General features: G+C 53.4%; 40 protein-coding genes. 5 read left to right on the top strand and 35 right to left on the bottom strand.

Going from position 1 to position 41898, the window contains the following annotated elements; all coding sequences use genetic code 11:
- The 9 genes from GXP52_09035 to GXP52_08995 all read right to left on the bottom strand — a co-directional run.
- A partial coding sequence (locus GXP52_09035; protein NOY87431.1) for a hypothetical protein occupies nucleotides 1-1079 on the bottom strand: 1079 nt, incomplete at its 3' end.
- A 3-nt stretch (nucleotides 1080-1082) separates the two neighbouring features.
- Nucleotides 1083-3167, bottom strand: coding sequence for an elongation factor G (gene fusA / locus GXP52_09030; GenBank protein ID NOY87430.1), 2085 nt, complete (start codon nucleotides 3165-3167; stop codon nucleotides 1083-1085).
- A 204-nt stretch (nucleotides 3168-3371) separates the two neighbouring features.
- Nucleotides 3372-4136 (bottom strand): type III pantothenate kinase, encoded by a 765-nt coding sequence (locus tag GXP52_09025; protein ID NOY87429.1) that lies wholly within the window; start codon nucleotides 4134-4136, stop codon nucleotides 3372-3374.
- 14 nt (nucleotides 4137-4150) lie between these two features.
- On the bottom strand, nucleotides 4151-4915 hold the full coding sequence (locus tag GXP52_09020) for a biotin--[acetyl-CoA-carboxylase] ligase (GenBank protein ID NOY87428.1): 765 nt from the start codon (nucleotides 4913-4915) through the stop codon (nucleotides 4151-4153).
- A gap of 58 nt (nucleotides 4916-4973) precedes the next feature.
- A complete protein-coding gene (gene nadC / locus GXP52_09015; GenBank protein ID NOY87427.1) occupies nucleotides 4974-5816 on the bottom strand; it encodes a carboxylating nicotinate-nucleotide diphosphorylase in 843 nt (280 codons plus the stop codon).
- Complete coding sequence (locus tag GXP52_09010) at nucleotides 5809-8460, bottom strand: valine--tRNA ligase (GenBank protein NOY87426.1); 2652 nt, start codon at nucleotides 8458-8460, stop codon at nucleotides 5809-5811. The genes nadC and GXP52_09010 overlap by 8 nt, the downstream gene beginning before the upstream one ends.
- A gap of 603 nt (nucleotides 8461-9063) precedes the next feature.
- Complete coding sequence (locus tag GXP52_09005; GenBank protein NOY87425.1) at nucleotides 9064-10395, bottom strand: response regulator; 1332 nt, start codon at nucleotides 10393-10395, stop codon at nucleotides 9064-9066.
- A 380-nt stretch (nucleotides 10396-10775) separates the two neighbouring features.
- Entirely contained in the window at nucleotides 10776-11204 is a 429-nt protein-coding gene (locus GXP52_09000; GenBank protein NOY87424.1) for a chemotaxis protein CheW, read from the bottom strand.
- Between the two features lie 25 nt (nucleotides 11205-11229).
- The gene (locus GXP52_08995) at nucleotides 11230-11643 is read right to left on the bottom strand and encodes a chemotaxis protein CheW (protein NOY87423.1); all 414 of its coding nucleotides are present in this window, start codon (nucleotides 11641-11643) and stop codon (nucleotides 11230-11232) included.
- A gap of 424 nt (nucleotides 11644-12067) precedes the next feature.
- Between GXP52_08995 and GXP52_08990 the strand changes: the two genes are divergently transcribed.
- On the top strand, nucleotides 12068-13219 hold the full coding sequence (locus GXP52_08990; GenBank protein NOY87422.1) for a YjgP/YjgQ family permease: 1152 nt from the start codon (nucleotides 12068-12070) through the stop codon (nucleotides 13217-13219).
- The gene (locus GXP52_08985) at nucleotides 13216-14307 is read left to right on the top strand and encodes a YjgP/YjgQ family permease (GenBank protein NOY87421.1); all 1092 of its coding nucleotides are present in this window, start codon (nucleotides 13216-13218) and stop codon (nucleotides 14305-14307) included. Before GXP52_08990 ends, GXP52_08985 begins: the two co-directional genes overlap by 4 nt.
- A 50-nt stretch (nucleotides 14308-14357) precedes the next feature.
- Here GXP52_08985 and GXP52_08980 read toward each other — a convergent pair whose 3' ends face one another.
- The 21 genes from GXP52_08980 to rfaE1 form a co-directional block, all read right to left on the bottom strand.
- Nucleotides 14358-15614 carry an adenosylhomocysteinase gene (locus tag GXP52_08980; GenBank protein NOY87420.1) on the bottom strand — a complete coding sequence of 419 codons (1257 nt, stop codon included), beginning with the start codon at nucleotides 15612-15614 and terminating at the stop codon, nucleotides 14358-14360.
- A 37-nt stretch (nucleotides 15615-15651) separates the two neighbouring features.
- On the bottom strand, nucleotides 15652-16800 hold the full coding sequence (locus GXP52_08975; protein NOY87419.1) for a methionine adenosyltransferase: 1149 nt from the start codon (nucleotides 16798-16800) through the stop codon (nucleotides 15652-15654).
- A 493-nt stretch (nucleotides 16801-17293) separates the two neighbouring features.
- Entirely contained in the window at nucleotides 17294-17557 is a 264-nt protein-coding gene (locus GXP52_08970) for an HPr family phosphocarrier protein (GenBank protein NOY87418.1), read from the bottom strand.
- Nucleotides 17539-18276: a PTS system mannose/fructose/sorbose family transporter subunit IID gene (locus tag GXP52_08965; protein NOY87417.1), complete on the bottom strand. Its 738-nt coding sequence runs from the start codon at nucleotides 18274-18276 to the stop codon at nucleotides 17539-17541. The genes GXP52_08970 and GXP52_08965 overlap by 19 nt, the downstream gene beginning before the upstream one ends.
- Nucleotides 18273-18968 (bottom strand): PTS sugar transporter subunit IIC, encoded by a 696-nt coding sequence (locus tag GXP52_08960; protein NOY87416.1) that lies wholly within the window; start codon nucleotides 18966-18968, stop codon nucleotides 18273-18275. The genes GXP52_08965 and GXP52_08960 overlap by 4 nt, the downstream gene beginning before the upstream one ends.
- Nucleotides 18965-19453, bottom strand: coding sequence for a PTS sugar transporter subunit IIB (locus tag GXP52_08955; protein NOY87415.1), 489 nt, complete (start codon nucleotides 19451-19453; stop codon nucleotides 18965-18967). Before GXP52_08955 ends, GXP52_08960 begins: the two co-directional genes overlap by 4 nt.
- A 3-nt stretch (nucleotides 19454-19456) precedes the next feature.
- Nucleotides 19457-19867 carry a PTS sugar transporter subunit IIA gene (locus GXP52_08950; protein NOY87414.1) on the bottom strand — a complete coding sequence of 137 codons (411 nt, stop codon included), beginning with the start codon at nucleotides 19865-19867 and terminating at the stop codon, nucleotides 19457-19459.
- A 6-nt stretch (nucleotides 19868-19873) separates the two neighbouring features.
- Nucleotides 19874-20743: an RNase adapter RapZ gene (gene rapZ / locus GXP52_08945; protein NOY87413.1), complete on the bottom strand. Its 870-nt coding sequence runs from the start codon at nucleotides 20741-20743 to the stop codon at nucleotides 19874-19876.
- Complete coding sequence (gene hprK / locus GXP52_08940) at nucleotides 20740-21711, bottom strand: HPr(Ser) kinase/phosphatase (GenBank protein ID NOY87412.1); 972 nt, start codon at nucleotides 21709-21711, stop codon at nucleotides 20740-20742. Before hprK ends, rapZ begins: the two co-directional genes overlap by 4 nt.
- A 12-nt stretch (nucleotides 21712-21723) precedes the next feature.
- A complete protein-coding gene (locus GXP52_08935; protein ID NOY87411.1) occupies nucleotides 21724-22185 on the bottom strand; it encodes a PTS sugar transporter subunit IIA in 462 nt (153 codons plus the stop codon).
- Nucleotides 22186-22198: 13 nt separating this feature from the next.
- Complete coding sequence (raiA, locus tag GXP52_08930; GenBank protein NOY87410.1) at nucleotides 22199-22744, bottom strand: ribosome-associated translation inhibitor RaiA; 546 nt, start codon at nucleotides 22742-22744, stop codon at nucleotides 22199-22201.
- A gap of 80 nt (nucleotides 22745-22824) precedes the next feature.
- Entirely contained in the window at nucleotides 22825-24276 is a 1452-nt protein-coding gene (gene rpoN, locus GXP52_08925) for an RNA polymerase factor sigma-54 (GenBank protein ID NOY87409.1), read from the bottom strand.
- Nucleotides 24273-24992 carry an LPS export ABC transporter ATP-binding protein gene (gene lptB, locus GXP52_08920; protein ID NOY87408.1) on the bottom strand — a complete coding sequence of 240 codons (720 nt, stop codon included), beginning with the start codon at nucleotides 24990-24992 and terminating at the stop codon, nucleotides 24273-24275. The genes rpoN and lptB overlap by 4 nt, the downstream gene beginning before the upstream one ends.
- Complete coding sequence (locus GXP52_08915; protein NOY87407.1) at nucleotides 24989-25456, bottom strand: hypothetical protein; 468 nt, start codon at nucleotides 25454-25456, stop codon at nucleotides 24989-24991. Before GXP52_08915 ends, lptB begins: the two co-directional genes overlap by 4 nt.
- Nucleotides 25453-25989 (bottom strand): LPS export ABC transporter periplasmic protein LptC, encoded by a 537-nt coding sequence (locus GXP52_08910; GenBank protein NOY87406.1) that lies wholly within the window; start codon nucleotides 25987-25989, stop codon nucleotides 25453-25455. The genes GXP52_08915 and GXP52_08910 overlap by 4 nt, the downstream gene beginning before the upstream one ends.
- Nucleotides 25990-26050: 61 nt before the next feature.
- On the bottom strand, nucleotides 26051-26584 hold the full coding sequence (locus GXP52_08905) for an HAD hydrolase family protein (protein ID NOY87405.1): 534 nt from the start codon (nucleotides 26582-26584) through the stop codon (nucleotides 26051-26053).
- A 32-nt stretch (nucleotides 26585-26616) separates the two neighbouring features.
- Entirely contained in the window at nucleotides 26617-27516 is a 900-nt protein-coding gene (locus tag GXP52_08900) for a KpsF/GutQ family sugar-phosphate isomerase (GenBank protein NOY87404.1), read from the bottom strand.
- A gap of 74 nt (nucleotides 27517-27590) precedes the next feature.
- Nucleotides 27591-28490: a 3-deoxy-8-phosphooctulonate synthase gene (gene kdsA / locus GXP52_08895; GenBank protein NOY87403.1), complete on the bottom strand. Its 900-nt coding sequence runs from the start codon at nucleotides 28488-28490 to the stop codon at nucleotides 27591-27593.
- Nucleotides 28483-30090 (bottom strand): CTP synthase, encoded by a 1608-nt coding sequence (locus GXP52_08890; GenBank protein ID NOY87402.1) that lies wholly within the window; start codon nucleotides 30088-30090, stop codon nucleotides 28483-28485. Before GXP52_08890 ends, kdsA begins: the two co-directional genes overlap by 8 nt.
- Nucleotides 30087-30857 carry a 3-deoxy-manno-octulosonate cytidylyltransferase gene (gene kdsB, locus GXP52_08885; GenBank protein ID NOY87401.1) on the bottom strand — a complete coding sequence of 257 codons (771 nt, stop codon included), beginning with the start codon at nucleotides 30855-30857 and terminating at the stop codon, nucleotides 30087-30089. The genes GXP52_08890 and kdsB overlap by 4 nt, the downstream gene beginning before the upstream one ends.
- Nucleotides 30854-31843 (bottom strand): D-glycero-beta-D-manno-heptose-7-phosphate kinase, encoded by a 990-nt coding sequence (gene rfaE1 / locus GXP52_08880; GenBank protein NOY87400.1) that lies wholly within the window; start codon nucleotides 31841-31843, stop codon nucleotides 30854-30856. Before rfaE1 ends, kdsB begins: the two co-directional genes overlap by 4 nt.
- A gap of 344 nt (nucleotides 31844-32187) precedes the next feature.
- On the opposite strand from rfaE1, the gene GXP52_08875 reads away from it, so the two are divergent.
- From GXP52_08875 to GXP52_08865, 3 genes are all read left to right on the top strand, one after another.
- On the top strand, nucleotides 32188-33249 hold the full coding sequence (locus tag GXP52_08875; GenBank protein ID NOY87399.1) for a glycosyltransferase family 4 protein: 1062 nt from the start codon (nucleotides 32188-32190) through the stop codon (nucleotides 33247-33249).
- Nucleotides 33250-33392: 143 nt separating this feature from the next.
- Entirely contained in the window at nucleotides 33393-34433 is a 1041-nt protein-coding gene (locus GXP52_08870) for a glycosyltransferase family 9 protein (protein ID NOY87398.1), read from the top strand.
- 8 nt (nucleotides 34434-34441) lie between these two features.
- A complete protein-coding gene (locus tag GXP52_08865) occupies nucleotides 34442-35542 on the top strand; it encodes a glycosyltransferase (protein ID NOY87397.1) in 1101 nt (366 codons plus the stop codon).
- A gap of 26 nt (nucleotides 35543-35568) precedes the next feature.
- Here the strand turns inward: GXP52_08865 and GXP52_08860 are convergent, their stop codons facing one another.
- The 5 genes from GXP52_08860 to GXP52_08840 all read right to left on the bottom strand — a co-directional run bounded on the left by GXP52_08860 (nucleotide 35569) and on the right by GXP52_08840 (nucleotide 41857).
- Entirely contained in the window at nucleotides 35569-36627 is a 1059-nt protein-coding gene (locus GXP52_08860; GenBank protein NOY87396.1) for a hypothetical protein, read from the bottom strand.
- Between the two features lie 74 nt (nucleotides 36628-36701).
- Nucleotides 36702-38039, bottom strand: coding sequence for a hypothetical protein (locus GXP52_08855; GenBank protein ID NOY87395.1), 1338 nt, complete (start codon nucleotides 38037-38039; stop codon nucleotides 36702-36704).
- A gap of 252 nt (nucleotides 38040-38291) precedes the next feature.
- On the bottom strand, nucleotides 38292-40328 hold the full coding sequence (locus tag GXP52_08850; protein NOY87394.1) for a glycoside hydrolase family 57: 2037 nt from the start codon (nucleotides 40326-40328) through the stop codon (nucleotides 38292-38294).
- Complete coding sequence (locus GXP52_08845; protein ID NOY87393.1) at nucleotides 40288-41085, bottom strand: SDR family oxidoreductase; 798 nt, start codon at nucleotides 41083-41085, stop codon at nucleotides 40288-40290. The genes GXP52_08850 and GXP52_08845 overlap by 41 nt, the downstream gene beginning before the upstream one ends.
- Nucleotides 41069-41857 carry an SDR family oxidoreductase gene (locus GXP52_08840; GenBank protein NOY87392.1) on the bottom strand — a complete coding sequence of 263 codons (789 nt, stop codon included), beginning with the start codon at nucleotides 41855-41857 and terminating at the stop codon, nucleotides 41069-41071. Before GXP52_08840 ends, GXP52_08845 begins: the two co-directional genes overlap by 17 nt.
- Nucleotides 41858-41898 lie beyond the last annotated feature (41 nt).

Raw genomic sequence — 41898 nt, 5'->3', positions numbered from 1 at the left:
CCCTTGAGTTCATCGCTAAAGCTGGCCGCCTCCAGCCTTGTCTGGAATTTTCCAACCCTGACAAAGGTCATGGGAAGCGTGGTTTCCCTTTTGGTCAATCTTACCCTGTACCCCATTTTCTGTATGCGTGTCATTATCATCCGGGCATTTCCTTCGAGCAGGTAACTTCCGGCGTTTATAACTGTTCCTCCTCCGGAAACCCTCGAAAGGTTGGCCTCAATCTTCGCCTGTTTGAGATCGGAAAGGACTCTTTTGGCTTCGCTGGAACTGGCAAAGGGACCTACCGTCAGAAAATGCATCATCGCCTGTGTGGATCCTTTTTTGTAGAGCGGATCGTAGCCGGCGGCGGCCAGCTTTTTTTCGAGCTCTTTCACGCTCGATCTAAGGATGCAGGCCCCAACCTGGACGGAATATTTTCCCTCCACCCTTTCGACAACCGCCATGGTGTTTTGCGGTGATGGTGTTGTAACAGGTTTAATCGCGGGTGCCTGAGCTGATTTTGGCGCTGGTACGGGGGCCGGCTTGAGAACGGGCGCTTTTGACGGTTCCGGAGCCGGTACAGGAACCTGTTTGGGAACGGGAGGCGTTGCCCGAGGAGCGGTATTTTGGGGGAGTTTTTTCATCTTGACGGTGACGCTGTTAACCGCAGGCGCCCGAACCCTGGAAGCTGTTCTCTTGCTCTGGTGAAGATAGTTCAGGGCTACCCACAGGATGAGCACAATAATTACAAGTGCGCCCCCAATGAGAACAAACGGGGAGGGCTTGCGCTTTCCCGGGCCGGCTCCTCCACCAGATCCCAGGTCGTCTTCGGCCGGAGGGATACCTATTCCTGACTGTTCATCGGGTATGGGCCCGGCCATGGGAGGTTCGGGTTCCCGGTCGGATGAATACGGCTCGGTCAGGATCTTGTCCACATCCAGATCCGGAAGGCTGTCGGCAGCGTCCTCCTCTTTCCTGCCAAAAACAAGATCGGTGGGTTCCTCCGGTTTTTCCTCTTCTTTCGGGCCATTTTCCTTCTGTCCAAAAGAAAACGGGTCCAGGTTGTCCCTCTTTGGAAAGAGATCAAAATCATCGTCCATAGCTCAATCCTTTTCCTTTTTCTCGTTGGCTTTTTCGATAATTCCCGACGCCAGATGCGCCGGGACTTCCTCATAATGTGAAAAGGTCTGGCTGAAGGAGGCCCTCCCCTCAGTCATGGACCTCAAATCGGGAGCGTAGGTCAGAACTTCCGCCATCGGTACCTGGGCTCTCACCAACTGGCTTCCCGACTGGGGTTCCACCCCGACAACTTTTCCCCTCCTGGAGTTAAGGTCCCCGATAACGGATCCCATATAATCGTCCTGCACAGAGACCTCGAGGTCGACGATGGGTTCCAGGAGAATGGGTCTTGCCTCCATGAAACCCTTTTTAAATCCCATCGACGCGGCGATCTTGAACGCCATCTCCGAGGAATCCACAGAATGGAAAGACCCGTCGTAGAGGGATACCCTGACATTTGTTACAGGATAGCCCGCCAGGACACCCTCAGCCATGGCATCACGGACCCCTTTTTCGACAGCCGGAATATACTGTCTCGGCACAACGCCGCCGACGATCTTGTCAACGAATTCAAACCCTGATCCGTCCGTAAGAGGCTCAATCTCGAGCCAGACATCCCCATACTGTCCCCGCCCTCCCGACTGCTTTTTATAGCGGCTCTGGAGTTTGCTCTTACCCTTGATGGTTTCCCTGTAAGGAACTTTGGGGATTTTCATCTCCACCTCCACCCCAAATTTCTCCTTCATCCTCCCGACAGTTACCTCAATGTGGAGCTGCCCCATGCCGGAAAGGATATTTTCTTTGGTTTCGTTATCCCTCGACACCCGAAGGGACGGGTCCTCATCCAAAAGTCGAGCAATGGCTGAGCTGACCTTCTCCTCGTCTCCCTTGGTCTTGGGGACTATGGCGTAGGAAAGCGCCGGTTCGGGCACCTTGGGGGGGGGAAGTATGAATGGATCGCTTTCCATGCAGAGGGTATCCCCTGTACGGGTCTCCTTGAGCTTGGCAACAGCGCCCAGCTGTCCAGCGGATAATTCGAGAACGGGTGTCTGTTTCTTGCCCTGGAGTTGGAAGATGTTACCACACCTCTCCTTGGCCTCCCGGGTAGCGTTGAAAAACGCGGAATCCGCTTTAAGGGACCCGGAAACCACCTTAAACAGGGTCAGTTTACCGGCATATGGGTCGGCGAACGTCTTGTAAACGTATGCGGCAAAAGGGTCGTCCACGGAAGGGTTCCTTGATGTTTCAACCCCGTCGGCATCAACGCCCGCAACCGGCCCGCGATCAACCGGGGAGGGCAAAAGCGCAACGAGGTTGTCCAAAAGTTTCCGGGCCCCGATATTCAGGGACGCTGAGCCGCAGAACACCGGGATAACCTGGCCCGCGATAACACCGGCCCTCAGGCCGCGGATTATCTCCTCGTCTGACAGCTCTCCCGTATCCAGGTATTTCTCAACCAGCGCATCTTCCCCTTCCGCGGCGGACTCGACGAGTTTCTCCCTGTATTCGTTAACCTCGTCGGCCATCTCCGCCGGGATGTCCTTTTCCTCGAATTCACCGCTTCCATCCATTTTGTAGATGAATGCCCTCATACGGATCAGGTCGACAACCCCTTTGAAATCCGCCTCCGACCCTATGGGGACCTGGACGGGAACAGGATTCGCATTGAGGACCGTATTGACATCACCGAAAGCTTTTTTGAAGTCCGCCCTCTCCCGGTCCATCTTGTTAACGAACGCGACGCAGGGAACACCATTTTCTCTGGCGATTTTCCATAGCCTCTCGGTTTGGACCTTGACGCCCGAGATGGCGCTTAGAATAAGCAGTGCGCCATCGCAAACCATGAGGGCATACAGGGTATCGACAATAAAATCCTGATATCCGGGGGTATCGATGAGGTTAACCTGACAACCATCCCACTGTATGGAGGCTGTGGCTGAACTGGTGCTGATCTTTCGGGAAATCTCCTCAGGCAGAAAATCCATCATAGTGTTGCCTTCATTGATCTTCCCAAGGCGGCTCGTGGCCCCGGCATTATATAAAATGGCCTCCGCCAAAGCGGTCTTACCTGCGCTGCCGTGGGCGATGATTGCGATGTTTCTGATCCTGTCCACCTGAACCTGTTTCATCCGTTGACACCTCCGTCAGTTTCGACAATTCCGTTGTAGGCCGCTATCCCCGGAATTTCTCTACACATGGTTCAAACATATATAAGTATCATCCTGTGGAAAATAGCGTCAAGGTCAAAGAGACCCCGGCAGCATTTGAGTTGAGAACCCGGCAAAAAGTCTCTTCGAGCCATTTTACCAAGCGGGGCATGGCTTCCCCTTCGGTCAGCAATTCCGATCGTAGAGAATCCTGAGCCCCTCCAGGGTCAGGTCGGGGAGAATTTCCTGAATTGTTTGAGACTCGCCGGCCAACACGGGCGTCATGCCCCCGGTTGCCACGACATAAGGTGTCTCCACCATCTCCTTTTCTATCTTTCGTACGAGGGAATCCACAAGCCCGGCATATCCGTATACAATTCCGGATTGAATGCTGCTTATGGTATCTCTCCCGATAACACAGGGGGGATATTCCAGTTCCACTCTGGGGAGTTTTGACGCATTGAGAAAGAGCGCATCCAGGGAGATCTGTATTCCGGGGAAGATCACCCCGCCCAGATAATCCCCGTTACCGGATACGACATCGAAAGTTATGGCGGTACCGAAGTCGATGACTATCAATGCCCGTTTGAAATGTTCGTATGCAGCGACCGTGTTGGCGATCCTGTCTGCGCCGACCTCCTTTGGATTATCATAGAGGATGGACATGCCGGTCTTGATCCCCGGGCCTATGACAATGGGATCGATTCCAAAACCGGACTTCGACATCTCCACAAGGGCCTGGCGGGCGGGTGGAACTACACAGGATATGGCAATCCCCTTCAGGGAGCCCATGTCCAGATCTGCGCTCCGGAGGAGATCTTTTATGAGGTGACCGTACTCATCGGCGGTCCTTCCACGGTCCGACCGAATTCTCCACCTGGAAGTGACCTTAAGACCACTGAATGTTCCAAGGATGGTCTGGGTATTACCGACATCAATACAAAGAAGCAGGTCTTTCTTCATATTCACCTCATCGTCTTCTGATGACCAGGGCGGCGATCTCCCACCTCAACAAGTTCCCCGGAGGTTAAGGTAACAGGGCCGTCGGAAGCTGCGAAAAGAAGGGACCCATCCGGATTAAGATTTACGGGGCGACCCACATATCGACGACCGGCGCTCATGGCGGAATATTCCCGGTCCCAGTCAGCGTATTCCCGCCACCTGGTCCGCACATCCTCCCAACTGGTGCCGCGATAGGAAATACTGTACCGTCGAAGGTTCATTTCCAGCCCCTCAATAATGCGTCCCACGTCCAGGCACCCGCCCAGTTCCTCCAGGGAAGCGGTTTTCCCCACCAGATCTTCGGGCAGGCTCCCCTCCGGCGCTTTTAGATTGATGCCTATTCCAACCACGACATATTCCACGTTTTCCCCTTGGGTTTTTGCCTCAAGAAGCACCCCGGCGAGTTTCCGGCCATCGAAGAGAATATCGTTGGGCCACTTCAGCTTCAGTGGAGTCCCTTCCCTGTGGACGGTTTCAAAAACCGCCAGCGCGGCTATAAGGGATAATCTTGGAAGCTCAATGGGAAGGATGGAGGGACGCAGGAGGACAGAGAGGTAAATGTTGCCGGGGGGGGAATGCCAATGTCGCCCGAAACGCCCTCTTCCTCTTGTCTGGGAACTGGACATGACGGCAGTCCATTCGGCGGCTCCCTCGTTCGCCATGGTCTTGAGCAGATCGCTTGTGGAGGGAACAGTATCGTATCGGCGCAGGTCCATCACCAGGTTCACCGAGCCTTCATTATCTGATAGGGTCGTAAATCCATCTAGTGGGCGCGTCGATGACTTCTTACGAAGTCATCGTTATCTCCATACTGATGTCCTTTGAAACTGCCGAATGGGTCAGGGCTCCCACGGAAATGTAGTCCACTTTTCCGCTTTGAATATACCCATCCATGTCTTCCAGGGTGATACCGCCGGAGACCTCGATAAGCGCCTTGCCTGCCGCAACGGGGATGGCGGCGGCAACCTGGTCAGGGGTGAAGTTGTCGAGCATGATGATTCCCGCTCCCGCCGTAAGTGCCTCTTTTACCCCAGCAAGTGAATCCACCTCAACCTCGACGGTCAGGCCGGGAGGGGCTTTAAGAAGAGCCTTCGTCACCGCCTCGCGGATTCCACCACAGGCCGTGATATGGTTATCCTTGATCAGGATACCGTCAAAAAGCCCCATACGATGGTTCCGGCAGCCTCCGGTCCGAACGGCGAGCTTGTCGAGCCATCGCCATCCGGGAATGGTCTTTCTGCTGTCTAGAACGACGGCTTTGCTTTTTGCCCTTTCAGCGTATTGCCGTGAGAGGCTTGCCACCCCACACATCCTCTGGATAAAGTTAAGAGCGGTACGTTCCCCGGCCAACAGGGAGGAAACGGGCCCCGTGAGTTCAGCCAGTATATCTCCCCCCACTGCGGTCTCGCCCTCCACGGCAAGGCTGTTGAAATGGATGGCTGGATCGATCCTTCTGAAAACGGATTCCGCCACACCCATGCCGCACACGACGGTTTCTTCCCTCGCTTCTATTATCGCCTCCCCATTGCAGGCGCCGATCAGGGCTGCGCTGGTTACATCACCCGGGCCCAGATCTTCATCCAGCGCCAGATCAATCAGCCGGTGGACGGCGGTGGGAAGTTCACGCATCCAACCGCTCCATATTCTGTTTCAGTTTAAGGATCTGGAGGTTCAATTCATCCCTGATATTCCGGTTCTTCTCAACAACCTCGCCCGGTGCCTTCCGAATGAACTGCGGATTTTTCAGCTTCCTTTCAACCTTTTCCAGTTCCGCGGCGGCCTTCTGAAGGGCGCGGCCAAGGCGAAGCATCTCGGCTTCCACATCCACCCGGGTATCAGGCCTGATGTACACTTCCTGCCCCCGGACAATGGTAATGGAAACATCATCCGGTTTTTCGCCATCCTCAAGAATTTCAAGGCTCTCGAGTGCAGCCAGCCTCACAATGTCGGTCACATTGCCGCGAAGCACCGCGGCAATTATTGCATCATGGCAAAGTACGGTTGCCGGAACCCGTTGGGACGGCTGAACCCCCAGTTGTGCCCTCAGGTTCCGAATGGCGCTGGTAACATCCATTACGATAGCCGACACTTCCTCCACTTCCGGATTCCTGTCGCTCTCCCTGGCCTCTGGGAATGGCGCCAACATGATGCTCTCCCCACCCATGGGCAGCCTCTGCCAGATCTCCTCGGTTATGAACGGGATAACAGGGTGCATGAGCCTCAAAACGGCCTCCAGGACGTGAGCGGCCGTCAACGACGTCTCCCGGCGGCCCGACCCACCGTACTCGCCATAGAAAGACGGTTTGGCTAACTCCAGGTACCAATCACAGAACTCGTGCCAGAAAAACTGATATATGAGATTGGCCGCCTCATTGAACCGATAGGTATCCAGGGCATCCGTCACCGAAATTATCACCTGGGACAGCCTGCTCAGTATCCATCTATTGTGCTGACCGTTCGGCGGAGGCGGATTCAGGATCTGCTCCTCCTTGAAACCACCGATATATCGCAGGACAAGGCCGGACGCGTTCCAGATCTTGTTGATGAAGTGTCTGTAGCCCTCAATCCTGTCCTCGGCCAATTTGATATCCCTTCCCATAGCAGCGAATGCGGTAAGGGTATAACGGAAGGCGTCGGCGCCGTACTTATCGATCATCACAAGAGGATCTATAACGTTTCCCCTGGATTTGCTCATCTTATGCCCCTCCCCATCCCGGACGAGAGCATGTATATAGACCTCCCTGAAGGGAACATCATCCATGAATTTTATTCCCATCATGGTCATTCTGGCTACCCAGAAAAAGAGGATATCAAAGCCGGTGACCAGACAGCTTGTGGGATAGAATTTTTTCAGCGTCTGCGTTTCTTCCGGCCATCCCATGGTTGAGAAGGGCCAAAGCGCCGACGAGAACCAGGTATCCAGAACATCCTCCGCCTGTTGGATATCCCTGGACCCGCAGGCAGTGCAAACCGTCGGGTCCTCAACCTCAACCATGATCTCGTCGCACTCCGGACAGGTCCAAACCGGAATCCGGTGTCCCCACCAGATCTGTCTGGATATGCACCAATCCCTGATGTTGTTCATCCACTCGAAATACGTTTTCTCCCAGTTTTCCGGATAGATCCTGATGCGGCCATCTTCCACGGCTTCCATTGCCGGTTTTGCCAGATCCTTCATTTTTACAAACCATTGCCTGGAGATGATCGGCTCAATGACCGTCTGGCACCGGTAACATTGTCCAACCGAGTGCTCATGTTCGTCGACCCTTGCCAGGTATCCGCCCTCTTTTAGATCATTGACGACCTTCTTTCGGCACTCGTATCGGTCCAAACCCTCATAACGCTCACCGGCCTCATGCGTCATTGTTCCATCAAGTGAAATTACCGTAATACCGGGAAGATCATGCCGTTCCCCGATGTCAAAATCGTTGGGATCGTGGGCAGGGGTCACCTTTACGGCGCCGGTGCCAAACTCCATGTCGCAGTAGGCGTCGGTGATCAGGGGAATCTCCCTCGATGTCAGGGGAAGACGGAAAAATCGACCGGCTGAACTGCTGTAACGTGTGTCCTCCGGATGAACGGCGACGGCGGTATCTCCCAACATGGTCTCCGGCCTGGTGGTGGCAACCATCACGTCCCCGCGCCCATCTGAAGCAGGATATCGGATATGGTAGAGATGCCCCCTTACGGTTTTGTATTCAACCTCCAGGTCTGAAATAGCCGTTTGGCACCTGGGACACCAGTTTATTATATAATCGCCCTGGTATATGTAATTCTCTTTGTAGAGTCGGACAAATACCTCCCTGACAGCCCTTGAAAGGCCATTGTCCATGGTGAAGCGTTCCCTTTCCCAGTCACATGACGCACCCAACCGCCTTAGCTGTTCAAGGATAACCCCGCCATACATCTTCCTCCACTCCCAAACCCTTTCCACAAAACGCTCGCACCCAAGGGTGTGTCTGTCGATCCCTTCGATAGCCAGCTGTTTCTCAACAACGTTCTGTGTAGCAATACCGGCGTGGTCGGTCCCCGGCATCCAAAGGACCTCGAACCCGGCCATCCTTCGATAACGGACAAGAATATCCTGGAGGGTGTTGTTCAACGCATGTCCCATGTGGAGAGAACCTGTTACGTTTGGAGGGGGAATCACAATGCTGAAGGGGGGAAGGGAGGAGTTCTCATCGGCATGAAAGTATCCTCTCTCCATCCAGGTGGCATACCAGCGCTTTTCCGCTTCCGCCGGGTTGAAATATTTTTCCATGTTGTCATTCATGGATCATCGCTCCTGATATAATACTGCGGCCTCACGCTTTAACATTACAGGTTCATCCTGGAAATGGGTACCTGAAGGATGACCGGATTTTGTAAAAAGCTAACTTAACACAGGGTGCACAGAGTTTCACAGGGTAACATAGGGTTTATTCAAAACAGTTCTTTTGGTGCAACTTGGCGTATCTTGCGGTGAAACAACTTTGTTTCTGTTTTTGCACAGGTCAAGAACAAGTTAACGAGGTTTCGCGAAGTTTAAAACCGGGACCTTATGGTTAGATCTCCTCTGCCTGTCAAGCTGAAGCTTTACGCGAAGGCTGGTTAAACCCTCTTTTAAAACCCTGTGGAGCAGCCTGCGAGGGGCTGCACCGTGGTAAACCAGCTCTTGACCTTTTCAGCTCCGCCCGGGATTGCCGCGTCATTCTCGTCTCCCTCGATGCTCCTCGCAATGACAGCAAAACAATAAGGTACGCATTAACCGGATGAACCAAAAAATGTTCCCGCAATCGGAGACAATGAGCGTCGGCAGCCTTATGGTGTTGCAGCCATACAGAAGGAGGGCTTACGGTTCCCCGAAAGCCCTCCTTATACACAACGACAGGTTGGATCAGGCTCCGCCGCCCTTGATTTTCTCGATAGCTTCCTTAATCAGAATCTCTGAGAGCTCCGGCACAACCTCCCATGCGATCTTCTCAACTCTCTTTTCCACAACCTCCCTTATGATTGACTCGAGCTTGACATCATCAATCTGGGATATAGCAGCCTCTACCGTCTCATGAATCTCATCCAGCATGGGTTCCGGAACGGAGAATCCCGTTTCTTCTTCCCTGACATCCTGTGAAATGGGCTCCTGGACATCAAACGGAGTCGGTTCCTGGACATCAAGCGAGGCCGGCTCCTGGACATCAAGCGGGGCGGGTTCCTCAACATCGAAGGTGATTTCCTCGACCGCCTCTCCCAAAATATCCAGGAACTCCGGCTCCGTTCTTTCGGTCTCGAGTCCGAAAAAGTTCCTTTCCCGTTGTTCTATCTTACTTCCGCCGTCAGCATCCAACGGCATTCCGGTTGGCGGGACCGCGTCTTCGATGGGCGGCGGGATTTCATCTGGAGCTGTAGTCATCCCGGTTTCCCGGGTTTCCTCCGCCCTGTCAAGCCCGACGTCGAAACTCCCAAAATCCACAACGCCGGAACCCTCCAGCGGTCCGATGGATGGGGAGTCCGTCTCCACCTCCGCCGGTTCCTGCACCTCAACGGGCTTCATCTCATCGGCTTCGCTGAGAATATCCCAGATATCCGGTTCTGGAGTTGCCCCTCCTCCAGGGGGGGCGGTCGCCATGGCGGCATCCATGCCGGCGACACCCTGAATGGGTTCAAAAGTAGGCTCCGCAACAGGGACCTGAGGGGCTTTCACCTGGACATCCCCAAAGGACGGCGAGGGGGGCTCCGGGATGGCATCCGGCGGGACTTCAGGATACGCATGAGATTCCGGAGGCGGCGGGACTTCAGGATGCGCATGAGATTCCGGGGGCGGCGGGACTTCAGGATGCGCATGAGGTTCCGGGGGCGGCGGGGTACCTTTTTCCAACAGCCCGTTGACCTTTTCGATGAGTTCCATCGACTCGAACGGTTTAGTGATGAAGTCATCGGCCCCGGCGCCCTTTGCCTCCTCCTCATCGAAGGCCTCAAAGGTTCCTGCCAGAAGAAGTACAGGGATGTCCCTGGTGGATTCATCTTCCTTGACGGCCCGGCAAAGTTCGTACCCGTTTACCCGCGGCATGATGACGTCCGCCAGGACAATATCAGGCCTCCATTCCTTCATTTTATCCAAGGCATCCGATCCGGAACCAACGGACTGGACCTCGACGGGTTCGTCGGCAAAGGTAAGGGCGATAACCTTCTGAATAGTGACGCTGTCATCAGCTACCAGGATCTTTTTCATCCGCGGTCCTCCCTCCCTGGCCCAGTCAGGGAGAATTATAAGGGGCTCCTCCCCCTCCAAGTGAAATTCGCAACAGTGACCTTTTCGAGGCTACTATCATTGATAGGGTCGCAAAAAGTCCATTCATGGCTTTTTGCTCCACGGAAAGCGAAAAGTGTCATTTTCACTTTCCTTACAAATCTTCGATTTGAGCGCCCTTCAATGGGCGCGTTGATGAACTCTTTGCAAGTCCATCAACATTGATAGGGTCGTAAAAAGTCCATTCATGGCTTTTTGCTCCACGGAAAGCGAAAAATGTCATTTTCACTTTCCTCACAAATCTTCGATTTGAGCGCCCTTCAATGGGCGCGTTGATGGACTCTTTGCAAGTCCATCAACATTCAACGCAGCACTTCCTGAAATACACCAGAAAGGCTAAGAACGATCAGGGACCGACCCCCGGATTCAAAAGTCCCTTCAATAGCGCCCGGCCGTCCTTTCAATTCATCCTGGTACTTATCCAGGCGGTCTCCCTCCAGTCTTTTGACAACTCCCCCAATTCCCTCGACCCTGAACCCGATAAATACCCCGCCCAGTTCAGAAACTACAACAAGGCCGCCGGCCGTTTCGGAAGCTCTGCCCAGAGCGCTTAGAAGGGAAAACACGGGCAAGACCCCTTCTCCCTGGTAAATCATCACCCCTTCCAGAGGCGGTCTGGAACCCGGGACCGGCGTTACGGCTACAGCGACAACGATCTCTCGGACCTCATTGAGGGGCACGGCAAAACTACAATCACCCACATGGAAGAAAATCAGACGACTGTCCGTCATGAAGGTCCTCCCGGCTCCATGAATATTAAATCAGTCTGGAAAGGTCAAGGTCGAAAACGATCTTCCTTTTCCAGATGCGAAACCCGGAGAGAGGAAAGTCGGTGCAACGGACAACAGGTTCGGGAATGGGTTGCAGAAGCGGAAGAGCTTCAATCCCCATCACCTGGTCCACAGAAAAGGCCCTGCCTTGCCCGTTGTACCTCAAAACGACCACCTGCGTCCTTTCCGAAAGATCCAACCCGGGAACAAGGGTATGCAGCGGAAACCAGTCCCCCCTGGCATACACCCATTGGTCGCTATCATTCTCGCCGGATAGTACATTGTCGGGAAGAGCCTCCCTGTCGGTCACCCGCTCACTGCCGACAATCTCATCAACAGCTTCAAAGGGAACGGAAAAAAGGGTCTGACCAATGCGAAAAAGAACCAACCTGTCGCCCATTAACGATGACCTCACAAAATACTACAGGCTCAGCCGGTGGTATTTTATTATGAAAATTCCCCTTGGCAATATAACGTTTCCCATTAACAGGAACGTTATTCCCTGCTGAAAAATCGTGCAAATCCAAGCAATTGAAAACTACCATTCCGGCATGGGAAGGTCAAGTTTCATCCACCTTCGCTCTACGAGCTTCCGCCTTCTCCCAAAGGCTTTGGCGTGACAGGATGGTGGAAAGAGGTTCAAGGGTTCAAGAACCTCAACACCGCGTCCCCACGGATGCCCTTTCCCTCTGGACTCTGGACTCTGGACCCTGGACTCTGGACCCTGGACTGATATGCCCCCATACCTGCGCCTTCAAACTTCCCCCCATTCCATGTTATAGCTGTGTAAATTCAACTCCAAGACAGTGCGGGGCTTTCACTCGATGGCGTTTAAGATCCAAAAATACATCCTGCTTAAATTCATCTCCCATTTCTCCGTTGGAGCCGGTATCTTCACGGCTCTTTTTCTGATGGACCAGGCCTCCAGGCAGGTCAATGAGATCGCTCCACAGATGACCAGCTTCAGCCAGTTCATGACGACCTTTTCCCTTCTCTTACCGGAAATGCTGACCTACAGCCTCCCACTGGCATTTCTCATGGCAATGATCGTTACCATCGGACAGATGAAGCAGGATCAGGAATTAACCTCAATCTATTATGCCGGGATCTCTCCGCTTTCCATCTTCGTTCCTTTTATCATTACCGCCTCGTGCATATTTATTGTCCTGTTAAGCCTCTCCATCTATATCTCACCCATAAGTTTCAGAGCCTATAACGGCAGTTTGCTGGAAATGGCAAGGCAAAGAGTATTAAGCGAATTAAAACCAGGAGCGTTTTTCAAGGGTATACCAGGTACCGTCCTCCTGGTGGATGATTTCGATCCTGCATCAGGAAAGATGGGCCATATATTGATGGTTCAAAACTGGGCAAAAGGCAGGGGAGACCTGATTCTGGCGAAATCCGGCTTTATCGAGATCCCCTCGGTGCCTGGAGGGGACATTAAGCTCCGTCTTCATCAAGGCACGATTCAGCCGGTCAGCGCACCTGAACCAGGGTACACATCCGCCGCTTTCGACAACCTTACCACACGAATTGAAAAACACGGATCCGCGGAAGATCTGAATAAAGAGCAGATCTATGCCAGTCTTACCCTGGGACAATTACGCGAAAAACTGCCGGAGCTGAAATCAAAAGGGAAAACGGTGGAAACACGGGACCTGGTAATGACCATTAACAGGCGGATCTCACTGCCCGCAGTTATCATGATCTTTCCTTTCATAATCTTCCCCCTGGCTGTATCCTCCCGGAATTATGGAAAACCAGCGGCTTTTCTGGCATCCATAATTCTCTTCGGCATCAGCTTCTTCCTCTTTGCCTTCAGCACCAAGTTGGCGGGGGGGGGAATTTTTTCGCCGGCATTTGCGGCATGGCTGCCCGACGCCGTTTTATCCATTATCGCCCTCGCCAGTTTTTGTCCCTTCCTTGTCAGCCAGTATTTTCGCGGTTCAAAAAACCGGCAAATGGTTGGATCATGACCCGCATCGACCGGTATCTTATCAAAAACTGGTTCGTGTTCTTCCTGCCCACTCTTGCCGTTCTCAGCTCCGTCTATCTGTCCAGTGAAATCGCCTTCCGGGTTTGGGGCCTTTTGGAAAAGAACGTTCCTCCCTTCAAGCTTGCCCTCCACTTTCTTCTAAAGCTCCCCTCAATCTCCTATCAGATGGCTCCGCTGGCAGCGCTGCTCGCCACACTCATGGTGCTTACGGGGATGAAGAAAACAAAAGAGCTTACCGCAATATTCTGTTCGGGTTTCGGAAGCCTTCGCATTGGCGCTCCACTGCTTGGCGCAGCGCTGGCAATATGCGCCATCGGCTTTTATTGGGGGGAAACGCTGGCTCCGTCATCCATAAAGGCCAGCAAGAACATCCTGAGGTCCAACAGAAAAAATGTTTCCAGAATTATCGGCATCAGCCAGATCTGGCTCCTGGAAGGCAAGAGGGTCATTCATATCGGGAGTGTCCTTGAGGAGGGGGACCTTCTTCTTGAACCGACTGTTCTGGAATTCTCCGGCAAAGGGCTCAAGACTCTCGTAAAAAGGGTTGATGCTCCCCAAGCCCGCTGGGAAAATGGAGCGTGGGTCATGGAACGTGGGATTGTACGGACTTTTTCAAACGGAGCCCTCATCCGGACCACCGACCCGGGGTGGATCAAAGCACCTATCAAAATCAGCCCGGACGAATTTTTCGGAATCCGCAGGACCCCCGATGAGATGAACCGGAAGGAGATGAGAAAGTATGTGAATAACCTCCGTAAATCCGGAGTGCCGTACAGTCGATTCGAGGTGCGGCTCTACAACAAGGCGGCAACCGCCTTTCTCCCCTTTATCTTCGCACTGCTGGCCCTCCCCGTAGGTTTTCGGGTTCCAGTCAGGGGAGGTATTCCCCTGGGTATGGGACTGGGAATCGTGGTCGCCCTTGCCTACTGGTCGGTCTATTCCCTTTTTTTGTCCCTCGGGAACTCGGGTATTATCCCCGCCGCCTTGGCTGCATGGGGAGCCAACATTATTTTCTCCGTGGTAGCCGTGGCCGCGATCCTGATAAAACCATCGCCGCGGCTGACGTGATTCCGCCCCCGGTAAACAGGCAGCAATGGAGTCGCCAAGACGGCGTTTTATCACGTCCCCATATTCCACGAGTTCAGATACAGGACCTGTTCCTCAGTCAGGGTATCGATCTCAACTCCGATAGCCTGTAATTTCAGCCGCGCAATCTCATGGTCGATCTCCTCAGGAACCCTGTATACCCTTTTTTCCAGGGATCCGGCTTTCCTGACAATGTGTTCAGCCGACAGAGCCTGGTTGGCAAAACTCATGTCCATTACGCTGGAGGGATGACCTTCGGCGGCGGCCAGATTTATGAGGCGCCCTTCCCCGAGAATATTCACCTTCCTGCCGTCTTCCAGGGTGAATTCCTCGACAAATTCCCGGATGCCGCGTCGTCCAACCGCCATTTCCGCCAGGCCGTCGAGATCAAGCTCAACATTGAAGTGACCGGAGTTGGCCACGATAGCTCCATCCTTCATGGCCCGGAAATGTTCTTTTCTGATAACATGGATATCTCCGGTAACCGTACAGAAGAAATCCCCTGAAGGAGCAGCCCTCTCCATGGGCATGACCGAAAATCCGTCCATGGCCGCCTCCAGCGCCCTGACGGCGTTCACTTCGGTAACCACCACCCGCGCACCCATTCCGTTGGCGCGCATGGCCAGCCCTCTTCCGCACCAACCGTAACCGACAACGACAAAAACGCTTCCGGCGATCAACCGGTTGGTGGCTCTAATAATTCCGTCGATGGTGCTCTGTCCGGTGCCATAGCGATTGTCGAAAAGATGCTTGGTATCGGCATCGTTAACCGCGATTATCGGGTAGCGAAGCACTCCCTCACCGGCCATACTCTTCAGCCGGATTACGCCCGTGGTCGTCTCCTCCGTCCCTCCGATCACACCATCCAACAGATCCGATCTTTGGGAATGAAGGACCGAGACGACATCGGCCCCGTCATCCATAGTCAACTGAGGTCCAATCTTCAGGGCCGACTGGATATGGCTATAATAGGTGTCGTTGTCCTCACCTTTTATGGCAAAAACAGAAATGTTGTCATCCCTTACCAGGGAAGCGGCCACGTCGTCCTGGGTGCTGAGCGGATTGGAAGCGCACAGAGCAATCTGAGCACCCCCGGCCTTTAGAGTCCTCATCAATTGGGCCGTCTCGGTTGTCACGTGAAGGCACGCGATAAGCCGATAGCCCTTGAGGGGCATTTCCAGGCGGAACCGCTCTTCTATCCGGGCCAGAACCGGCATACTCTGGGCGGCCCACTCGATACGAAGTTTTCCCTTGTCGGCCAGGTTGATGTCCTTGATATCGTATTCCATGGTTCCTCCTGTGGACTTTTTACGACATTGTCAATGATTACAGACCCGCGGCGGACCGGAGTTCCTCAACCTTGTCGGTCTTCTCCCAGGTAAATTCCGGGTCATCACGCCCAAAATGTCCATAGGCAGCTGTATTCCGGTAGATCGGCCGAAGGAGATCCAGCGCTTCGATTATCTTCCTGGGTCTCAGGGGGAAGATATCTCTGATAATTTTTGCGATTCTGTCCGGGGAGATCTTCGCTGTCTGGAATGAATTGATCATGACCGAAACGGGATCGGGAACCCCGATTGCGTAAGCAAGCTGAACCTCACACCTTTCGGCCAGACCCGCGGCTACCACGTTTTTGGCAATATACCTGGCCATGTAGGATGCGGATCGATCTACCTTGGATGGATCTTTCCCCGAAAAGCACCCTCCTCCGTGACTGCCCTGGCCACCGTAGGTATCGACGATAATCTTCCGCCCTGTAAGTCCCGTATCCCCCATCGGCCCGCCCATGACAAACCTGCCTGTGGGATTCACCAAAAATTTGGTCCGATCATCCAGCATTTCCGACGGAAGAACCTTTCGGGCGACTTCCTCAATAATCCCCTCCCTCAACACCTTTTGCTCAATGTCGGGGTGGTGTTGGGAGGACAGAACCACAGCATCAATGCGAACAGGCTGATACCCTTTGTACTCGATGGTTACCTGGGATTTTCCGTCGGGCCTCAGGAAATCGAGAATCCCTTCCTTCCGGCAATCGGTCAGCCGTCTGGTAAGCTGGTGAGCAAATACGATGGGCATCGGCATCAGACCCGGTGTTTCATTGCAGGCGTAGCCGAACATGAGACCCTGATCACCGGCACCACCGGGATCAACTCCCATGGCTATGTCCGGCGATTGATGATGGATGGAGGTGAGCACGCTGCACGATTCCCAGTCGAAACCCATCTGCGAGCTGTTGTATCCTACATCCCTGATCACCCCCCTGGCGATTTCCGGGATCTCAACGTAGGTGGAGGTTGTTATCTCACCGGCTACGAATACCAGACCGGTAGTAACCAGGGTTTCGCATGCCACCCTGCATCCGACATCCTCCTTTATGATTTCATCAAGGATGGCATCGGATATTTGGTCGGATATTTTATCGGGATGTCCTTCGGTCACGGATTCCGAAGAAAAGAGAAAATCGGTCATGCTCATTGCCTGTAATCCTCCATATCAAGGGTTTCAAATGTTTTTTTAGGTTCATCCGGCTAACGTGTACCTTTATCTTCCGCCTGTCATTGTGAGGCGATAATATGCGACGCAATCCCTAAGATCAAAAGCTGACTCATCACAGTGCAGCCCATGGAAGGCTGCTCCACCCTTCGACAAGCTCAGGACAGGCAGGGTTTTAAAAGAGGGTTTCACAGGACATGCCATCATGCAGAGAAAGGATGGTAATGCATTTATTCATGACCCTGGTAGATTCGCACTAAACCTGCCAAAAGAATTGTTTTGAATAAACCCTGCGTCACCCTGTGTAACTCCGTGTACCCTGTGTTAAATCAGCTTTTCCCCAGTCGGGTCTTTATCCAGGTACTCATTTCCAGGATGAATTTTTTTAAAAACAGAGCCATTCATAGCAAAAGGTCTGGTTTAACACAACCGCCAGGTCCGGCATGTGACCGCTTCCACGCTACGGGTTCCTGCATTATTCACCGAACCCGGAAGACACGATTTCAACCAGCGCCCTGACGGCACCATCCTCGTCTGTGCCCTCCGCCGCCACAACGAGGGTCTCGCCTTTGGCCGCGGCAAGGGTAAGTATCCCCATGATACTCTTGCCGTTGACCTTCTTTCCTCCCTTTTCAAGCCATACCTCGCTATGGAACCGTGAGGCCTCTCGGACAAATACGGCGGCGGCACGGGCGTGCATGCCAAGCCTGTTGCTGATGATCACCTCGGCAGAAACCACGGTAATTCCATCCTTAACCCCAGTACACCCAGGATCAGAGAGATAAAGGCGACAGTGACCCACACCGTCAGTGTGCTCCTCCCCTTCAGGTAGAGGGCCAGGGGAACACAGAAAAGCAGGAGAACGGTTCCAGGCGTCCCGGTTCTGAACGCTACCATTCCGAGGAGAAAACCCGCGAAGGGCGCTATGGCCGAGCGAGTTATCCTGGAAAGCCCAACGCTATCGTGATCGGCGATATAGGACAACGGGTCGGCGGCGTTCTCGAACCCCTTGTCAAACAGTAACCACCGGGAGATCAGCTGGATGGTGTTATGGAGCAAGAGAAGCGTAAACACCCCTGCCAAAGGGTTGAAAAGGGCGACACACAGTCCTGAAACGGTGACAAGCGGTCTCAGGGAGCCCCAAAAGAGGCGGTCGCCCGTCGCTCCCAAGGGACCCATGAGGATGTTTTTGGCCCGAACCGACCCCTCATGGTCTCCTTCCTCCTCCAGTCGGGCGCTTACACCGAACAGGTAGGAGGCCATGATGGGGTGGGTGTTGAAATAGGTGAGGTGGCCCTTGAACACCTTATGAAAATCATCTCCGGTGAACCTCCTGAGCCATGGGTAAAGGACGTAAAAATACCCCAACCCCTGCATGTGCCTATAGCTCCAGGATCCCTGTATGGACAGGGAGCGGATTAAAAAAAGAATCCTCTGCCTGATTCCGATTTTGCTCATGCCAGAACGCCGCTTCCTACGAGGGCACCCGCCAGCAGGCCCAGGACGAACCCGATCCATCCAAGCCCCCGGAGACGATTGGCCGACACACCGGCCAACCCGACGAAAAACGGGGTTATGCCGATAATCGCAAAATACCCCAACGCTCCCGGTATTGCGGCCAGAATCCATGAGGAAAAGAAATAGAGGATGGCCCCGGACAGGGCAATTGACAGGGCGTGGAAAAGGAATGCCCGACTGATACTCAGCAGATGTACAGTGCGTGCCTGTCGAGGATTCCCCATTCTGAAGAGAGCCACAGACCTGGTTATGGCCCGTTCGTTGGACCTCCTCCAGACGATTTCTGCCAGGCGGTCCGGCAGGATGGCGGGAAGAGCAAACAGGGCGGCTGCCGGGACCCTCATCCAGCCATGGTCGCCAAGCACCCCCGATGCGAGCAGCATCACGGCGAGAAGGGCCGGGTAGAGGGGGTGATAGGGAACATAGGAACCGGCGGGAATGGCACGAATAAAAAGCAGTTCAAAAAGGATGCCCACCATTGCCCCCTCTGCGGGCTGGCCGGTGAGGATACCGAAAAGGAAGGACGCGGCAAGCGGCCTGGACAGAGAAAACTGGCCAAAGGCTGTCCTCTCAACACCAAGAAGGCCGCCGATAAGGGCGGTGGAAACGAGAAGACCCGGCAGGGAACTCACTGGATATCTTCCTTTGAAAGGGCGAATTTTTTCAGGTCGTAGGATTTTCCGCCCGGGAGATCCGTGGCCTCGACTTCAATCCCCAGGGATAACAGTTCCCGAAGAACATCCAGGTCATTTCTGTCCAGGAAAACGGATGGGCTCACCTTCCATCCCCGCCGCAGGTGATGGAGATTTCCGACGTTCACGGCATCGATGGATACCCCGTTCTTGACCACCGCGAGAACGTCCGCAAGAGAGCTGAACAGGAGGAGACTATTTCTCCCCTTTTCTCTTTCAAGACACGGTTTCAGGCTGGAAGTTGAAACGACGGAAAATTTGGTTGAGGTGGAAACGATCATGCGCATCAGGCGACATCTGGGTCCGTCCTCGAAGATTTCATTGTCGATCACACAGATAAAATCGGCCTGGAGATATGGGACCCAACTTTCGATGATCTGTCCATGGACAAGACGATCATCCACCCTGGCAAGGACCACCGGCATACGCTACTTACCTGACAGATATTCCGCAGCCACCTTGATATGCTGCCTGCCATAATCCCTGAGGGTCCGGGCCGCCTCCCCCAAGGAGGTTGTACTATCAAAGGTCGCAACTTTCAGCAGCATGGGGAGATTGACGCCGGTCACAACCTCAACCTCACCTTCGGCAAGGAACGAAAGACCTATGTTCGATGGGGTCCCACCAAACATATCCACCAGGAGAATGGCTCCTCTGACGCCTTTTACGCTCTCGATCGCCCGTCCAATGTTTTCCCTGACATCCTCGACACCGTCGGAGGCTTTGACCGCCACATGGACCATGTTCTCCAGTTTGCCGGTTATGGAGGCGCAGGTGTCAACCAAGGCCTCACCGAGCCCTCCATGGGTTACAAGGACTATGCCTATACCCTCGATCATGCGTGACTACTCCTCCCGCAGGTCCCGATGCCTGACCTGTACGTTAACCAGAGTGTTGTCCGAGAATTTTTCGGCAATCTTCTCCACAACGGCCACCGAACGATGCCGCCCGCCGGTGCACCCAATGGCCACCGTCAGATAACCCCTGGCCTCACCGGCATATTTCGGGATAAGGTCAGACAGAAAATTCTCGAGCTTTTCCAGAAACTCCTCTGTCCCATCGGACATCTCAATGAAGCGCCGGACCTCTGGGTCCCTGCCGTCCCTGTCCTTGAGACCCTCCACGAAAAACGGGTTGGGGAGAAAACGGACGTCAAAAACCAGGTCGGCCTCCCTGGGGAGTCCCAGTTTGTATCCGAAGGAGACAAAGGTCAGAACCATCCGGCCGTCTTTGTCCGTTCCTCCAAACCGTCTCCGAATAAGTTTTTTCAGCTCATGTGGATTAAGATCGGTGGTATCGATATGAATATCGGCGGCATCACTCAGAGGTTTAATGAGCTCATGCTCCCTTTGAAGCGCCTCCGACAAAGGCGAAGCCGGGTCCAGGGGGTGAACCCGTCTCGTCTCGCTGAATCGCTTCTGGAGTGCGTCCATCGAGGTCTCCAGACAGGCAACGATAACCTTATAGCCGGAGTCCTTCAGGGATTCTATGACGACCGGGAAGCGAGTCTGAAGGTCAGGTTCCCGGATGTCCATAACCATGGCCGCCCGGCTGATATCCGGATGTCCCGTCTCAACGAGATGGGCAAAGGCATGGAGGAGATCCACCGGAAGGTTATCGACAGCGTAGTAGCCGATATCCTCCAGGGTCTTCAATGCGGTGGTCTTCCCAGTGCCTGATGCCCCGGTTATAATGACAAATTCGGTCCTCTTCATTCAACCGACTCCAAGTTAGGTTTTCCCCTTTTCACCATGTTGTCATTTATCTTCCTGGAGAGATTCCCGTCGAATTCCTGAGCCGCATTATAACCCATCTCTTTGAGTAGGTGGTTGCGGGCGGCCACCTCAACTATGAGGGAAAGATCCCGGGCCGGGCGAATCGGTATCCTCAGGTAGGGCACCTTTGAACCGAGGATGGGATAGGTGTGCTCGTCGAGTCCCGTCCGATCAATCTCCTCTCCCTTCCGCCACTCCACCATCTCAACTATGAGTTCGAGCTTTTTTGTCTTTCGGATGGATGAGACCCCATACAGATCCTTAATATTGATAATACCCAATCCTCGGATCTCAATGTGGTGTTCTATGAGTTTATCTCCGCTTCCGAACAGTACGCCGGGGGCCGTTCTTTTAATGATGACGACATCATCGCCCACAAGCCTGTGGCCCCTTTCCACCAGTCCGAGGGCGCATTCGCTTTTCCCGATGCCGCTCTTCCCGAGCAACAGGATGCCTACGCCGAACACATCAACCATGGCGCCATGGACAGAGGTCTCAGGCGCCAGGACATTCTCGAGATAGGTAGTAACCCTTCTGATAAGGTCTGACGAGATATCCGGCGATCGGAATAACGGAACCTTGTGCCGGTCGGCCAGTTCCAGCATCGCGTCAGGAACGTTCAGGCCCTTTGCGACGATAAGGCAGGAAACCCCTGAGGAACACAGCCCATCGAGACGCTGCCGTGCCACCTCGGCCTTCAGTGTGGCCAGATAGGATATTTCAGTCTGTCCGAGAACCTGAACCCGATCCCTGTGAATCTGATCGAAATAGCCGGCCAAGGCCAATCCAGGCTTCTGAATACGGGCAATCCGGATCGGTCTTTCAACCCCGTCCCAGCCGGCGAGGACCTCAAGACCAAGGTTTTCACGGTTGTGTTCAAAGAAAGTACTTACGGGGATACTGCTCATACGGCCCTGGAATTAGTGCCGCTTGTCCTCCTCGGAAATCACCCGATAGAGCGATTCATCGTCCGTGGATTCCATAAGTGCCCGGCGGCAATCGGGGCTTTTGATGATCCGTGAAATCCGCGCGAGGGTCTTAAGATGATCACCACCGGAGTCCTCCGGTGCAACAAGGAGAAAAAGCAGATGAACCGGCTCCTGATCGTGGGCATTGAACTCAATCCCCTTGGTGGAACGTCCGAAAACAACCACGATTCCATTAATGTCCGGAAGCCTGCCGTGGGGAATAGCGACACCGTTTCCAATCCCGGTGCTTCCCAGTTTTTCCCTGTCCAGAAGGACTTCCACCAGTCCATCGGTGTCTTTGATAATTTCTCGTGATTTCAGATGTCCCGCAAACTCTCTTAACGCCCCCTCCATGGAGGAGGCGTTAAGCTCCGGGATAATATCCTCCGGCGAAAGAAAATCAACAATCTCCATGACAACCTCTTACCTAATCCTGCATACGGGGTTCGATGAGGCCGTAATGCCCATCATCCCGTACATAAATTACATTGAGTTCATTGGAGTTTGAATTGTTGAACAGCAGGAAAGGTTTATTCATCAATTCCATCTGCATTACAGCTTCATCGACCGTAATGGGCCTCAGGATTATTTCCTTCTGTTGGATAATCTCAGGCGTTTTTCCCAGGTCGTCAGCGTCATGTATAATTCTGTGGCTGGCCTTGAAAACCCTGACAGCGTCACGATCACCATGTCTCTGAATCTTTTCCCTGTACTTCTTGACCTGCCTGTCCAATTTGTCCAGGACCAGGTCGATGGAGGAGTACATGTCATTCGTCTCCTCCTTGCCCTTGATGATGATACCGTTGGCAGCCACAGTGACCTTGGTAATATGCCTGTATTTCTCCACCTGAAAGACGACCTGCGCACTGACCGGCTCGATCAGAGGTTTAAGAACTTTTGACAATTTCTCCTCGACGTAGCTGCGCAGGGCATCACTTTGTTCCATCCTTCTAAACGATACTTCGATCTGCATTCAATGCCCTCCTAAAGAAAAGTAGAGTGGACGTAAACATGATTGCGGGCCAAAGTCAACCCCGCTGGGATTTTACCGTGTCAGAAGGACCCTTTCCTCCGTGAGGAGGGTAGTATTCCCATGTTCTCCCTGTATTTGGCGACGGTTCTCCTGGCGATATCGATGCCCTCCAGTTTCAGCATATCGGAAATGGCCTGATCGCTCAGAGGCTTATCCTGGTTCTCTGCCTTGATAATATCCTTTATCTTGGCCCTCACGCTTTCCGACGCCAGAAACTCCCCGGAGACAGTCTGTATCCCCGGGTTGAAGAAATATTTGAGTTCCAACAAACCTTCAGGACAATGAAGATATTTCTGTGTGGTGACACGGCTGACCGTGGACTCGTGTACCCCGATGTCATCCGCCACATCTCTTAAAACCATGGGTCTTAAATATTTTACCCCACGCTCGAAAAACTCCATCTGTTTCCCCAGGATACTTTTTACTACCCGGTAGATGGTCCGCTGACGCTGATCGATGCTTTTTATCAACCATGCCGCCGATCTGATCTTCTCCAGAAGAAATGCCCGGTCCTCCTCCGGAAGTTTGGAACCGCGGTTAAGAAGTTCCCGGTAGTAGCTGTTGATCCTGAGTTTCGGCATTCCGTCATCATTAAGCATGATGATCCATTCATCATCCATTTTGAAAAGATGCACATCCGGCGTTACATAGACAGGGGCGCTACCCCCGAAAGGCCTTCCCGGCTTGGGTTCCAATCCATGCAGAATCCTCTGTGCGGACAGGATGTCCTCCATGGGAACATCAAGTTCCCTGGCGATACCGGCAAGGTCACCCTTGCCCAGATCCTCCAGATGTTCGGCTATCAAACGCTCCGTCAGGCTGCCCTCGATTCCCAGCTGACGAACCTGTAGGAGAAGACATTCCTTCAAGTCCCTGGCTCCCACGCCTGGAGGATCCAGCTGCTGTACGAAGCCTAGTATCTTCTCCCCGATTAAAAGCACATCGTCTCCGAGGGGGAGGAGAACCTCCTCGAGGTCTGTCCTGAGGTAACCGTTCTCGTCAAGATTCCCGATAATCAAGGACCCGACATCGAATTCTTTCCGGTTGAGCTTCGACATTCGAAGCTGCCAGAGGAGGTGCTCCTGCAGGGTGTCGGGCCTGCTGATGAGGCTCTCGAAGGAAGGGCGTTCCTGTTCTTCCCGGACATGGTAAGGAAGGTTCTGTCCGGAATCCAGATAGGCCTCCCACTCCTTCAGGTTATCGGGGATGGACAGGACATTTATCTCTTCCTCCCTTTCCGGTTCCTTCCTGACCGGTTCGTCGGAGGAGATGTCCTGCTGATCCAGGGAAATGTCATTGGGACTTTCCGGGGGGGATGTCTCATCAAGGGCAGGGTTTTCGAGAATCTCCTGGCGTACCATTTCTGCGAGTTCAAGCCGGGAAAGCTGAAGAAGTTTAATGGCCTGCTGCAGCTGAGGGGTCATAACCAGCTGTTGGGTCTGTTTCATCTGGAGATGTATTTTGATGTTCACAGGCTGAATCCCTCTCCAAAATAAACTTTTTGGGCCTTCTCACTGGACGTGATCACCTCCGGGGATCCCTCTTCCAGGATCTTGCCTTCCGCCAGGATGTAGGCCCTATCGGTGATTCCCAGGCATTCCCTGACGTTATGATCCGTAATCAGAATTCCGAGATCCCGTTTCCTCAATATCAGGATAAGCTCTTGCAGCTCCAGGACCGTAATGGGATCAATCCCGGCGAAAGGTTCATCCAGCAGAAGATAGGATGGGTCCGCCACGAGAGCTCTGGCAATCTCCACTCTCCGCCGCTCACCCCCCGAAAGTTTTCCACCAAGGTTTTTGCCAAGATGGGCAACACCCATTGCTTCAGTCAGTTCCTCCAGCAGAGCATTTCTCGACCCGGCAGGGATGCCCACCGCCTCCATAACGGACAGGAGGTTATCCTGCACAGTCATCCCCCTGAATATGGATGGTTCCTGGGGGAGATACCCCAGGCCGGCCCGTGCCCGGCGATGCACAGGCCACCTCGTTATATCGGTGCCGTTAAGAAGAACCTGTCCGCCATCCGGCCTCACCATCCCCGAGATCATGTAGAACATGGTGGTCTTGCCGGCCCCATTGGGTCCGAGCAGCCCAACGACCTCGCCGGGAGAGAGGGTGATGGACACGCCGTCCACCGCCGTCCGTTTCCGATATCGTTTAACGAGGGAATCAGCAACGAGCCTCATTGGCTGCTCCCCGATGACGGAATTATCACGGCATCCACAGGACCGTCAAAGACGGCTACACCGGTGTTCACATCGTAGGAAATCCTGACCGCATTAATGCGGTCCCTCCCTCTTAAAAGTCGCGGTGAGCCTGTCAGGATGACCTTTCCGCTTGTAAGGTCAAACTCCGCCTTTTGGGCTTCGGCCTTATCGCCCATCCGGGTCAAAACAACATTTCCCTTAGCGGTCCCCCTCTTGACCCGGGAGGAATCCGTGGTGACCACGACCAGGGAGTTGCATGTCAGCTCGGCGGTTTGGAACTTTACGAACACGTTGCCCTCAAACCTGACCTCGCTTTTCGTCTCGTCGATCTTGAGAGAATCGGACTGGATCTTCAGCTCCTGACCGGCCGCGAAACCCGTTATGGGCAGCAACAAAACCGGAAGCATCAGGGCAACCAGAGCCCTTGCGGACAAACCTCTCATGGAGTCCTCCCGTCCAGAAGCCATCTGGCCCTGACATCCCCGGTGATGAACATTATGCCGGTAGAGATATTATAGCTGAGGGTTCGACCTCGCACACGAAGCCAGGAAGCCGTCAACTCTACCCCACCCTGGGAGGTGATAATCGAGCTGTTTCCATCCCATCGGAGGGTGGGGGCGGAAAAATGGAAGCCGGAAACGGTTCCGGCCCTCGTATCCCCCTCGAGATCAAGGATCCTGGTGTCCGTGTTATACAGGCCCCTGTCGCCCCGAGCCCAGACCTTTTCCACAGCGCCTTCCAGCATCTGGGCCCTGATATCCCTGAGGGCGACCAGGGATTTATTCCGGACGGAGGCTTCAGCTGCCTGGATCCGCCAGGGTGCGGGACCGTTCTCCTCAACGATTTTAAATCCCTTCAACTGGATATCCGAGGCCAGACTTGAAGGGGGGACCGTGAAAACAAGGGTCATGACAATACCGCCCAGAAGCAGAAGGACCGGAGCAGATGCACGGAGTGATCTATCACGGACGTTCATACCCGCTAGAGTATCATAATGTCGGGAGAAAGAAAAGAAGATGGCGCAAAAGTTGCATAAACTACAGGTAACGTTTAAGGGTACTGTCCCACAGGTCCTGGGCCTTGAGGATGAAAACGATAAGATCCCTTGCCGCCCCGCACCCTCCCGGGGAATCAAATACAATGGCCGCACGTTCCCTGACCTCCGAAGGGGCGTCGGCAACCGCACAGCCAAGGCCGACCTTCAACAATATTGGAAGGTCAACCAGGTCGTCCCCCATGTAGGCAACCTGGGAGGACTCCAGACCAAGAGTGGAAAGGAGGTAATCCAGAGCAACGATTTTATCTTTTACCCCCTGGAAAACGTGCTTGACTCCCAACTCCCCGGCCCTGATGTCCACTATGGGACTCATACGACCGGTGATGAAGGCAACCGTCAATCCCGCTCTCTGGGCAAGCTTTATGGCATGTCCGTCCCGGACATTGAACGATTTGATCTCATCGCCGGAGGATGTATAGGAAACTTTTCCATCCGTCAAAACCCCATCCACATCGAAAGCCACCAACCTTACTTTTCTGGCGGAAGCCAGCATTTTCCCAGTGGCAGCTTCCATACCTGACTTATCTGTTCCCTTCAGGGGGGTCATCAGGCGACTCCCCCTTTCAGAATGTCATGCAGATGGATAACCCCTTCCATGGTCCCCTCGGGGTTCGTGACGACCAGGCTTGTAATGGAGTGGCTCTCCATTACCTGAAGGGCTTTGGCGGCCATGGTTTCCATGGTGATGGCCTTGGGGTTTCTGGTCATAACCTGTCCGGCGGTAAGCCCAAGCGGGTTTGCCTTTGTTTCAAGCAGCCTCCTGAGATCTCCGTCGGTGATAACTCCAAGGAGAGCGCGATTTACATCCACCACAGTTGTAAAACCGAGCTGCTTGGAGGTGATTTCAAAAATGGCCTCCCGGAGGGGGACCTCTTCGTTGACCACCGGGATCTCATTACCGGTATGCATGATATCAGCCACGGTGAGGAAACGGCGTCCCAGCGTTCCCCACGGATGAATCATGGCGAAATCCTCCTCTGAAAACCCTCTTAATTCCAGCAGGGAAACGGCTAGGGAATCTCCCAACGCCAGAGTAACCGTGGTGCTGGCGGTCGGGGCCAGGCCCAGGGGACAGGCCTCCTCCTCTACCGAGATATCCAGGACTACATCCGCCCTTTTGGCCAGGGTGGAAGGGCCTTTGCCCGTCATACATATTATGGGAATCCCCAACCTCTTTACCGACGGCAGAAGCCTGATCATCTCCTCCGTTTCGCCGCTGTTGGACACGGCAACAAGGACATCCCCCCTGACGAGCATCCCCAGGTCGCCATGGCCTCCTTCCGCGGGATGGATGAAAAGGGAAGGAGTGCCGGTACTCGCGAAGGTCGCGGCGATCTTTCGGCATACCAGGCCCGACTTCCCCATTCCAGCGAAAACGACCCTCCCTTTACAGGCCAGGAGCATCTCAACGGCAGTGACAAACTCTCCTCCAAGCCTCTTCCTCATTTTCGCTATGGACCGCTCCTCGACGGTCAGGACCTGCCTTGCGGTGGACAGCACGGACTTGGGATCTATGGGAATCACCTTGATAACCTCGCAAAAAGTCTCTCCGAGCCATTTTTCGAGGCGGGGGATGACATCGAACCTCCTGATTTTGCGGCGCTGTCAATCAGTAGAAGGGATTCGAGAAGATCCTTCAGCCGTTCCAGGGGCCACATGTTCGGTCCATCGCACGGAGCGGAGTCGGGGTCGGGATGAACCTCCATAAAAACCGCGTCAATTCCGCACGCCACCGCACCGCGGCAAAGGTGAGGAATGTACTCCCTGGTTCCTCCTGATCGGTCACCCAGCCCTCCCGGAAGCTGGAGGCTATGGGTTGCGTCATAGACAACAGGGGTTCCAAGACCTCTGATTACAGGAAAGGATCGAAAATCAACCACGAGGTTGTTGTAGCCGAAGGTCGTACCTCTCTCGGTGATAAGCAGACCTTCCCCGTTCCGGACCTTTCCAATGATCCCACCGACATCCCAGGGGGACAGGAACTGCCCCTTTTTTACATTAACGGGTAATCCCGTTCGGGAAGCGGCCAGGAGAAGGTCCGTCTGGCGACAGAGAAAGGACGGTATCTGAATAAGATCCAGAACCTCCGCTGATCGCTCCACCTGTCTGGTATCGTGGACGTCGGATGTTACAGGTATACCCAGATCCTGCCTGACAGTTCCGAGTATCTCCAGCCCGGCCTCGAGACCAGGCCCGCGGAAAGTGCTTCCGGATGTTCGATTCGCCTTGTCGAAAGAAGATTTGAAGACCAGGGGGACCCCAAGATCCCGGCATATTCGGGAAAGCTCCCCGGCAGCGGAGAGGGTGGATCGGGCGGACTCGATGACGCATGGACCCGCAATGAGAACAAACGGCGCATTTCCCCCGATGTCCACCTCTCCAACCCGGACTGTTCGAGTATGGACGGGCTTTTTATCCACTGTTTTTACCCTTGCATGAAAGGCTGGCAGCTATGAAACCCGAGAAAAGAGGATGGGGATTCCAGGGTCTTGACTTGAACTCCGGATGGAACTGGCAACACAGGTACCACGGATGGTCCTGAATCTCGACCATCTCCACAAGGCTCCCGTCCGGGGATGCGCCTGACATGACGAGTCCGCTCTCCTCGAGTCGCGTGCGAAACTCCGGGTTGAATTCGTACCTGTGCCGATGCCGTTCGGATATCTCCACTGTCTTGTAGGCCTCAAATGCTTTGGTGCCCACCTGGATAGTGCATGGATAGGCACCCAGCCTCATGGTTCCCCCCATATCCTTCACATCCCTTTGTTCCGGAAGCAAATCGATTACAGGATAGGGCGTGTCGGCATCGAATTCCGCGCTGTTGGCTCCCTCAAGGCCCGCAATGTTCCTTGCAAACTCCACAACTGCGAGCTGCATTCCCAGGCAGATGCCGAAGAACGGGATCCGGCGCTCCCGTGAAAAGTTGATGGCATTGATCTTCCCCTCCACACCCCTGTGCCCAAACCCTCCTGGAACAAGTATTCCATCCGCGGCGACAAGTATGGAGGGATCCGATTTTTCCAGCTCCTCCGAATCCACGAACTGGAGATGTACACGACAGTGGTTCGCAAGCCCACCGTGGACCAGGGCTTCGTTCAAACTCTTGTAGGACTCGATAAGGCTGACGTATTTACCGACAACGGCAATGGTGACCTCATGAATGGGGTTATGAACCCGATCGAGGATCTCGTCCCACGCCGACAGGTCCGGGGCGCGGGTCCACATCCTCAGCCCATCCACGATCTGATTGTCCAGCCCCTCTTCGTGATATGCGAGGGGGACCTCATAGATGCTCTGTACATCTTTGGCGGTGATAACCGCGTTGGGCGGGACATTGCAGAAAAGGGCGATTTTTTTCTTGATATCCTGGTTCAGAATGCGGTCGGTACGGCACAGAAGGATGTCCGGCTGGATACCGATTTCCCTCAGTTTCTGAACCGAATGCTGGGTCGGCTTGGTTTTTAACTCCCCGGCCGTCTTGATGTAGGGAACCAGGGTCAGGTGGAGATAGATCACATTGTCGGGTCCCACGTCACTTTTGAACTGCCGAATGGCCTCTAGAAATGGAAGGCTTTCGATATCGCCTACGGTTCCCCCGACCTCACAGATGAGGACGTCCATCCCGGCCGCTGCGGATCGAATCATGGATTTTATCTCATCCGTGATGTGAGGGATAACCTGGACGGTACCCCCAAGGTACTCGCCGCGTCTCTCCTTATTGATGACGGAGTCATATATCTGCCCGGTGGTGAAGTTGTTGGTCCTGGACATGGGGGCATGGGTGAACCTCTCGTAGTGCCCGAGATCTAGATCGGTCTCTGTACCATCGTCGGTGACAAACACCTCCCCGTGCTGGTAGGGGCTCATGGTGCCGGGGTCGACATTGATGTAAGGGTCCATTTTCTGGATGGAGACATTCAACCCCCTTGACTCCAGCAGGGCGCCGATGGCCGCAGAAGCAAGCCCCTTCCCGAGCGAAGAAACCACACCACCCGTTACAAAGATAAACTTTGTTTTCATGCTCCCTCTCTCCCTGGGGTACGGGTGTTCCCCGCCTCCTTCGCCATTTCCATCATTATCCTTTCCACCCTCTTGAGATCCTCGGGGCTGTCTACACCGATCCCGGTAAAACCCTCGACCCGGACAACATCTATTCCCATTCCATTCTCAAGCGCTCTTAACTGTTCCAGCCCTTCAAGGCATTCCAGTTTCCCCATGGGAAGACTGACAAAATCCAGGAGAGCGTCCTTCTGGTAGGCGTAAATACCGATATGCTTCAGGCCGGAATCGCCACCGGTCCATCCGTACGGTATCGGCGACCGCGAAAAGTACAGGGCCTTTCCCTGTACATCCACCAGGACCTTGACCACGTCCGGATCATGATACTCTTCCGGCCCGGACAGCGGCGCTGCGGCGGTGACGATGGGTGGAGGCGCTTCGGTATCCATGGCCTCCAGAACAGCCCCGATCACCTCCGGTGCGATCATGGGTTCATCCCCCTGAATATTCACTATCACGTCGGCGTCGATGTTGCCAGCGACTTCCCCCAAGCGATCGGATCCGCTCCGGTGGTCCGGCGATGTCATCATGCAGTCGCCCCCGAACCCCCGGACGGCCGCGAAGATCCGTTTATCATCGGTGGCAACGATGACCCTGCTGATCGCTGTACATGCCAGGGCCCTTTCATAGACATGTTCGACAAGAGGTTTGCCCATCAGAAGGGCGAGGGGCTTGCCCGGGAAACGGGTAGATGCGAAACGGGCGGGGATGACTGCCACCGAGTTCAATACAGCTCCCTGAGACGGGCCCTCATCTGGTCAAGGGTAATGGGTACCGTCCCGACCTCGTTCACAACAACGCCTGCGGCGACATTGGAGAGCCGGGCGCAGTCCTCGAGATCCAGGCCGGACGCCAGGCCCAGGGCGATGGTGGCGATAACCGTATCTCCCGCTCCGGTAACATCGTAGACCTCGCGGCCGACTGCGGGTATGTGAACCCATTTACCGTCACCTGTAAACAGGGTCATACCCTGGTCCCCGCGGGTGATGACGAGGGATCTGCAGTCCAGTTTTTCCATAATCATCCTGCCGGCTTCAATGATGGCATCCATGCTGTCGATAATAATCCCCGCCCCTGCGGAGGCTTCCAGCAGGTTGGGTGTCAGGACGGTCACCCCACGGTAGATGGCAAAGTGTTTGACCTTGGGATCCACGGCCACCGGAACCCCTTCCACCTCCGCCATGGCGACGATCTCCCGGACAAGTGTGGGCGTGACAACCCCCTTGGCGTAATCCGAGATTACCAGAGCCCCGCAATCGTCCAGGAAAGATCGTATTGCCCCGAGCAGCGTCCCCTCCTCATCCCTGGACAGAAGGGTGGTAACCTCCCTGTCCACCCGAACGACCTGCTGATTCTGAGCAAGAACCCGTGTCTTGATCGTTGTGGGCCGATCCCCGCCAAGGAGGACCCCTCTGACACCTATGCCCTTTTTCCTGAGGTCCTGGGCAATCCAGCGGCCCATCTGGTCATCGCCCACCACGCCGCAAAGTTCTACCTTCCCTCCGAGAGAGATAATATTGTTCGCCACGTTGGCCGCGCCCCCAAGCCGCAAGGTCTCACGATCGACCCCGACCACCGGAACAGGCGCCTCCGGGGACATACGCGAAACGTCGCCCCATATGTACTGATCGATCATCAGATCGCCGACGACCAGGACCTTCTTTCCCTCGAGCCTGTTCAGGTGTTCTTCGTCCCTGGAGACAATTTTTTTCATAATGGACCCCTCGTTCCGTTTGATGCGGACTTTTTCCATTTTCATTAACCTTAGCATTTTTACAACGTGCGGTCCTTCTTGGCAAGGGGATGCTGAATCATACCGGGGGCAAATCGTTGCCAGCGCAGGGTTTTATTGGTATAAACGCAGCAACCTCGCGGGTCTCCTCCATCTGAAGATAAGTCCTTCTTGAGAATTTTCTCCAAATAGCCGAGAGGATACGGAAATTCGGGTTGGAATGAAAATTACCCTGTGAAAGGACCCATACACTGACAACGCTGAAAGAGTATATTCACCTCGTCGTTCACGATGGTGCATCGCCGGATGGTGGAGGAATCCAGAATATGGCCTACTGGATCGCACGTTCATTGAGATCCAGAGGGTTTAAAGTCGTTGTCGCCGGAAGAATCGACACTCAGGTTTTTGACGGAAGTGGAATTGAGGTATTCAGACTGAGAAAACCGTTCAGGACGAAAAATTCGAGCGACATAAGGTTGCTTCTGCTATTGCTGCGGCTGCGGTTCAGGTACGGAGAAAAGATCGTCTTTTATTCACTTCTGATCAACAACGTGAAGGTTTTCAGGTGGTTAAGACCAGCGTTAAAATGGAAATGCGTCAGTTTCCTTCACGGGAATGAGACCCTCAGGCTTTTTCACAAAAAGAAGGGTACACTCAGGAAAAATCTCCGGGCATGTCAACACGTATTTGCAAACAGCAGATACATAATGAAAATCGTTGAAGATTTGGGGGAATTTAATAATATTTCCATAGTTCCGCCCGGTATACCTGTCGAACGCTTCCTGAATCACCCCACAACAGTGCACGGAAATCCGGATATAGCATCGAAAGGTAAGACGATCCTTATGCTGAGCCGCCTGGTCAGACGGAAAGGACACCTAACGGTCATAAAAGCTGTGGCGAGCATCAGGAGCAGACATCCGGACATCCGTCTTGTAATCGCTGGATCAGGACCCTACCGGACGACTATTGAGGATATGATCAGGCAGGAAGGGACTGAGGATATGGTGGAGCTGCCGGGGTTCGTATCGGAGAACGACAAACTGGACCTTTACGCCTCATGCGACATCTATTGTATGCCCAGTGAAATTGATGAAAAGAATTTCGAGGTTGAGGGTTTCGGAATAACTTTCATTGAGGCATCAGCCATGGGCAAAATCGTGATCGGAACTGACACCGGAGGAATTCCCGATGCCATTGAAAGGGACAGATCCGGCTTCCTGGTCCGGCCCGGGGACCATGCCCAACTGGCCGATCTTCTGGATCGCATATTTACCGATCCCGTGAGCTTCCAACCCATTCGAAACTATGCCAGGCAGCGGGCTCTGTCGAATTTCAGCTGGGACAAGCAGATAAACCGGATCATTGAAAAATTGATGGCTTCGTGAGAAGTCATCAAAGCGCCAGAAGTCATCAAAGCTCCCATTTAGGGGCGCTCAAATCGAAGATTTGTGAGGAAAGTGAAAATGACACTTTTCGCTTTCCTCAGAAGCAACCGCAGTTTATTACGACCCTGGGACAATAGAACGCTATGAAAAGAATCCTGATCGTTCGGTTGAGTGCCATCGGTGACGTCGTCATGGCATCGCCCCTGATCGGCGCCTTCCAGAGGACCTATCCGGAGAGCAGGATCTCGTGGCTGGTGGAAAAAGGATCGAAGGATGTCCTGTTAGGCAATCGGGATCTGGACGAGGTCATAGTCTGGCCGCGGGATGAGTGGCGGAGGCTTCTTAAGGGGTGGCATTTTATCAGGCTGTTCAAGGAGGCCTCCGTGTTTATCCGTAAGCTTCGGAAAAGGCCGGGATACGATCTGGCCCTCGATGCGCAGGGCCTGTTGAAAAGCGGGATATGGGCCTTCCTTTCAGGGGCGAAGGTCAAGGTGGGCATCGGGTCAAAAGAGGGCAGCCGGCTCCTCATGACCAGGGTCATCGACCGGAGTGGAGCATCGGACCGGATCAGTTCCCAGTACCTGCTTGGCGCCGAGGCGCTTGGTCTGGATACCTCCGATTTTTCCATGTGCATCCCCACGGGTCCCGAGGAGGACCGATTTGTGGATTCCGTCATGAACCGGGCCGGAATCGCCGACAAATACGCTGTTTTCTGCCCGTTTACGACCAGGCCCCAGAAACACTGGATCGAAGAGAGATGGGAAGAACTCGCCCGTCGAATTAGTAGTGAATTCGGCATGCCGGTTCTTATACTCGGGGGGCCCGGGGATAAGGAGGCCGCCCGCCGGATCAGGGGGGTGGACGTGAAGTGGTCCATCGACATGGTGGGGGAAACGACTATCAAACAGGCCGCCGGGCTTATCAAGAGGTCCTCGCTCCTCGTGGGAGTGGACACCGGCCTGACCCACATCGGGGTCGCCTTGGGCGCCCCCACCGTTGCCCTTTTCGGGGCGACTTGCCCCTACATTGACACGGGCAGCGACACGGCGGCGGTCATCTATCACCCGATGGAGTGCTCCCCCTGTCGAAGAAGCCCCACCTGCGAGGGGAAGTTCCCGTGCATGGGGTTCATAACGGCAAATGAAGTGATGGAGACCGCAAGCGGCCTTCTGGGGGAAAGATGACGGGCCCGCTGAAGATCCTCCACGTGGAAACCGGTATGCACCTTTACGGGGGAGCCCTCCAGGTCTATCACCTGCTTGATGGGTTAAAGCACAAAGGGGAAATAGAAAACATCCTGGTATGCCCAACGGGAAGCAGGATCGGCATTGAGGCCAAAAGCGTTGCGGACAGGGTTTACACAGTGTCCATGCGCGGAGACCTCGACTTACCATTCATCCTTCGATTGACGAGGATCATTCATCAGGAAAGGCCGGACATCGTCCACCTCCACAGCCGGAGGGGCGCAGATATCCTGGGCGGAATTGCGGCGAAGCTGACAGGCACGAGATGCATACTGACGAGAAGGGTCGACAACCCCGAACACCGCCTGATCGCAGGGCTCAAATACGGCCTTTACAACCACATCATCGCCATCTCCAACGGCATAAAGGCCGTCCTCGTCAGTGAAGGCGTACCCACCGAAAAGATCTCGTGCGTGCGAAGCGCCGTTGATGTGGAAAAATACTCCCAACCGGGCGACAGAAAGTGGTTTCTGAAGGAATTCGGTCTACCCGGGGATGCCAGGACCTGTGCCGTAGTGGCCCAATTAATCGAACGCAAAGGACACCGGTACCTTATCGAAGCGATCCCGGAAATCCTCAGAAACTGCAGTGAAGCGTACTTCCTCTTCCTGGGAAAAGGACCCATGGAGGCTGAGCTGAAGCTCCTGTGCGGAAAGTCGGGTATCTTGGACCACGTAATCTTCGCCGGTTTCCGGGATGATCCGGAGAGGGTCATCCCCTGCCTGGATCTTCTGGTCCATCCTGCCCTGATGGAAGGCCTGGGTGTTTCCCTCCTCCAGGCGGCCGCCGCGGGGGTACCCATTGTCGGAACCCGCGTGGGGGGAATACCGGAGGTAGTGAGGGATGGGATGAACGGGTACCTGATAGAACCCGGTTCAACCGGGGCAATAACCGATGCCGTCGTCAGACTTCTGGCTCGGCCCGACTCGGCCCGAGCCATGGGACTGGCGGGCAAGAAAATGGTTAGGGAAAGCTTTTCCATTGAGGAGATGGTGGAAGGAAATCTGAGGGTCTATCTCAACATGCAAAAAAACAGATCGAAAGGTTGATCGCAGCCGGCTGATGCACAGCACCTTTACTGGTCTGCACTATGAGCCACCACTTCTACACCGATATCCGACAACATTCGCTCGAACTTTTTTCTCTGCTCTACACCCTTTTCCTTGACCACATCCAGGCCGTAGGACACGACCCGGCAGCGGCCGCCTAGGATCATTTTGGCGGTCACAAGCCCGGTACTGGAAAATCCGATGACTATTTTGTATGGATGGTTGACAAGATAGTCCTCCAGAGGTTTTTCCGGCTCAATTTCATGGTAATCCGGAAGGAAAAAATCCCTGCGTGGGTCCCGTGGATGCCTTTTGAAATGGATATCCTCAATTCCAGCCCCATCGAGAAACTGATGAATACCATGAGCGATGGAGACAACCTCACGGTCCGACAGGTGACCCATGGAGGACATGGGTTGGCTTAGGACAAGAGCGTTTCTCAAGTCGCCGTCTTCGGTGGATTGAACGGATTCACTGTAAAACGACGGCAGCTCAACAATTTTCGAAGGCTGATACTCATGCGGGATATCGGGAAGGACATAGATACGGTCAACTATCGGATCATCGGAACCGGTTCTGTCGCCTTTGAAGATATAATAGTTCAGCGAAGGGAAGACCAGCCGGCGGAGCTTTTTCAGGTACTGTCCAATCTTCTTGGATATGCCAAGAGGGTGTCTTTGTACGTTCAACAGACCGTCTGGGATGAGCCTCACGGTGAAACGGGCTTCAGGGAAGGAATGCCTGAGGAAGTTTATATGGTAATTAACAGCCTCCGTGTCAATAACGGGGGCGTGGAGCCTGATGAAACCCGCATCCGGACACTTTCCTGCCACGATATCCAGGTTTTCACGTGTCCGGCAGATCTTTCCGAAGATTCCTCCCTTGGGGTAAAAACGAGGCCAGGGAAGGTAAGTGACGCTGTCCCATCCTTCTTCGGAAACGATCTTCGAGAGGAAATCCCGGGTGAAAAACAGATGGCGGGCCTCATCTCTGCAGAACCGCTCCGCGATAATTCGGGCGCAAAAGTAATGCAGGGGAGACGCGACCATAAACAGGTTGATTGTCGTTCCTCCCGCTCTACCCATCGGCAGTTTTCCCCCGGCACATCAGGCCGATCGTCTATCTATTGATATCCGGTTCATGAACACGGACGAAAACTTCAGTCATCCCCCAAAATTCTCTCAAGGAATTTCTGGAGCAGGCGCGAATTTTCTTCATCTGAGTAGTCTTTCACAAGTCCTGCGTAACCCGGATCTATGACACCCGGGGCCATCTTTCTGTAAAGATTCCCAAACTCCTTTTCCAGCAACGAATGATCGTGCTTATATTCCATGATTTCCTTTAATTCAACTCCTTCCCTGTATCTTACGACACCCGGCAGTGACAGGTACCAGGGACGTCCGAAAACCAGAACAGATTTACCACCACAGATCGTTTCCCATCCCGCCGAGCCGGATATGACAGCTGTAAATTTGGCTTTCTCGATCAGACTGTAGGTGTCTATGTTTCTCGACAGGAGTGTTGTTCCCGGTATCCTCGCGAGCCTTGTGTAAAAATACATGCCACGCTGCCTGTACTTCTGCTTCGGGTTTTCCTTGACGTAAATTTCCCAACTATCCGGAATGAGCACGCGTAATCTTTCGATCGCACTCAACTGATCCGCGAATTCCCCTCCGAGAGCGGAAGTTGTCAATTCCGGTTGAAGATGGAGCGGGAAATATACGAAGGGAACATCCAGATTCACGTGCTTTACTTCCGTTTTACTTTGAAATCGCCGGAATTCACAGCACGCCTGATATTTCTGGAAAACTCCGGAAAGTGACATGGGTTTTCTCTTCCGGGAATTCGCCAACTGCAGAAGATCGGCTACCAGGCTGGACCGGCAGTGATGCCTCACCGGTTTAATATTTTTCATATATATATAATCTTTTCTAAACCCTTTCGGCAGGGAAATCCTCCTTGTGTCCTGTTCGGAGGATACATCATTAAAAATACCGAAGTCATCCAGGCTTTTCACGTAGAAAAATCGGTTCGGAAAGAATGACTGATAGGTGATAATCACTTTTATCTTTAAGGCCTTGGCGACACGATACAAAATATAGTCAGGCCCAAACACCGGCGGTCCTGAAAGAATGACAACGTCAACTTTATTGCCGACGATAAGATGCAAAAAATAATCGACATATATGTGAAAAATATGTTTCAACTCCTGGACAGGCTTCCCGGAGGACAGGGACACACGCGAATACATATCCATAAAAATTGGGAAAGCATCCAGAACAGATGAGGTTATATGACTGCAGTCGCCTGAATAAGCAGGGTCTAAAAACTTTAATTTATAAACAAAATCATTAATATGATGCGAACATTCTTCAGCATGACCAAACCAGGCGGCCACTTCAAGCAACCCTTCTTTCTCAAGGGATTTTATTGCTGCGATTCCACTTGGGCTGAACCACCCCCATATTATACCTAAAGCACGCTTTCCATCTTTCATATTGAGCATCCTAAAATTTTGGTTGTTGAGGGATGTACCGCTATCCTTCCTAAAAAATACCGGTTCTGATGCCGGTCCTTGGATTTCATGGCGTTATAATTATTGAAAGACAGCAGAACCGAACAGCGGCTGGACAGTCTAATACCGTGTGGGAATGGCTGGGGGGCCCCTCTTTTCAGGTCTCCGTATATATGTTTCCCAAAGACGATGTCAAGATATTTTGATGTCTTTCACCTTGGGACAGCGGCAAGGTTATGAGGATGAAAACGCGCCGCCGGGGGATATGGCCATCCTGAACCTGAGCGGTTCGGCAGGGCTGTCGACCGGATCCGGTTTCGTCGTATCATCCATTTCCAGGAGGGAAAATGACACACGGCAGAAATAGGTCTTCCCCACCCTGTGGGATGTCACCAGACCTATGACAGCCGCTACGGTCCTGTCGACATCGATTCTCAAATGTTTCTCGCCGTCCCCTATCCGCACCAGGCCCTCGGTGATACCGATGCCGCTTGATGCCGACACGAGAAACGAAACCGGCAAGCCGTGGTCGACATCCACCCCGTACAGATCGAACCTCTCCTCCAGCTTTCCTCCATTGTGAGTACTGTAAAACAGGGATTCATAATCGAATACCTCAGGATTCAGGGCTACATGACCGAGCCTCAGGGAACCGACGGGCCGGGCACTCCAATCAAGACAATAGTTCAGCTCCACCCGCGGAACGCCCCGGTTGACGATTATCTCCTTATGAACCGGTCCCAGTTCGGTCTGAACCGACCCACGGATTATGATGGAAGAATCCCGCCGCAGGACCTCCGGTTCCACCGGATTGAGATCGGTCACTTTGGGTCTCCCGGGCGACTCCAGAACGAGATGACCGGAATAGAAATCGGCTCCCCATCCGATATCATCGAAATACCCATGCGGCAGGGTCCCGCAAAGAGACGTTTCCCCGTATCCGGTAAACCGCAGCGTTTCGAAAGCGAGCCCCCTTCGGCAGTTTAGCTGAAGGTAAATATCGTCTGTCTCAACGAAAAGGTAATTCCTTTCCCTTCGTGTCTTTCCCTTGTGGACCGCAGTCGGCAAGGGGGCGGTAGGTTTTTTTTTCGACATTCCTGATGCAGAACCGGCGCCGCATACCCAGGTTTCCATATCGCTCAGCCTGGTCTTGAAGTCTTTCCAACGCTTTTCAGAAATATGAGTCCGGAAATCGCTGCTCCACAGATAGCATAGTTCCTTCCAGTCCTCCTCGGATGCCTGTTGACTGCTTTTCAGGATTTCATAAATTCGCCAACAGATGGTATTGACGCCCAAGTCATCCCTGCCGGTAACAGCCCAACGGGTGATGTTGTACTTGCCCTGTTTTTTTACTGGAACAGGGGACTCCGGGGATTCAAGACTTAACCTGTTTCCCGCACCGGAGTGATCCATCCACTCAAGGACACTCCACGGAGAAACCGACTGGAAACGATCATCCGCCATAAGAGTCTTAAAGAGAAGTCGAATTCGTTCCCACTCATTGAATTCAATGGGTGCCTCCGTATGGAATCGGCCCGGTCGAAAATCGAAAATCTCCACGTCGTTCCCGTATAAGGACATTGCCCTGGCATCACCTGATAAATGGGAGACCAGATATTCGAGATATTCATCGATCTCCATCTCACCGTGGGCGTAGCGCTGGAACTTCTGAAAGGCAATGGATTTATTCCACAGGAGCGGAATCTCCTCGCCTCGCCGGCCACGGGCTATCTGAGGGAGATAACGCCATTCCGGATTCCATTCCGGGTGGAACCGTGATGGGTTGTCCCATTCCATGACGATACCCTGATACCCGTTGTCCAGGTAATGTTGGATCATACCGGCAGAATAAGCCTGTTCGTTGACCAGGGCGACCCCGGGTTGCATCCCCAGAAGATCTCGGTATACCCTGTTTCCGATACGTAAGTTGGCGGTGTTGACCTCGGCAGGAACAAGCGGACCGATGATCTGAGAATAACCGGACCCAACGAACTCGCAAGGACCTTCATTAATCAACCGCTTGAGTTCCCCGATCCATGAGGGGTCAATGACCGCCACGGTTTCCAGGGTAGAGGCTGCCGCCTCGATACCGAAAGGAAATCCTAGTTCCTTTGCCAGGTGAAGCAGGGGCCAGTAGCAGTTACGAATCACTTCGGGACGCTGGTCTTCCTCGATGGAGGAATAGGCAAGATTGAGGTGAAATACCGTGTATAAATGTAGAGGTTCCAATTTACCCTGTTGTATTACCACCTGAGGCCAACCATCCACCATCAATAACGATAGTTTGCCCGGTGATATAACGTGAAGAATCCGACGCAAGATACAGTACCGCACCTGTAATATCTGAGGGAACTCCAAGACGACCCATTGGAATACAGTTGATATTTGCCTCCCTGGTGTTCGCATCCGACAACAGGTCTTGCGTCATTACAGTTTGTATTCTTCCGGGGGCAATCATATTGACGGCTATATTATATGGCGCTAATTCAACAGATAAAGTTTTCAGAAATTGCGACATCCCCCCTTTGCTGGATGCATAGGCAGAAATATGAATTAATCCTATTTTCGATGTTAATGAAGTAATCCCAATGATCCTGCCATAATTACGGTCCATCATGTATTTTGAAAAATACTTACACACCAAAAAAGTACCCGTAAGGTTTACGCCAATAACCTTATTCCACTCATCAAGACTATATTGGTAAAAAGGTTTTCTTAATTGAACTCCGCTTGCTATCACCAGGATATCGACGCGGCCCCACTTCGTGATAATCTTACGTGAAAATTCATTGACACTTTCCTCATCGGGCAATTCCAACAAATGGAAGGAAAGTCTTACCTCACTTTCCAAATATTTTCTCATCCTTTCGGATATGGAATCTTCAGAGTGGCCGGTTATTATTACTTCAGAATGTGCTCTCAACAGACTCAGCGCAATCTCTTCGCCTATTGAACCAGTTCCGCCAATAACAACGGAAACCCTGTCAGATAGATCAGCCTGAATATTCCGGTCAATACTTTCTTTCATGTACGCCCCACCAAGCACATTTCGTCCACCCGCCATCGATGACAATCTGCTGACCATTAATGTGTTTTGATTCTTCTGAGACCAGAAAAGCCACCAGATTTGATACGTCCTCTGTTTCACCTATCCTCGTATTGGGCGTCCTTCCAATCATTCCGGCTTCAACATCAGGGCTCTGAGATAAGAACCAGGAGGTCCTTGGCGTTCTGATTGGTCCCGGTGCGACGGAATTTACTACTATACCGTAGCTACCCCACTCAACCGCCAAGGCTCTAGTAATCCCTTCAACGCCGGATTTCGCAGCATTATAGGCCACCCGCTGGGGATAGGTCGCTACGTTATGAAAGCTGGTCAGATTAACAATTCTCCCATAACGGTTCCTTACCATATTCTCGCCAAAGACTTTGCAACATAGAAATACCCCGTCCAAGTCCGTTCTGAGAACTGATTTCCATTCTTCAAAATCAAGTTCTTCCGTTTTCCCGGATGAGGCGGGTGCGGCTGCACATGTAACCAGAATGTCGATTTTCTTCCACATACCGAGAATTTTATTTTTCAAATCATTTAGCAGGCTTTCATCCCTTACATCGCATGCTGCGTGTATCAGCCTCCCAGAATCTTTTCCAATTCTCCCGGCAACTGTTTTGACGTTTTTTTCAGATTCACCAATTAAAACTACACTTGCTCCCTGTTCATACAGTTTTTCCGCCACTGAAGCCCCTATCCCACTTCCGGCGCCGGTTACTATCGCGATTCTTTCTTCTAGATTGATCATACTGAGACTCCTGTTAGATTTTTTCCCACTCCTTCTTCTTC

This window comes from Deltaproteobacteria bacterium (genome assembly GCA_013151915.1).
GTDB lineage: Bacteria > BMS3Abin14 > BMS3Abin14 > BMS3Abin14 > BMS3Abin14 > BMS3ABIN14.
The sequence above is the reverse complement of the archived record's forward strand: the minus strand, read 5'-3'. Positions and strand labels throughout refer to the sequence as shown.

Bases quoted from the DNA above. Each gene is read 5' to 3' on its own strand.
- fusA (NOY87430.1), bottom strand. From the start codon at position 3,167: ATGAAACAGGTTCAGGTGGACAGGATCAGAAACATCGCAATCATCGCC.
- nadC (NOY87427.1), bottom strand. From the start codon at position 5,816: ATGCGTGAACTTCCCACCGCCGTCCACCGGCTGATTGATCTGGCGCTG.
- GXP52_09010 (NOY87426.1), bottom strand. From the start codon at position 8,460: ATGAATGACAACATGGAAAAATATTTCAACCCGGCGGAAGCGGAAAAG.
- GXP52_09005 (NOY87425.1), bottom strand. From the start codon at position 10,395: ATGAAAAAGATCCTGGTAGCTGATGACAGCGTCACTATTCAGAAGGTT.
- GXP52_09000 (NOY87424.1), bottom strand. From the start codon at position 11,204: ATGACGGACAGTCGTCTGATTTTCTTCCATGTGGGTGATTGTAGTTTT.
- GXP52_08995 (NOY87423.1), bottom strand. From the start codon at position 11,643: ATGGGCGACAGGTTGGTTCTTTTTCGCATTGGTCAGACCCTTTTTTCC.
- GXP52_08990 (NOY87422.1), top strand. From the start codon at position 12,068: ATGGCGTTTAAGATCCAAAAATACATCCTGCTTAAATTCATCTCCCAT.
- GXP52_08985 (NOY87421.1), top strand. From the start codon at position 13,216: ATGACCCGCATCGACCGGTATCTTATCAAAAACTGGTTCGTGTTCTTC.
- GXP52_08980 (NOY87420.1), bottom strand. From the start codon at position 15,614: ATGGAATACGATATCAAGGACATCAACCTGGCCGACAAGGGAAAACTT.
- GXP52_08975 (NOY87419.1), bottom strand. From the start codon at position 16,800: ATGAGCATGACCGATTTTCTCTTTTCTTCGGAATCCGTGACCGAAGGA.
- GXP52_08965 (NOY87417.1), bottom strand. From the start codon at position 18,276: ATGAGCAAAATCGGAATCAGGCAGAGGATTCTTTTTTTAATCCGCTCC.
- GXP52_08955 (NOY87415.1), bottom strand. From the start codon at position 19,453: ATGCCGGTGGTCCTTGCCAGGGTGGATGATCGTCTTGTCCATGGACAG.
- GXP52_08950 (NOY87414.1), bottom strand. From the start codon at position 19,867: ATGATCGAGGGTATAGGCATAGTCCTTGTAACCCATGGAGGGCTCGGT.
- rapZ (NOY87413.1), bottom strand. From the start codon at position 20,743: ATGAAGAGGACCGAATTTGTCATTATAACCGGGGCATCAGGCACTGGG.
- hprK (NOY87412.1), bottom strand. From the start codon at position 21,711: ATGAGCAGTATCCCCGTAAGTACTTTCTTTGAACACAACCGTGAAAAC.
- GXP52_08935 (NOY87411.1), bottom strand. From the start codon at position 22,185: ATGGAGATTGTTGATTTTCTTTCGCCGGAGGATATTATCCCGGAGCTT.
- raiA (NOY87410.1), bottom strand. From the start codon at position 22,744: ATGCAGATCGAAGTATCGTTTAGAAGGATGGAACAAAGTGATGCCCTG.
- lptB (NOY87408.1), bottom strand. From the start codon at position 24,992: ATGAGGCTCGTTGCTGATTCCCTCGTTAAACGATATCGGAAACGGACG.
- GXP52_08915 (NOY87407.1), bottom strand. From the start codon at position 25,456: ATGAGAGGTTTGTCCGCAAGGGCTCTGGTTGCCCTGATGCTTCCGGTT.
- GXP52_08910 (NOY87406.1), bottom strand. From the start codon at position 25,989: ATGAACGTCCGTGATAGATCACTCCGTGCATCTGCTCCGGTCCTTCTG.
- GXP52_08905 (NOY87405.1), bottom strand. From the start codon at position 26,584: ATGGAAGCTGCCACTGGGAAAATGCTGGCTTCCGCCAGAAAAGTAAGG.
- GXP52_08900 (NOY87404.1), bottom strand. From the start codon at position 27,516: ATGAGGAAGAGGCTTGGAGGAGAGTTTGTCACTGCCGTTGAGATGCTC.
- GXP52_08890 (NOY87402.1), bottom strand. From the start codon at position 30,090: ATGAAAACAAAGTTTATCTTTGTAACGGGTGGTGTGGTTTCTTCGCTC.
- rfaE1 (NOY87400.1), bottom strand. From the start codon at position 31,843: ATGAAAAAAATTGTCTCCAGGGACGAAGAACACCTGAACAGGCTCGAG.
- GXP52_08875 (NOY87399.1), top strand. From the start codon at position 32,188: ATGGCCTACTGGATCGCACGTTCATTGAGATCCAGAGGGTTTAAAGTC.
- GXP52_08870 (NOY87398.1), top strand. From the start codon at position 33,393: ATGAAAAGAATCCTGATCGTTCGGTTGAGTGCCATCGGTGACGTCGTC.
- GXP52_08860 (NOY87396.1), bottom strand. From the start codon at position 36,627: ATGGGTAGAGCGGGAGGAACGACAATCAACCTGTTTATGGTCGCGTCT.
- GXP52_08855 (NOY87395.1), bottom strand. From the start codon at position 38,039: ATGAAAGATGGAAAGCGTGCTTTAGGTATAATATGGGGGTGGTTCAGC.
- GXP52_08850 (NOY87394.1), bottom strand. From the start codon at position 40,328: ATGGTGGATGGTTGGCCTCAGGTGGTAATACAACAGGGTAAATTGGAA.
- GXP52_08845 (NOY87393.1), bottom strand. From the start codon at position 41,085: ATGAAAGAAAGTATTGACCGGAATATTCAGGCTGATCTATCTGACAGG.
- GXP52_08840 (NOY87392.1), bottom strand. From the start codon at position 41,857: ATGATCAATCTAGAAGAAAGAATCGCGATAGTAACCGGCGCCGGAAGT.